Source organism: Phenylobacterium sp. RIFCSPHIGHO2_01_FULL_69_31 (assembly GCF_001824475.1).
GTDB lineage: Bacteria > Pseudomonadota > Alphaproteobacteria > Caulobacterales > Caulobacteraceae > Phenylobacterium.
On the sequence record NZ_MHXN01000007.1, the window covers coordinates 282,058 to 337,594 of the forward strand.

General features: G+C 69.2%; 56 protein-coding genes and 3 pseudogenes (2 of these 59 running past the window's edge). 43 read left to right on the forward strand and 16 right to left on the reverse strand.

The features are described from left to right. Positions 1 to 653, forward strand: the 3' portion of a protein-coding gene (locus A2790_RS05230; protein ID WP_156696744.1) for a hypothetical protein. It extends 412 nt beyond the left edge of the window; 653 of the gene's 1,065 nt are visible here — the last part of the coding sequence; its start codon lies beyond the left edge, outside the window; it ends in the stop codon at positions 651 to 653. A 232-nt stretch (positions 654 to 885) separates the two neighbouring features. On the opposite strand, the gene A2790_RS05235 is transcribed toward A2790_RS05230, so the two are convergent. Beyond that, positions 886 to 1,299: a single-stranded DNA-binding protein gene (locus A2790_RS05235; RefSeq protein ID WP_068878845.1), complete on the reverse strand. Its 414-nt coding sequence runs from the start codon at positions 1,297 to 1,299 to the stop codon at positions 886 to 888. Between the two features lie 38 nt (positions 1,300 to 1,337). Beyond that, complete coding sequence (locus A2790_RS05240; RefSeq protein ID WP_068878844.1) at positions 1,338 to 1,688, reverse strand: hypothetical protein; 351 nt, start codon at positions 1,686 to 1,688, stop codon at positions 1,338 to 1,340. A gap of 225 nt (positions 1,689 to 1,913) precedes the next feature. Between A2790_RS05240 and A2790_RS05245 the strand changes: the two genes are divergently transcribed. From A2790_RS05245 to A2790_RS05300, 12 genes are all read left to right on the forward strand, one after another. After that, entirely contained in the window at positions 1,914 to 2,357 is a 444-nt protein-coding gene (locus A2790_RS05245; RefSeq protein WP_156467385.1) for a hypothetical protein, read from the forward strand. Next, positions 2,354 to 3,784: a helix-turn-helix domain-containing protein gene (locus A2790_RS05250; protein ID WP_068878842.1), complete on the forward strand. Its 1,431-nt coding sequence runs from the start codon at positions 2,354 to 2,356 to the stop codon at positions 3,782 to 3,784. Before A2790_RS05245 ends, A2790_RS05250 begins: the two co-directional genes overlap by 4 nt. Further along, a complete protein-coding gene (locus A2790_RS05255; protein ID WP_068878841.1) occupies positions 3,777 to 4,394 on the forward strand; it encodes a DUF4186 family protein in 618 nt (205 codons plus the stop codon). Before A2790_RS05250 ends, A2790_RS05255 begins: the two co-directional genes overlap by 8 nt. Further along, the gene (locus A2790_RS05260; RefSeq protein WP_068878840.1) at positions 4,394 to 5,419 is read left to right on the forward strand and encodes a hypothetical protein; all 1,026 of its coding nucleotides are present in this window, start codon (positions 4,394 to 4,396) and stop codon (positions 5,417 to 5,419) included. The genes A2790_RS05255 and A2790_RS05260 overlap by 1 nt, the downstream gene beginning before the upstream one ends. Beyond that, on the forward strand, positions 5,419 to 6,672 hold the full coding sequence (locus A2790_RS05265; protein ID WP_293388425.1) for a hypothetical protein: 1,254 nt from the start codon (positions 5,419 to 5,421) through the stop codon (positions 6,670 to 6,672). Before A2790_RS05260 ends, A2790_RS05265 begins: the two co-directional genes overlap by 1 nt. 35 nt (positions 6,673 to 6,707) lie before the next feature. Continuing rightward, positions 6,708 to 7,118 carry an ASCH domain-containing protein gene (locus A2790_RS05270; protein ID WP_068879113.1) on the forward strand — a complete coding sequence of 137 codons (411 nt, stop codon included), beginning with the start codon at positions 6,708 to 6,710 and terminating at the stop codon, positions 7,116 to 7,118. After that, positions 7,115 to 7,663: an AAA family ATPase gene (locus A2790_RS05275; protein ID WP_068878837.1), complete on the forward strand. Its 549-nt coding sequence runs from the start codon at positions 7,115 to 7,117 to the stop codon at positions 7,661 to 7,663. Before A2790_RS05270 ends, A2790_RS05275 begins: the two co-directional genes overlap by 4 nt. Before the next feature lie 50 nt (positions 7,664 to 7,713). Further along, the gene (locus tag A2790_RS05280; protein ID WP_293388426.1) at positions 7,714 to 8,964 is read left to right on the forward strand and encodes a DUF763 domain-containing protein; all 1,251 of its coding nucleotides are present in this window, start codon (positions 7,714 to 7,716) and stop codon (positions 8,962 to 8,964) included. A gap of 167 nt (positions 8,965 to 9,131) precedes the next feature. Next, on the forward strand, positions 9,132 to 9,284 hold the full coding sequence (locus A2790_RS05285) for a hypothetical protein (protein ID WP_156467383.1): 153 nt from the start codon (positions 9,132 to 9,134) through the stop codon (positions 9,282 to 9,284). Between the two features lie 86 nt (positions 9,285 to 9,370). Continuing rightward, positions 9,371 to 9,556, forward strand: a complete 186-nt coding sequence (locus A2790_RS05290; RefSeq protein ID WP_293388427.1) for a hypothetical protein — start codon at positions 9,371 to 9,373, stop codon at positions 9,554 to 9,556. Between the two features lie 63 nt (positions 9,557 to 9,619). Continuing rightward, positions 9,620 to 10,633, forward strand: coding sequence for a hypothetical protein (locus tag A2790_RS05295; protein WP_293388429.1), 1,014 nt, complete (start codon positions 9,620 to 9,622; stop codon positions 10,631 to 10,633). Further along, positions 10,552 to 11,043 carry a HEPN domain-containing protein gene (locus tag A2790_RS05300; RefSeq protein ID WP_363080426.1) on the forward strand — a complete coding sequence of 164 codons (492 nt, stop codon included), beginning with the start codon at positions 10,552 to 10,554 and terminating at the stop codon, positions 11,041 to 11,043. Before A2790_RS05295 ends, A2790_RS05300 begins: the two co-directional genes overlap by 82 nt. A gap of 405 nt (positions 11,044 to 11,448) precedes the next feature. Here the strand turns inward: A2790_RS05300 and A2790_RS05305 are convergent, their stop codons facing one another. From A2790_RS05305 to A2790_RS05320, 4 genes are all read right to left on the reverse strand, one after another. Then, complete coding sequence (locus A2790_RS05305) at positions 11,449 to 11,946, reverse strand: GcrA family cell cycle regulator (protein ID WP_068878834.1); 498 nt, start codon at positions 11,944 to 11,946, stop codon at positions 11,449 to 11,451. Positions 11,947 to 12,002: 56 nt separating this feature from the next. Then, positions 12,003 to 16,262 (reverse strand): strawberry notch-like NTP hydrolase domain-containing protein, encoded by a 4,260-nt coding sequence (locus tag A2790_RS05310; RefSeq protein ID WP_068878833.1) that lies wholly within the window; start codon positions 16,260 to 16,262, stop codon positions 12,003 to 12,005. Positions 16,263 to 16,532: 270 nt separating this feature from the next. Further along, positions 16,533 to 18,578, reverse strand: a complete 2,046-nt coding sequence (locus tag A2790_RS05315; RefSeq protein WP_293388435.1) for a chromosome partitioning protein ParB — start codon at positions 18,576 to 18,578, stop codon at positions 16,533 to 16,535. Between the two features lie 5 nt (positions 18,579 to 18,583). Then, positions 18,584 to 19,561 (reverse strand): toprim domain-containing protein, encoded by a 978-nt coding sequence (locus A2790_RS05320; RefSeq protein ID WP_293388438.1) that lies wholly within the window; start codon positions 19,559 to 19,561, stop codon positions 18,584 to 18,586. A 189-nt stretch (positions 19,562 to 19,750) separates the two neighbouring features. Between A2790_RS05320 and A2790_RS05325 the strand changes: the two genes are divergently transcribed. Next, positions 19,751 to 19,975, forward strand: a complete 225-nt coding sequence (locus A2790_RS05325; RefSeq protein WP_293388441.1) for a hypothetical protein — start codon at positions 19,751 to 19,753, stop codon at positions 19,973 to 19,975. 10 nt (positions 19,976 to 19,985) lie between these two features. On the opposite strand, the gene A2790_RS05330 is transcribed toward A2790_RS05325, so the two are convergent. Next, positions 19,986 to 20,177 (reverse strand): hypothetical protein, encoded by a 192-nt coding sequence (locus A2790_RS05330; protein ID WP_293388444.1) that lies wholly within the window; start codon positions 20,175 to 20,177, stop codon positions 19,986 to 19,988. A 591-nt stretch (positions 20,178 to 20,768) separates the two neighbouring features. On the opposite strand from A2790_RS05330, the gene A2790_RS05335 reads away from it, so the two are divergent. Continuing rightward, complete coding sequence (locus A2790_RS05335) at positions 20,769 to 21,872, forward strand: LuxR C-terminal-related transcriptional regulator (protein ID WP_293388448.1); 1,104 nt, start codon at positions 20,769 to 20,771, stop codon at positions 21,870 to 21,872. 129 nt (positions 21,873 to 22,001) lie between these two features. Then, on the forward strand, positions 22,002 to 22,775 hold the full coding sequence (locus A2790_RS05340) for a PEPxxWA-CTERM sorting domain-containing protein (protein ID WP_293388451.1): 774 nt from the start codon (positions 22,002 to 22,004) through the stop codon (positions 22,773 to 22,775). Positions 22,776 to 22,930: 155 nt separating this feature from the next. Here A2790_RS05340 and A2790_RS05345 read toward each other — a convergent pair. Continuing rightward, positions 22,931 to 23,035, reverse strand: a pseudogene (locus tag A2790_RS05345) (efflux RND transporter permease subunit); the annotation flags it as partial. A 100-nt stretch (positions 23,036 to 23,135) separates the two neighbouring features. Further along, positions 23,136 to 23,471 (reverse strand): annotated as a pseudogene (locus A2790_RS05350) (hypothetical protein); the annotation flags it as partial. Positions 23,472 to 23,849: 378 nt separating this feature from the next. Here A2790_RS05350 and A2790_RS05355 point away from each other — a divergent pair. The 4 genes from A2790_RS05355 to A2790_RS05370 all read left to right on the forward strand — a co-directional run bounded on the left by A2790_RS05355 (position 23,850) and on the right by A2790_RS05370 (position 26,163). Next, entirely contained in the window at positions 23,850 to 24,023 is a 174-nt protein-coding gene (locus tag A2790_RS05355) for a hypothetical protein (protein ID WP_293388454.1), read from the forward strand. Positions 24,024 to 24,255: 232 nt separating this feature from the next. After that, complete coding sequence (locus A2790_RS05360) at positions 24,256 to 25,155, forward strand: PEPxxWA-CTERM sorting domain-containing protein (RefSeq protein ID WP_293388457.1); 900 nt, start codon at positions 24,256 to 24,258, stop codon at positions 25,153 to 25,155. A gap of 122 nt (positions 25,156 to 25,277) precedes the next feature. Then, complete coding sequence (locus A2790_RS05365) at positions 25,278 to 25,667, forward strand: hypothetical protein (protein WP_293388460.1); 390 nt, start codon at positions 25,278 to 25,280, stop codon at positions 25,665 to 25,667. 196 nt (positions 25,668 to 25,863) lie between these two features. After that, positions 25,864 to 26,163, forward strand: coding sequence for a hypothetical protein (locus tag A2790_RS05370; RefSeq protein WP_293388463.1), 300 nt, complete (start codon positions 25,864 to 25,866; stop codon positions 26,161 to 26,163). A 437-nt stretch (positions 26,164 to 26,600) separates the two neighbouring features. On the opposite strand, the gene A2790_RS24410 is transcribed toward A2790_RS05370, so the two are convergent. Next, positions 26,601 to 26,885, reverse strand: a complete 285-nt coding sequence (locus A2790_RS24410; protein WP_363080454.1) for an excalibur calcium-binding domain-containing protein — start codon at positions 26,883 to 26,885, stop codon at positions 26,601 to 26,603. 444 nt (positions 26,886 to 27,329) lie between these two features. Then, positions 27,330 to 27,575: a hypothetical protein gene (locus A2790_RS05375; protein ID WP_293388466.1), complete on the reverse strand. Its 246-nt coding sequence runs from the start codon at positions 27,573 to 27,575 to the stop codon at positions 27,330 to 27,332. A 134-nt stretch (positions 27,576 to 27,709) separates the two neighbouring features. Here A2790_RS05375 and A2790_RS05380 point away from each other — a divergent pair, with 134 nt between their 5' ends. The 4 genes from A2790_RS05380 to A2790_RS05395 all read left to right on the forward strand — a co-directional run bounded on the left by A2790_RS05380 (position 27,710) and on the right by A2790_RS05395 (position 30,444). Next, positions 27,710 to 27,955, forward strand: a complete 246-nt coding sequence (locus tag A2790_RS05380; protein ID WP_293388469.1) for a hypothetical protein — start codon at positions 27,710 to 27,712, stop codon at positions 27,953 to 27,955. A gap of 281 nt (positions 27,956 to 28,236) precedes the next feature. Then, on the forward strand, positions 28,237 to 28,755 hold the full coding sequence (locus A2790_RS05385; RefSeq protein ID WP_293388472.1) for a hypothetical protein: 519 nt from the start codon (positions 28,237 to 28,239) through the stop codon (positions 28,753 to 28,755). 102 nt (positions 28,756 to 28,857) lie between these two features. Continuing rightward, the gene (locus tag A2790_RS05390) at positions 28,858 to 29,349 is read left to right on the forward strand and encodes a hypothetical protein (protein WP_293388475.1); all 492 of its coding nucleotides are present in this window, start codon (positions 28,858 to 28,860) and stop codon (positions 29,347 to 29,349) included. 186 nt (positions 29,350 to 29,535) lie between these two features. Further along, positions 29,536 to 30,444, forward strand: coding sequence for a HEPN domain-containing protein (locus A2790_RS05395; protein ID WP_293388478.1), 909 nt, complete (start codon positions 29,536 to 29,538; stop codon positions 30,442 to 30,444). A gap of 295 nt (positions 30,445 to 30,739) precedes the next feature. Here A2790_RS05395 and A2790_RS05400 read toward each other — a convergent pair whose 3' ends face one another. Together A2790_RS05400 and A2790_RS05405 are read right to left on the reverse strand one after the other, a co-directional pair. Continuing rightward, positions 30,740 to 31,282: a GNAT family N-acetyltransferase gene (locus A2790_RS05400; RefSeq protein WP_293388480.1), complete on the reverse strand. Its 543-nt coding sequence runs from the start codon at positions 31,280 to 31,282 to the stop codon at positions 30,740 to 30,742. Then, positions 31,279 to 31,587 carry a DUF1778 domain-containing protein gene (locus A2790_RS05405; RefSeq protein WP_068875108.1) on the reverse strand — a complete coding sequence of 103 codons (309 nt, stop codon included), beginning with the start codon at positions 31,585 to 31,587 and terminating at the stop codon, positions 31,279 to 31,281. Before A2790_RS05405 ends, A2790_RS05400 begins: the two co-directional genes overlap by 4 nt. Positions 31,588 to 31,912: 325 nt before the next feature. Here A2790_RS05405 and A2790_RS05410 point away from each other — a divergent pair, with 325 nt between their 5' ends. From A2790_RS05410 to A2790_RS05425, 5 genes and pseudogenes are all read left to right on the forward strand, one after another. After that, the gene (locus A2790_RS05410) at positions 31,913 to 32,458 is read left to right on the forward strand and encodes a sigma-70 family RNA polymerase sigma factor (RefSeq protein ID WP_293388483.1); all 546 of its coding nucleotides are present in this window, start codon (positions 31,913 to 31,915) and stop codon (positions 32,456 to 32,458) included. 10 nt (positions 32,459 to 32,468) lie between these two features. Then, positions 32,469 to 33,455, forward strand: coding sequence for a FecR domain-containing protein (locus A2790_RS05415; RefSeq protein WP_293388485.1), 987 nt, complete (start codon positions 32,469 to 32,471; stop codon positions 33,453 to 33,455). Between the two features lie 118 nt (positions 33,456 to 33,573). Further along, positions 33,574 to 33,885 (forward strand): annotated as a pseudogene (locus A2790_RS24415) (STN domain-containing protein); the annotation flags it as partial. Between the two features lie 120 nt (positions 33,886 to 34,005). Continuing rightward, positions 34,006 to 36,657 (forward strand): TonB-dependent receptor, encoded by a 2,652-nt coding sequence (locus A2790_RS05420; RefSeq protein ID WP_293388487.1) that lies wholly within the window; start codon positions 34,006 to 34,008, stop codon positions 36,655 to 36,657. Positions 36,658 to 36,666: 9 nt separating this feature from the next. Further along, positions 36,667 to 39,174: a prolyl oligopeptidase family serine peptidase gene (locus tag A2790_RS05425; protein ID WP_293388490.1), complete on the forward strand. Its 2,508-nt coding sequence runs from the start codon at positions 36,667 to 36,669 to the stop codon at positions 39,172 to 39,174. Here A2790_RS05425 and A2790_RS05430 read toward each other — a convergent pair. From A2790_RS05430 to A2790_RS05440, 3 genes are all read right to left on the reverse strand, one after another. Continuing rightward, positions 39,095 to 40,912 (reverse strand): asparagine synthase C-terminal domain-containing protein, encoded by a 1,818-nt coding sequence (locus A2790_RS05430; protein ID WP_293388493.1) that lies wholly within the window; start codon positions 40,910 to 40,912, stop codon positions 39,095 to 39,097. The two genes, A2790_RS05425 and A2790_RS05430, sit on opposite strands and share 80 nt — an antisense overlap. A 2-nt stretch (positions 40,913 to 40,914) precedes the next feature. After that, on the reverse strand, positions 40,915 to 41,562 hold the full coding sequence (locus tag A2790_RS05435; protein ID WP_293388496.1) for a lasso peptide biosynthesis B2 protein: 648 nt from the start codon (positions 41,560 to 41,562) through the stop codon (positions 40,915 to 40,917). A gap of 243 nt (positions 41,563 to 41,805) precedes the next feature. Then, on the reverse strand, positions 41,806 to 42,453 hold the full coding sequence (locus A2790_RS05440) for a GntR family transcriptional regulator (protein WP_293388499.1): 648 nt from the start codon (positions 42,451 to 42,453) through the stop codon (positions 41,806 to 41,808). 211 nt (positions 42,454 to 42,664) lie between these two features. On the opposite strand from A2790_RS05440, the gene A2790_RS05445 reads away from it, so the two are divergent. From A2790_RS05445 to A2790_RS05510, 14 genes are all read left to right on the forward strand, one after another. Continuing rightward, positions 42,665 to 43,225: a helix-turn-helix transcriptional regulator gene (locus A2790_RS05445; protein WP_293388502.1), complete on the forward strand. Its 561-nt coding sequence runs from the start codon at positions 42,665 to 42,667 to the stop codon at positions 43,223 to 43,225. A 146-nt stretch (positions 43,226 to 43,371) separates the two neighbouring features. After that, positions 43,372 to 45,252, forward strand: a complete 1,881-nt coding sequence (locus tag A2790_RS05450; protein ID WP_293388505.1) for a type IV secretory system conjugative DNA transfer family protein — start codon at positions 43,372 to 43,374, stop codon at positions 45,250 to 45,252. Then, positions 45,245 to 45,706, forward strand: a complete 462-nt coding sequence (locus tag A2790_RS05455) for a hypothetical protein (RefSeq protein ID WP_293388508.1) — start codon at positions 45,245 to 45,247, stop codon at positions 45,704 to 45,706. Before A2790_RS05450 ends, A2790_RS05455 begins: the two co-directional genes overlap by 8 nt. Then, entirely contained in the window at positions 45,703 to 46,659 is a 957-nt protein-coding gene (gene trbB, locus A2790_RS05460; RefSeq protein ID WP_293388511.1) for a P-type conjugative transfer ATPase TrbB, read from the forward strand. Before A2790_RS05455 ends, trbB begins: the two co-directional genes overlap by 4 nt. A gap of 262 nt (positions 46,660 to 46,921) precedes the next feature. Then, positions 46,922 to 47,242 (forward strand): TrbC/VirB2 family protein, encoded by a 321-nt coding sequence (locus A2790_RS05465; protein WP_293388514.1) that lies wholly within the window; start codon positions 46,922 to 46,924, stop codon positions 47,240 to 47,242. Next, positions 47,242 to 47,517 (forward strand): VirB3 family type IV secretion system protein, encoded by a 276-nt coding sequence (locus A2790_RS05470; protein WP_293388517.1) that lies wholly within the window; start codon positions 47,242 to 47,244, stop codon positions 47,515 to 47,517. The genes A2790_RS05465 and A2790_RS05470 overlap by 1 nt, the downstream gene beginning before the upstream one ends. Positions 47,518 to 47,524: 7 nt before the next feature. Beyond that, a complete protein-coding gene (gene trbE, locus A2790_RS05475) occupies positions 47,525 to 49,951 on the forward strand; it encodes a conjugal transfer protein TrbE (RefSeq protein ID WP_293388520.1) in 2,427 nt (808 codons plus the stop codon). Continuing rightward, on the forward strand, positions 49,899 to 50,669 hold the full coding sequence (trbJ, locus tag A2790_RS05480; RefSeq protein ID WP_293388522.1) for a P-type conjugative transfer protein TrbJ: 771 nt from the start codon (positions 49,899 to 49,901) through the stop codon (positions 50,667 to 50,669). The genes trbE and trbJ overlap by 53 nt, the downstream gene beginning before the upstream one ends. A gap of 9 nt (positions 50,670 to 50,678) precedes the next feature. Beyond that, positions 50,679 to 52,085: a type IV secretion system protein gene (locus A2790_RS05485; RefSeq protein ID WP_293388524.1), complete on the forward strand. Its 1,407-nt coding sequence runs from the start codon at positions 50,679 to 50,681 to the stop codon at positions 52,083 to 52,085. A gap of 1 nt (position 52,086) precedes the next feature. Next, a complete protein-coding gene (gene trbF, locus A2790_RS05490) occupies positions 52,087 to 52,770 on the forward strand; it encodes a conjugal transfer protein TrbF (protein ID WP_293388526.1) in 684 nt (227 codons plus the stop codon). Then, a complete protein-coding gene (locus A2790_RS05495) occupies positions 52,749 to 53,837 on the forward strand; it encodes a TrbG/VirB9 family P-type conjugative transfer protein (protein ID WP_293388528.1) in 1,089 nt (362 codons plus the stop codon). Before trbF ends, A2790_RS05495 begins: the two co-directional genes overlap by 22 nt. Then, the gene (locus A2790_RS05500; RefSeq protein WP_293388530.1) at positions 53,834 to 54,976 is read left to right on the forward strand and encodes a TrbI/VirB10 family protein; all 1,143 of its coding nucleotides are present in this window, start codon (positions 53,834 to 53,836) and stop codon (positions 54,974 to 54,976) included. The genes A2790_RS05495 and A2790_RS05500 overlap by 4 nt, the downstream gene beginning before the upstream one ends. Next, a complete protein-coding gene (locus tag A2790_RS05505) occupies positions 54,973 to 55,491 on the forward strand; it encodes a S26 family signal peptidase (RefSeq protein ID WP_293388531.1) in 519 nt (172 codons plus the stop codon). Before A2790_RS05500 ends, A2790_RS05505 begins: the two co-directional genes overlap by 4 nt. Further along, positions 55,485 to 55,537, forward strand: the 5' portion of a protein-coding gene (locus A2790_RS05510; protein ID WP_293388534.1) for a lytic transglycosylase domain-containing protein. It continues 544 nt past the right edge of the window; only the first 53 of its 597 coding nucleotides appear in the window; the start codon lies at positions 55,485 to 55,487; its stop codon lies off the right edge, out of view. Before A2790_RS05505 ends, A2790_RS05510 begins: the two co-directional genes overlap by 7 nt.

The window sequence follows — 55,537 nt, forward strand, 5'->3', positions numbered from 1 at the left end:
AGGATGGACGAATCCCCGTGCACAAGGATCGGCGGCGCGGCGACGCGCGCATCGGCGAGGCCTACGACTGGGCCGACCTTCACCACGTCCATGCGGTGGCACGGGCGCCCTATACGGGCGCGAGCCTGATGCCGGAGGTCATCGGCTCGCTGCAGGTGTTCGAGATCGCGTCGGCCACCCTCGAGGGCGACTACGACTACCTCGACTTCACCGACGCGCAGACCGTGCTGGTCCGGGTCGGGAAGATCGGGATCGTGGCGACCCTCAACGACAGCACAGCGGCGGAGAGCGCCTGGTCGGACCGGCTGGACCTGATCACCGGCCCGATCAACGACCTGCAGCTGCGGGAAGTGGCGGCCATGTTTGCGCTCGCCAACCGCGACCTCATCGGCCGACCCAGCTTCATGACCTACGTCGCGCACCGCAAGTGGGCCATGATCGTTGCCCAACGCCCGCCCTTGCGGCTGAAGGACTTCGACCCCGAGGCGTTTGGCGCCACGCTGCTGTTCGCCGTCCGCAACCACGTCCAGGCTGGGGCGATGGAGGTTGACGGGACCCGCGATCCTGAGGCCGTCGCCAAGGCGATCGCCACCGGCTACGTGCGTTTCCTGACCCACGCGGGGGAATTCCGCCCGCCGGGTCCGCCGGCCTGAAGGGGTCCGCGCGCGCAGCATAAGCGGGCCCAGAGCCGGACGCCCGTCTTCACCCCACATGCGCCGCCGCTCCAGGAGGTCGAAGACATCAAGCTGCGCGGCCTCTCTCGCGCGACCACGCTCAACCCTGTGCGCAATCTGCCCATATCAGGTCAAACCCTGTTCCGGCGGCCAGACGCAGAAAGCCCCGCCGGCGGAGCCGGCGGGGCCATTAGGTCAGCGGTGACAGGCGCTAGAACGGGATCTCGTCGTCGGGATCGACGCTCGGCGAAGGACCGGCCGGGGGCTCGGTCTCGTCCACGTCGTCGTCGACGGCGCGCTTGGACTTGATGCGCAGGTTTTCGACGACGAGCCGCAGGTCGTAGTGCACGACGCCGTCGCGCCCGGTCCAGGTGTCGTTCTCGACATGGCCGGACACCACGACGCGGGCGCCCTTCCTGGCGTAGGGCGAGATGTAGGCTTCGGTGGTCTGCTCGTTGAAGCAGACGCAGTTGAAGCCCGTGGTCCGCTCGCCCGGCTGCCCGTCGCCGCGCCGGAAACGGGCGGTCTCCAGGACGCGGAAGCTCGCCCGGCGCTTGCCCGAGCCTTGGGCGGTGAGGATCGACGGGTCGGCGGCAAGGTAGCCGTCAAGGATCACGCTTTGCATGGTCAGTCTCCTTAGAAGGAATGGGATTACGGAAGAGGTCAGGCCGCCTGGGCGGCCGGGACCCCGGCCGAGCGCTCGGACGCCCAGTCGAGCACGGTGAGCGAGCGGATCACCAGCTCCTTGGCGGCGCGCTGGCCGCCCTCGCGGGCCTCGTAGAGGTTGTCCACGAAGGCGCCGATGGCCATCACCTCGCAGCCGCTGGCGAGTCCGGGCGCAATGACCTTCTCGTTGAGGCCCTTGGCCCAGCTCACGCAGTTGACGCCCACCACCCGGTCGGCGCCGTCCGCGTCCCGGCCGCGGTTCTCCAGCAGCCGGAACACCGCCTTGCCGAAGTCGTCGGTCACCTGAGGGTCGGCCGCCAAGCGGCCCACGAACACCACGTTCTGCATGTCAGTCTCCTTGAGATCGAAGCTGCCGGGAGACCACCTCCCAGCCTGTGCTTCGCCCTGCGGAGCCCTTCTCCCGCCTTCCCAACCGGCGCGGCCTCCGGCCGCGGCGCCTTGCGCCCATCTCGCGCGTGCAGGACGTCCCGACGGCCCGGCGGAGTCACGCGATCACACAACGCAGACATTGTGTGGTTGACAACTCTACCACACAACAAGCATGTTGTGTTCATGGTGCCGTCGTTCGATCCCGAGTCCGGCTATCTGCCCGTGGGCCTGCACCCTTGGCCCTGGGGTAATTTCGTCACGGCCTTCTCCTGGAACCAGCGCCGCCGCTTCCTCGCCAATGGCCTCTATCGGGCGCTTCGCAACCTCAAGATGGCGGGCTGCCGGGCGGCCATCATCGACGGCAGCTTCGTCACCGCCAAGGAGCTGCCCGGGGACTACGACGCGGCCTTCGATCCGAACGGCGTCAACGGGTTGCTCGTCGACCCCGTGCTTCTGCGCCACACGGACGGGCGCAAGGCGATGAAGGCCAAGTACTTCGGCGACCTGTTCCCGTGGGGGCACGTCGCCTGTCAGACCACGGGAATGATCTACCAGGACTATTTCCAACAGGACCGCGAGGGCCGCGCCAAAGGCGTGGTCCTCCTCGATGTGAGGGCGCTGCCGTGATCGTTAACGAACGCCAGCTCGCACAGGCGCGAACCCAGGCTCAGCGCTTCCGGGCCGCGCTGGAGGCGATGGAGGCCGGCAGCCTCGACGTCACCGACCTGCATCCCGCGCTGAAGACCGCCCAGATCGACGCCGTCCGGGGCGAGCTGAAAGCACTGGAAGCCGAGATCCGCGCCTATGAGCGGCTGCGGGCCGGCGAGGTGAAGCGCTTCGACGTGGAGTCGCTGGCGGAGCTTCCGATGGCGTTGATCCATGCGCGCATCGCCGCCGGCCTGACCCAGCGCCAGCTCGCCGATCGCCTCGGCCTGAAGGAGCAGCAGATCCAACGCTACGAGGCCACGCGCTACGACGGCGCCAGCTTCAGCCGCCTCGTCGACGTGGCCGACGCGATCGGCCTGAAGGTCCGTAAGCGCCTGGAGCTTCTGGAGCCCGCCGCCCCGACCGCGATCTTGCAGCGCCTGAAGGCCATCGGCTTGGACGAAGGGTTCATCCGCCGGCGCATCGCGCCCGACCTCGATCTCAAGGGGGATGGCCTCTCGGAGGCGGCGGAGCGCGTCGGCGGCGTTTTCGGCTGGTCCACGGACGCCATCATGGGGTCGGCCCCCCTCGACATGGGGCAGTTCGCCGGCGCGACCGCCCGCTTCAAGATGCCGAAGGGGCGCGACGGTCGTTCGGCCGCCATCTACACCGCTTACGCCCACCACCTGGCGGAGGTCTGCGCCCAGGCGATGGCCGGTCGCCCCCGGGAGCGGATTCCGAGCGAGTGGCGCGTGTTCCGCGAGCGGCTGCTGGAGCGTTACGGCGCGGTGGAGTTCCGCAGCGCTCTGTCGCTGGCGTGGGACTTCGGCGTGGTCGTCCTGCCGCTCAACGATCCGGGCGCCTTCCACGGCGCCTGCTGGCGAGCGGGCGGCGTAAACGTGGTGGTCCTGAAGCAAGCGCACCGCTACCCGGCGCGCTGGCTGTTCGACCTGATCCATGAGCTGCGGCACGCGGCCGAGGACCCGGACGCCGACACGTTCGAGGTGGTGGAGGGCGCCGAGACGTCCGACGAACGCCGCCAATCGCGAGAGGAGCAGATGTGCAGCTGGTTCGCCGGCCAGGTCACGCTCAACGGCGCGGCCGAGGATCTGGTGCAGGAGGCCATGGCGCGGGTGGGCGGCGACCTGCGCCGGCTCAAGGGGGCGGTTGAGACGGTCGCCGCCGACCGCGCCGTCGATGTGGCATGCCTCGCCAACTACACGGCCTTCCGGCTCTCTCTGCAGGGCGAGAACTGGTGGGGCGCGGCCGCTGGCCTGCAGGACACCAGTTTCGACCCGCTCGCCTTCGCGCGCGAGGTCTTCTTCGAGCGGTTCGCCTTCGAGGGTCTGGGCGACGCTGACCTCAATCTCCTGACCCTCGCTCTCCATGACGAGGCCGCCGATGGCTGACGATCCCGAATTCGACCAACTGCCCGACTTCAAGCCGCTTGAGGTGAAGTGCTCCGACAGCGATTGCCAGTCGGGCCGCCACGCCTTCGCCCCCAACCGCCGCAAGAAGGCGTGGGCCAAGAGCTACGAGGGCCAGTGCCGTGACTGCGGCGCGAAGCTGGTGGACTGGGACCGCGTCAAGCGGCGCGATCTCGCCGATGTCGGTGGGGTGTTCCGCGAGCTGCAGCACGAGCTGATCCGCCACGTATTCTTTCACGCCGACTTCGATGAACCGGCGCGGGCGGAGGCGAAGACGCTCGGGCCGACGGGCCTCCGGGCCAAGGTGCGGCCCTACCTGGAAAAGAAGGTGGGCCGCGCCGACATCTGGCGCGACGGCACCCAGACCCCGAAAGAGGGCAGCGCCATCCACTTCGCTCAGCACGCGACCGCCACCTGCTGCCGCAAATGCATCGAGTACTGGCATGGCATCGAGCGCGGCCGCGAACTGACGGCGCCGGAGCTCGACTACTGCGCGGGCCTCGTGGGGGCCTATCTCGACCTGCGCGAGACGGAGCTGTTCGCCGAGCCGGCGGCCACGCCCGCGCCGAAGCCCCCGGAGCCCGCCAGCTGATGAGCCCGGCCAAGCTGATCGACACCGACGCCTTCGCCGCGACGATGCGCAGCCGCATCGTGCGCCCGGCAACGCGCGAGGTGCTGGTCAGCCGGTTCGCGGGATCGGATCAAGAGGGCGATCTGACCGTGCCGCCCAACTGCGAGGGCCTGGGGCGGGTGCGGCACTTCCGTCGCGCCACGGCGGCGGGCTGGCCCGAGAACCCGCTGCCCATCGATCCGGCCGCGCGACGGTTGGGATGGCCCGGCGGCGACATGGTCCACGCCCAAGTCTTCCAGAACGCGGCCTGCGGCTGGCGCTGCTGGTACTGCTTCGTGCCGTTCAACATGCTGGGCGGCGACGAGACGCGCGCTGCCTGGGTCACCGCGGAGCAACTCGTCGACCTCTATGCCCGGGAACCGGAGCGCCCGGACGTTATCGACCTGTCCGGCGGCTCGCCCGACCTTACCCCGGAATGGGTGGTGTGGACCATGGAGGCCCTGCAGACCGCAGGCCTCGCGGACACCACCTATCTCTGGTCCGACGACAACCTCAGCACCGACTATGTGTTCACGCACCTGGACGCTGCGGCGCGCGATCGCCTCGCCGCCTACCGCAACTATGGCCGCGTCTGCTGCTTCAAGGGGTTCGACGCCGAGGCATTCGCCTTCAACACCGGCGCCCGGCCGGACGCGTTCGAGGCGCAGTTCCGCCGCTTCGGCTGCTACCTCGATCTCGGCCTGGATCTCTACGGCTACGTGACCCTGACCGGGCCGGACGAAGCCGCCGTGGCCCGCGGCGTCCCCGGCCTGATGGATCGGCTGCAGGCGCTGCACCCCAATCTGCCGCTGCGGGTGGTCCCGCTGCAGATCGGCGACTTCTCGCCCACCCGCGAGCGCGAGCGTCGTGGCGGCCATGGTCGGTTCGAGGCCGCCGCCCGCGTGCAGGAGGGGGCGATCGCGCTCTGGACTGCCGAGCTGGACCGGCGTTTCTCGCGGGAGATGCGGGCGCTCGGCGTGGTCGATGTGCCGCTGGGGAGGCCGTAGTGGACGACGCCTCGGCTCCCCGACCGGTCGCCGCGCTGAGCTTCGCCGACATCGTGGCCGGCGCCGGCGGGCGACACCCCACCGACGTCCTGGCGGCGCTCAACGTGGGCGCAGGCGCCGACGCCAGGCGGCTGGCCTCTGAGGCCGCCAGGCCGCCGCCCGCCTCGGTGCTGGCGCAAGGTGACGGGTTGGCGCTGCCGCACCCCCTGGACGCCGAATGGCGGTTCGACGACGCCACCGCCGACGCCCTCCTGGCCCGCGCGGTGGACCTGACGCAGGCGGGCGAGGCCGTGTTGCTCTTGGGCGTGCCCACGGTGGTGCTCGCGGCGGCCCGGAGCGGGGCCGCCCGGCGCTTCGTGGTGGCCTGCGAAGACAACGTCATCGGCGCGGCCCTGGCCGCCCGGGTGGCGGCGGACGCGCGGTTCGTGCGCGCGGCCCCGGAGGGCTGCGCCGCCGCCATCGTGGATCCCCCATGGTATCCGGCGGTGTTCGACGCGCTGCTGACCCAGGCCGGCGCAGCGTGCCGGGCCGGCGGCTGGGTGCTGGTCGGCGCGCCGTCGGCGGGCGTGAGGCCGACGGCCGCCGATGAGCGGGTCGCGAGCCTCGCAACCGCGGTCGTGGCGGGCCTCAGCCTCGTCGCTGACGAGCCGGACGCTTTGACGTACCGGACGCCCGCCTTCGAGCTGGCCGCCATGCGCACGTCCGGCGTGTCGGCCTGGCTGCCGTCCTGGCGGCGGGGTGACCTTCTCTCCTTCAGAAAGACCGGCCCAGGCGAGGCGCAGCCGCTGCCGCCCGCGCGCCCGGCCTTCGAACTGACGCTGGAGGGCGTTCGCTTCCGTTTGATCGCCGGTCCCGCGGTGCCGGCGACCCCGCTGACGCCGCTGGTTCCCGACGAGGTTTTCCCGAGCGTGAGCGCCCGCGCCGCGGGGCGCGATCGGGCGAACCTCTGGACCAGCGGCAACCGCGCCTTCGTCTGCGATCCGGGCTCGACCCTGCAGGCCATGCTGGCGCTGGCCGCCCGGAATGACCTGTGGCCGAAAGGACTCGATCCAGCAGGAATCGAGTCGCGCGATTCGCCGTCGATTGACCCGATTCAGCGCGTTGACGAGCTTGCCCGGATCGCTGCGCGCGACCTCGCGCATGCGGCGATGCTTGTGGGAGTATCGTCATGGGACCGCAGTGTGAACGACGCGCGATTCTTGAACGGCTCCTCGACTGCGTTCCGGCGGACTCTCCGTGGCGGGCCCGGCTGAAGGGCGAACTCGCCAAACCGGTGGTTACCGCCGGCGTGCACCTGGCCGTCTTCGTGGAACCCTTCCTCACCGCCGTCCTGGAAGGCCGCAAGACCATTGAGTCGCGTTTCGGGGTCCATCGCCGGCCGCCGTACCTCTGCATCGCGCCGGACGACTACATCCTGATCAAGCGCAGCGGCGGCCCCGTCGTCGGGCTGGCGCTCGCCAAGACCGCAGATTTCTATCAGCTCTCCCCGTCGGTCCTGGCCGACATCCGCGAGCGCTTCGCCTACCAGCTCTACGCCCTGGACGAGGAGTTCTGGGAGAGCCGGGCGAGCAAGCAGTACGCGACCCTCATCGAGCTGGAGGAGCCCACCGAGATCAAGCCGATGGCCTTCGCCAAGCGCGACCGGCAGGGCTGGGTCATCATCGACCGGCGCGCCGAGGCCCAGCTGGACCTTCGATGATCATCACGCTCGCGGGCCCCATCGGCAGCGGCAAAAGCACCCTGGCCCGGGCGATCGCCGCGGCCTCCGGCGCCGCCTCTGCCGGCTTCGGGAACTACGTGCGGAGCCTCGCGGCTGAACGTGGCCTGGACGTCGAGCGCCGACAGGTGCTCCAGGACCTCGGCCACGAGCTCGTGCAGGCCGATGCGCGGGCGTTTCTCGACGGGGCGCTGGCCTGGTCGGGGCATGCGCCCGGTCAGGACCTCCTGCTGGACGGCCTGCGGCACGCTTCCATTCTCGACGCCCTGCGGCAGCGCGAGGCCGAGGGCCTCGACACCGTCACCTTGTTCTACCTCGACACGCCGCGCGAAACACGGCGGGCGCGGGTGGCCGACCGAGGGGTCAGCGTCACGCAGATGGAGGCCGACGAGGCCCATCCCGCCGAACAGGACCTGGACGAAAAGCTCCGTGCCGCGGCGGACGCGGTGCTCGACGGCGCCAAGGATCTGGAGGCGATCACCCGAGACGCTCTCGCGACCATGGAGACCCGGCGAGCGCGCGCCTGACGTACGGCGCGCGGCATGCTAGAACAAGGCATGAACAAAGAGGCTGAGTCGTGAGCCAGCGAACCGGGAGCGCCGATCTGCCGCTGCACGGCGGTCGCGTCCCCGCTTGGCTGTCAGACCGCATGACCGCGCTGGGCGCGGTGATGTGCGAGGCAATCATCCACCATTACGGCCGCGACGAGCTGCTGCGCCGCCTGGCCCATCCGTTCTGGTTCCAGGCCTTCGGCGCCGTCATGGGGATGGACTGGCATTCGTCGGGCATCACCACCAGCGTTCTCGGCGCCCTCAAACGGGGTCTCGCGCCGCGCGCCCGCGAGCTCGGCCTGCACGTCTGCGGCGGCCGCGGCAAACACTCGCGCAAGACGCCCGGCGAGCTGATCGTGCTCGGCGACCGGCTCGGGTTCGATGGCGCGGGCCTGGCCGCGACCAGCCGTCTGGTCGCTAAGGTGGACAGCGCCGCGGTGCAGGACGGCTACGACCTCTATCTGCACGGCTTCATCGTCAGCGACGATGGCCGCTGGGTGGTGGTGCAGCAGGGCATGAAGGGCGACGCCGGCACGGCGCGCCGCTATCACTGGCTGTCGGAGGGACTCACGAGCTTCGTCGACGCGCCGCACAGCGCCATTGAAGGCGAGACGTCCGGCGAGATCGTCAACCTCACCGACGCCAGGGCGGACGCCTCGCGGGCGGCGCAGATCGAGCTCCTGGAGACGCTCGGCCCCGACGCGATCGCCCGTGAGATGGCTATGTTGGAACGGGGGTCGACGATGCCCGCGCCCCCGCCGCCGCAGATGACGTTGCCCCATCTGACGATGCCGGAGCGCCACGACGTGCAGGCCTCCGACGTGGTGCTGCCGCGCTTGCGAGGCAACTTGGCCGCCGCGGCCGAGTGCGGACCGAAGGATTTCACCGAGCTGCTGCAGGTTCCCGGCGTCGGCGCCCGCACCGTGCGTGCGCTCGCCCTGGTGGCTGAGGTCATGCATGGTGCGCCCTGCCGGTTCAGTGACCCGGCCCGCTTCGCCTTCGCGCACGGCGGTAAGGATCGACACCCGTTCCCGGTCCCGATCCACGTCTATGACCACACGATCTCCGTGCTCAAAACGGCGGTGAGCCAGGCCAAGCTCGGCCAGGACGACCAGCTGCACGCGCTCCAGCGGCTTGACGCGGAGTCTCGTCGCCTCGAGCAGTTTGCCACCGCGGCGAGCTTCGAGCGCGTCGTGGCGGAGGAGCGTGTGCAATCGACCAGCTACGGGGGACGCAGCATCTTCGGCTGGGAACACGGCGACGCCAAGACCGCTTGAGGCTCCTCCGGGAGATGACCTTGGGGGCGACAGGTCCTCAGACGCGCGTGCCGGCTTCACGTTTTTGGCGGGCTGGGGGCGGCCAGTCAGGTGTCGCTCGTCGGGCGACCGTTCCGTATGGGCGAGCGGTTCGGCGGCTTCTGGATGGCGGCGCCCCGAAGCCAGTCTTGTTCGCGAATGCGCGCTCGAACGTGGCCGCGACGACCCGCATCCTCGCCGGAGATGTCGATGTCGACGCGGCCGTGCAGTCGGCCTGCCTGAGCGCCGAGCTCGCCCTGAAGGGCGGGCTCGCCCATCTGGGCTCGACGAACGGGCGCTGAAGGACCTGTCGCACAACCTCTCCCGACTGGCAGCGAAGCTGGTCGAAGTCGCGCCAGGCCCCAGCGACGCCCGCCTGCTGGCCGCGGTGCAGAACTTCCCGAACTATGTGGGCGCGCGCTACGCAGCTCACGGCCTGACGCGCGTGCAGCTCATGGAACTTGCCATGCGCGCCCAGTACGTCGCGGCCGATGTTATCCGGCGGATCACCGACCGCAACTTCGGGGGCGAGATGGAAGCGAGGAACGACACCCCGTCGCGAGCGGAGCCGTAGGAGGCGCGGCGAGATTCCTGCTACGGCCCACATCCGCGCAGTTGGAACCACGAGGGTGTGGGTATGGGCGACTTGGTTGATGCACGCGGCTACTTCTGGTGGGCTGATGAGCCGATCCCCGAGGGGAACTGGGCGCCAGAAGGGCTCGCAACGGGACGCCTGACGGTCAGCGAATCCGGCCTAGCCGACCTGGCGCTCGACATGCCTCTGCCGCGGCTTCCGGGCCCTGGACGGATGGCGATCGCCTTCGAACAGGAGCTGCCGCACTCCGCCATCGTCGGCGTGCTCGCCGGCACGAACGAACGCGTGCGGCTGTGGGCGCTCATCAAGAATGGTTCGAAGCTTGCCGCAAGGGGGCCGTCCCACGAAGGCTTCATTGCGCAGAGGTGCCTGATTGGCCTGGCGTTGCCGGAGGGTGAGGAGCCGACGTTCGACACGCTGCTCTGTTCACTTGAGGGCTACGAGAACTGGCTGATCGCTGAGCATATCGAGGTGACACAGAACGATCGTGGGGCGACCGCGGCCTATGCCCGGCCGGAGCCGGTTACCTGGTCCACACGACGCTTTGAGGTCGTCCTGAGGCGCAGCCTTCGCGGCACGGGACCGGGCAAGCAGACGAGGATCGAATGGACCGAGACGGCCGACCTCGAGTTCAGGGGTGAGCCGATGGACGTGGAAGCCGCTCTCGAACTTGCCGGTCGCATCGAGGATCTGATGATCCTCCTCACCGACAGCGAGCGCGGGATGGCGTTCCCGCGGGTCATCACCGGCGTCGGCGCGCCCGCGCGCCTCTTCTACGCGCGCGGCCACCGGAAAGACGCCGCGGTGCGGTGGAACGACTGCTGGGCAAGGTTCCCACAGATCCAGGACATCTTCGGGACGCTGGTCGAGGCCTGGCTCGACGGACACGAACGCTTCGGGCCCGGCTTCCATCTCTACCTCGGCAACCGGCGCGTGGCTCAGAGCTACCCCGAGTTTCGGTTCGCGAGCTTCATGTGGGGCCTCGAGGCGATGCACCGGCGCGACGCGCCCCCGGCAGAGAACCCGAACCTGGTGGAAAGGTCGGCCGGATTCTGAGTGACATCAAGCTCGACAAGGATCGAAAGTGGGCGAAAGGCAAGCTGCCGGTCACAGAGGAGCCGTCACTTGGCACGCGTCTCTACGAGGTGCTCAAGGACCTGCCGATCGGCCTGACGTCGGCCGAACTCACCGCATTCGCCACGCGGTGCACAAAGCGGCGCAATGACGTCTCCCACTTCGGCGGCGCCCGCGACGGAGCCGGCTACGACGAGTTCCTAGAGGATATCGAAGCCCTGAATGGCGCGCTGGATCTGCTCTACCATGCGCGGATCCTGCAGCTGATCGGCCTGCCGCCCGCAGATCTTCGATGGTGGTTTCTCGAGGGCTTCCGGGAGTACCAGATGCGTTTGGTACTCCAGCGCGCCGGCTTCAGCCTGCCAGACAACGGGCGAGCGAACCGCGAGTAGCTCGTCGCGCAGTGCGAGGGTGAAAGCGGGGGCGGCTAGGATTTCCGCCGCAGGGGTCTCTGCGGCTGTGGAGGTCCGGAGTCGGGGTCGACCTCCTTCAAGTCATCCCACGGCGGGGAAATCAACGCGGCCTCGTAATCTGCGCGGGCCATCACATCGCCGATGTCGCCGTCGGACACGTGCGCCCGATCCTGGCCCTTCACGCGAAACAACCCTCGCCAGATCGGCACGCTCTCGCCCCCGCGGTTTCAAGACGACTCGGTCTGACGTCCCAAGTCTCCATACGGTCGCCCGAGCCCGTGCGTCGACCATTCCAGCGCCCACGCGCGCCCGCACAAGAGCGAATTCAGCACCCAAGCGGGGCGGGCGCGACTGACACTGCATCGTCGTGGCTTGACCGCCCGCTCAGACTAGCCCGGCGAGCGCACGACGCACAATGGGGTCGCCGTCGGCCCGCCAAGATGACCCAGGCCGGACACCCGCGGCCGCGTGTGTCGGGCAGTACGGCCCATCGGCGGGCCGTCCACAGAAGCTGAAGTCCGCCGCCTTCGGATCGCCGATCGGCCATTTGCACATGTGCGCCCGAAGGCCCGTGAGGTCCGCAATGAGCCCGGGCCCTTCCGGCACGGCGGCTACAGCCGGGGCGGACGCCCGAACCTGAGGGCGCGTCACGGTAGCCATCTTGGCGGGGCGCGGCCTGCGTGGCGTCCGGCCACGTGGCGTCCGGCCCGGGCGAGAGGCCGTCGCGCGGCCGCTGAGACCGAGGCGGTGGACCTTGCCGATGACGGCGTTGCGGGTGACCCCGCCGAGCCGCCGTGCGATCTGCGCGGCGCTGAGGCCTTCGAGCCAGAGGGTCTTGAGGGTGGTGACGCGGTCGTCGGACCAGGTGGGGAATTGGGTCATGGGGACCTCCAGGCGCGCTCCGATCGAGCGCACCCGGTCCGTCCCTTCCTCCTACCTCAGACCGCCTTGGGCAGGACCGACTGCGGCGGCCATTTCTCCAGGATGGCGCTGAGCACGGCCGGCTGATCCACCGGCACGAACACCCGCGGCGTGTAGGCGATGATCTCGACGAAGCAGCCGAGCGCCGTGAAGACGTGGCGCTGGCCGCCGGCGCCCACGACCTCGATCCGATAGCGATCCATCACCTTGGCGCGGCGCAGCCAGAGGCCACCCGCGAGACAGAGCGCCGTACCGTCCTCCAGGAGGAGGCGCGCGACCTGCTCCGGATCGCCATAGGCCTGCGCGACCTCCGAAAGGCCCAGGGCCACCTTCAGGGCGGGGACCTGGCCGGGATCGAGTAGGCGGCCGAGCCACCGGCGGCCGTCCGGCGCCTTCAGCCGGCGGACGGAGGTCCCCTTGTCCGGCAGGTGGGTCCAGATGGGCAGCAGGAGGCCACAGACCAGCACCAGTTCGCGCGCGATCCAGGGATCCGCATCGGCCAGTTCCGCGTCCCAGGCGGCGCGCCAGGTCGCCTCGTCGACCCCGTCCCAGGCCGACTCCTCGAACCCCTTCAACGAGGCGATGGTCCGCTTTTCCGGACGGATCAGTCGCACCGCCGGGATCAGCCGGTCGTCGTCGTCGGTCGTGGTGAGCCCGCGCACGACCAGGGCCGCCCGGCCGGACTTGCCGTTGCGAGCAAAGGTCAGGCTCTCGCGGTCCAGGCCGAGCAGCGCGTCGTCGGCAGAGGTCAGCGCGCGCCGGGTGCGGACCTGGAAGCGCAGCAGTCGTGTCTCCGCGCCGGTGACGGCGTCGGTGCGGATCACCTCCTCGTCCTGCAGCACCACATTGTCGCCGACGATGTCCTCCATGCCTCGGTCGAGCCGCCCCGATTGCGCCGCCCGCTCGAGGATCGACGACAGGAGGGCGTCGAAGGCCCCGAAGAGGGCGTTCTGGTCGGCGATCCGCAGCGCCAGCAGCCGGTTCAGGAAGGTGTTCATCGGCGGCAGGTCGTCGGACGACTTGAGCTCGCCCTCATGGTCGAGCAGCCGCAGGCCGGTCTTCGCCTCGAACGTCTCGCGATCCATGGCGTCGACCTCGCCGAAGTGGAGGGCGACGTAGAAGGCCTGCAGCGCGCGGTGCGCCCACGGGCTCTCCAGGTTGTCCTCGGCGCGGAAGAGGCCTGCGCCGGCGGTGCGTCGCTCGCCCCGGGTCAGCGCGCCCAGGCTGTCCAGACGCCGCGCGATGGTCGAGAGGAACCGCTTCTCGCCGTGGATGTCGGTGGTCACCGGGCGGAACAGCGGCGCGCACGCCTGGTTGGTGCGGTGCGAGCGGCCGAGGCCCTGGATCGCGGCGTCGGCGCGCCAGCCCGGCTCGACCAGATAGTGGACGCGGCGCTGCTGGTTCGGAGTCCCGAGGTCGGCATGGTAACTCCGGCCCGTGCCGCCCGCGTCGGAGAACACCAGCACCCGTTTGCGACCCGCCATGAAGGCGTCGGTCTCGGCCTTGGCGGCCGACACGCTGCGGCGCTCCACCACGCGGCGGCCGCCGCGGGTGACGACGCGTCGTCCGCGCCCGGTGATCTCGGCGACCCGTTCGGTTCCCAGCGCCTCGATCACCGCGTCCAGCACACCTGAGACGGCCGGCAGGCCCGCGAGATGGGCGACGAGTTCGTCGCGCAACCGCAACGCTTCCTGGCTGACCACGGGTCGCCCGTCGGCATCCGTGACCGGAACCAAGGTGACGTTTCCGTCCTCGTCTTCGACGGCATCCATGGCCATGATCGGGAAGGCGCCCATCAGATAGTCGAGCACCTGGTCCTTCGGCGTCAGATCGACGGCGAGGTTGTTCCACTCCTCCGGCGGGATCTCCGCCAGGCGCCGTTCCATCACCGCTTCGTTCGTCGAAACCACCTGCACCACGGCGGAACGCCCTGCGATGAGGTCCTCGCGGATCGCAGCGATGAGCGAGGGCGCCTTCAACCCCGCCAGCAGATGGCCGAAGAACCGCAGCTTCGCCCCTTCGAACGCCGAGAACACTGCCGAGGCGGCCTGACCGGACTTCGGCTTGCCGTCCTCGGTGACCCCGACCGCGTCCAGGGCGGCGCGCAGGTTGCGGTGGATCAGCTGGTAGGCGTCCGCCCAGGCGTCCCAGATGGCGATATCGTCGGCGCCGAGCGGATGGCGGAGCGCGTCGTATTCGACGCCATCGAAGGCGAGCGAGCGGGCCACATAGAGGCCCATCGCCTTCAGCTCCCGGGCGATGAGCTCCATCACCGCCACCCCGCCTGTTTCGACGGCGTCCATGAACCCGTCCCGGGTCGGGAACGGCGCTTCCGGTCCGCCCCACAAGCCGAGCCGGGCCGCATAGGCAAGGTTCTCCGGCGTGGTGGCGCCGGTCGCCGACACATAGAGGATCCGGGCGTTGGGCAGCCGGTTCTGCAGGGCAAGGCCCGCCAGACCCTGCTGCGAGGCCTTCTTCGGGCCCCGCGCGCCCTTGCCGCCGCCCATGGCGTTGGCCATGGCGTGGGCTTCATCGAAGACGATCACGCCTTCAAAGTCCGCCCCCAGCCAGGCCACGACCTGGTCCAGGCGGGAGGGGCGGTCCCCTCGCGCAGGTCGGCGCAGCGTCGCGTAGGTCGTGTAGAGGATGCCGCGCTCCAGGCGGATGCCGTCGGCCTGCTTCCAGGCCGATTGGGGGGTGATGTCGGCGGTGGTCCCGCCGATCGCCGTCCAGTCTCGGCGCGCGTCCTCGAGCAGGGCGTCGTTCTTCGACAGCCAGACCGCACGGCTGCGCCCCTGGGCCAGGTTGTCGGCGATGATCGCGGCGATCTGCCGGCCCTTGCCGCAGCCGGTGCCGTCGCCCAGGAAGAAGCCCTTGCGGAAGCGCACTGCGCCCGGCTCGTCGTCCTTGACCAGAACCACTTGGTGCGGAGCCTCGCCCAGCCGCCAGGCGCCCGGCAACACCTGGGCGTGGGCCTCGCCGGCATAGACCACCGTCTCGAGCTGGGCCTCCGAGATCCGCGCCTGGTCCAGCACCCTGCGCGGCAAGACCGGGCGATAGGTCGGCGCCGGCGGCGCGACCGAGGCCATCGGTCCGGATTCCACCAGCGGCGACGGATGTGGCGCGCTCTGCGGCAGACGGATTCGGCCCAGCCGGTAGGCCTGGTAGAGGCCGACATCGTGACCCTCGCCGGACCAGGGCGCGGAATCGTAGTCGACCGGCGCGGTGTCCGCGAGGAAGGCGAGGCGTCCGCCCGGGCTCGCCAGCGCCCGGGCGCGCGGGGCGAGCAGGGCGCTGCGGTCGAGGGTGCGGAACTGGCGCGGCTGCGCGCTGGGGCGTGGCGCGACGCCCGCCGCGAGCCCGGCGGCCTCGGCGAGCGTCTCGGCGTCGCGAACCTCCGGGACGCCGCCCTCCGCGTCGCCTCGGTCGACGACGAGCAGGCCGGTCTCCACCGAGGTCCCGTGCTTGGCGTAGGCGCGCTCCGGGAAGCGCAGCCGCAGGGCCATGCGACCTCGCGCGGCGAGGCCTCGCATCGCGGCTGCGTCGTCGAACACTCGCGCCGGCACGATGGCGGCCAGACGGCCGCCGTCCGCCAAGGTCTCGATTGCGGCGTGCAGATGCGTCTCCAGATGCTGGAAGGGCGGATTGACCAGCGCCACGTGGAAGCCGCCCGAGCCTGGCGCCAGGTCGGCGAGGTGGGCGGCGTCGTGGCGTGATCGTGTCGCCGCCGGGAACAGCGCGTCGAGAAGGGCCGCGCGGCCGGCGGCGCGCTCGTTCAAGGTCAGGGTCGCGCCACAAGCTTCGGCCAGGATGGCCAGTAAGCCGGTGCCGGCGGACGGCTCCAGCACCCGGTCGCCCGGGCGCACATGGGCGGCCAGAACGGCGAGCGCGCCCAGCTGGGGCGGCGTCGAGAACTGGTCGAGTGCGACCTGCTCCTCGGAGCGGCGCGTGTGGGTGAGGCCCAGCGCCGACAGGTTGGCCAGCAGGGCGGCGATCTCGGCCGGGGCGTCCTCCAGCCGCCCGATCTGCAGCGAAAGCCGGCGCAGTTGCAGCACCAGCGCCACCTCGATCGCGTCATAGGCGTCGCGCCACAGCCAGGCGCCTTCAGCGTCCGAGGCGCCGTAGGCGGTGGTCATCACCCCGGCCACCAGTTTGCGGTCCAGGACGCGCGAGCGGTTGAGATGCGGTGTGAGCGCCCGGGCGGCGGCCAGCAGATTGGCGGAGCTCTCGCCGGCGGGATCCCCGCCAGCAGTGAAGAGGGGCAGCAAGGCGTTCATGGGCGGAGGTCCAGCTCACCCGCCGCGGAGGGCGCCTCCCTCCAGCTCCGACGGGCTCGCCCGACCGCCCCCTCGCTCCCCCTCCAGAAGGACGGCGCCCACCCGGAGCGACCGGATGGGCGCCGTCAGTCCGACGGGCGTCGCGGAGGGAGGCGGCCCCATTGAAGGGTCTGCCGCAGAGCGCTCCAATCGTGCCCACGCGGGGCCGCGCCGGCTCCTCGGCGCGGGGACCCCCGACGTTCGCGACGGGCACGCCCGCCGGACGGTCGGTCAGGCCGCCAGCGGCGGCGCGGTGTCGGCTTGCCCCTCCGACGTATCCGTCGAGGGTTCGGCCGTCCCATCCGCCGTCGCCTCGCCGGCCTCGTCCGAAGCCTCGCCCTCGGCGTCGTCGGGCGTCGTGCGGTCCCAGGAGAGGATCGCGGGCGCCCATTGCCGTTCGGCGGCCGCCTCGGCGACGAAGGCCACCAGGTCGTCCTTCTTCAGCGACTTGGCCCGATCGTCTTCGACCTGCATCTCGTCGAGCAGCGCCAGGAGCTGCTTCTTCGAGTGCACGCCGAGGAAAGGCTCGTCGGGCGTCCAGTGGGCGGCGATCTCGGCCCCGCAGAGCGCGGCGATTTCGGCCGCTTCGGCCCGGGCGGCGTCGCGGAGCGATGTCGTGCGGCTTTCCCGCAGGTCCAGGCTGATGGCGGTGAGCTCGGCGAGCAGCGCCATCTTCTCCCCGTGCGGCAAGGTCTCGACCCAGGGGATGGGCCGCAGGCCAGAGGCCTTGTAGGCGCTGCGTCGCGCGTCAAGGCGGGTCCGCACCTCACCATCGAGGACCGTGACCGGGGCCATTCCGGGTCGGCCGTAGCGCATCCCGAGGATTTGCACAGCCGAGGTCCCAGCACTGCTCGCCGAGTGCAACGCAAGCTGTTTGAACAGTTGCGCCACCAGGACGGTCAGGGCGACGGATGGGTCGTCCGCCAGATCGCGGATCAGGCCGCGGGTCGCCAGATCGGTCCGGGTCTCGTGCAGGACGTGGCTCACGCCTTCCACGTCCACGTCGGCCTTGGGCGCCTCCACGTCGGCGCTCGACCGGCCATAGCCGCCCACCGCCTCCTCCGACTCGTCGTCCTCCTCTTCGATGTCGTCGGGCAGCGCCTCCACCGGCAGGGGGACCGAGAAGAACGTGGCCGCGACGCCGAAATCGCCGGCGCCCGGGGTGATCAGCACCGCGCCGATGCGGCTGCGGGTCAGCGGGGCGCCGGCCTGGACGGCCAGGGCGTCGATCAGCGGACAGAGCGCCGCGGGGGTCTCGTCGGCCGCCAAATCCAGACCCTGGAGCTCGCCGACGATAGCGCCGATCCGGTCGCGGGCGGCGGCCAGGGCGGCGCGTTGCGCGTCGGCGAGGTCGCGCTCGTAGACATAGCCCAGGCGGGAGAACCCGTCCGGCGCCGCGTATCCGCCCTCACGGCCGATGAAGACCTCGAGCCCTCCGGCCTGCAGGTGATCGACGATCGGCTGCACGCGCTCGCGCCAGGCGGCCTGCAGGATGTCGGGGTCGAGGAGGGCGTCCGGCAGTTCCCCGAACAGGTCCGAAGAAATCCGACCGCCGGCCGAGATGTAGCGCTCGCGGCCGACCAGGACGAACCGCTCGTCGTCGACGGTGGCGCGGCCATTCTCGACCACGGCGCGCAGCTGGTAGTCGTGGAAGTAGCCGTCCAGCGCGGTCTGGGCGATCTCCTTCTGCTGCGCCTTGTCCGGCAGCCGCGCGAACAGGCGGACCTGCTTCAGCGTCAGCTTGCCCTGGCGCAGCGCCTTCAGGACCAGCGGATCGACGGCGGCCAGGGCTTCGAGCCGCTTGATCTCCAGCTCGGCGTAGCCCAGGGACCTGGCGATCGCCGCGGTGTCCATCTTGGCCTTCCGAAGGCGGCCGATGGCGATGATGACGTCGGCGATGTGGACCGGCGCGTGCTCGGTGTTGGGAAGCAGGATCGCCGCGGCCTGCTGCGCCTTGGTCTCGGCCAGCAGGCACTCGACCTCATAATTGTCGGTGATGTCGCCCCGGTCGCGCAGCAGCAGGAGGCCCATGCGACGGCGCCTGCCGTCGAGGGCCATGTGGGGCTGTTCGCCCTTGCGACCCGGCCGGACGATGGGCGGGATCACCACGCCGGCGGCCAGCAGGGTGTCGGCGAGCTGGGAGACGTCCTCGTCGGCGGGTTCGGCATAGCGAAGGTTCTCCTTCGCCAGGCCGAGATCGCCCAGGCGCACGACGATGCGCTTCATCGGGACGGGGCCGGCGGCCGGTTCGGGGACTGCGGAAGCAACTTCGGTCATCGAGATCAGGCTCCTGCGCCGGAGCGAGGGTCATCCTGCCCCCGGGCGCACCCCACCGGTCCCTTGCTCCTCCTCCCCGCCCGCTCGGCGTCGCGCCCCGCAATCCACCAATCGTTCCAATCGCCGAAAGCGGGCGGTGGACACCGAATCTCCGCCTCGACGCCAAGCCGCAGCAGCCCCCGCCGCAGGGTCGCGGCCGAGGCCTCGCCATCGGCGCCCCGGTCGGCGGCGATCAGCACGCGACGCACGCCCGGCGGCGGCGTCCATCGGCGCAGATTGCGGGTGGAGAGCAGCGCCCATCCGGGCAGGTCGAAGCGCGCCATGGCCGAGAGGGTGGTGAAGACGCCTTCGGCCACCAGCAGCGTGGCGGCCGCCGGCGCGAGCCGCACAGCGCTGCCGGGCGGCAAGACCCCGATGGCCTTGCGTGGCGTCCGGACGACGGCGCACCGCGCCCCGGCCGTGGTGAGATAGGTGAGCTCCACCGCCGTCAGGAGGTCGTCCGCCGATCGCACCGCACAGACGAGGGCCGGCCGCGTGAAGCGGCCGCCGCCATAGACCGACACCGGCGCCGCGGCATGGCTGCGCAAGGCCCAGGGCCGGCCCAACGCTTCGGGCGCGCCGCGGGCCATGCAGTACCGTCCGGCGGGCGCGGCGGCGTGGAGCTCACCGCTCCCGAGCCAGAGGGCCTCGGCGAACGCCCGTCGCTCCAATCGCCCCGGCGTCGGCGAGGCCGCGACGCGGCCGGCGGACCGCCCGTCACCAACGAGGACGCCGGAGGCGTCGATGAGGCCGCGGGCCAGGAGGTCGGCGCGGACCTCCTGCCAGGACGCGGCGCCGAAGCAATGGATCACCAGCCGTCCGTCCGCCACGAGCAGGGAAACCGACCGGTCGGCCAGGCTGTGGCCAGGGGCCGGGATATTGGCGCGACGCCCGCGCGCATACACGTCGCCGCCCACCGCCTTGGCGATGGCATAGAGGGTCATGGGGGATCTCCGCGATTGCGAGCGGCTCCGGTGCGGGTGGCGCCTGCGCGCCCCGCCACTCCGGCCGTCAGCTCACGGAGCCCTCCCTCCATCCCCCTCGAAGATCATCCGGGCCTCCGCGCCCGGTGCGTCGCCCGGCCTGGACGCCCTGGGCTTGTCGTTTCGGGATCGGCGTTTCATGAAGGCCCGATGGCGACTTCGCTCGATCAGGCGCTGCTCTATTTCGTCGACCTTCGCTTGCAGGTCCGGTCCGCGCCCGAGGCGCGCGCGATCGTTGACCGCTGCCTGAAACTCCTGACGACGGCGCGCACCGCCGATGCCGAGACGATGGCGCGGCTGGAGGCGGAGGTGGAGGTCCTGCGCCAGGACCTGCTGCGGCGGCTCGGCCCCGCAAAGACCTTGAAGGTCCACTGAGAACGCCGCCTCAGAGTGGGGCCACGACCTGCACCGCCAGCACCGGCCGGTCCGGATGGTCGCCGTGGCGTTGGGTCCGCAGCTCGCCGATCACGGCGATCTGATGCTCGGTGGCGAGCGCCACCAGGCGGTTGAACTCCGACACCGTGGCCTCGATCTCGGCCGCCAGCAGGCGCGGGTCGATGGGCTGCGGGATGGGCATGACTTCGCCTAGATGATTAGTCCTCGAGGACGGAACACCCCGGGGATGGTCCCCACCAACTGTACAGCAGCCTGCGGGATAAGTTCGAGATCCGGATAGGCCACAGCAAAGCTGTGCATTCAGGTCCGGCTGGCGGACGCCAACACCAACCCAGGCTTCGGTCCGCGTCGACCTGCTGGCCGTGCTTAGCCCTTGGACCGGATTTGACTCCATGGCGACCTTCGGAAGGTCAGCTTCTCGCTCGATGGCAGAAGCTTCGGCGCCTGTCCTAGGCGGGCAAATCCCGTACCTAGATCCGGATAGTTGCCGCCCGGCCTGACGCCAACAGTCAAGGTTTGTGAAAAACCGCAAGGAGCCAGCCGCGTAAGATCGAGGCTACCACTGCCGTTCGCGACGACGTCGGGCCCCGGCCTCCGTGATGCTGTAAACGTTTCTATGCGTTTTTCGCGCAGAGAGCGCGACATAACGGCGAAAGTGGCCGCAACTAGAACTCCTAGTCCGCAGCTCTGCGGTGCGGGCGATTGCGCCGTCGGGTCGCCATGCTAGTAGCGTAGCTTTGTTCAGTGGGTCGGGGGCGCGCCGAATTTGCATGTGGGTGACACAGCGCTTGCCGCGGTGATCGTGAGTTTCGAGTCCGCCGCACTGGGCGCCGGCTCCTGGATAACGGCCCTTGAGGGGCTTGCTTCAGCTACCGGCTCCAAAACCGGCGAACTGATCGGACTCGGCTCGGACGCGGCGGTCCCGTTCAACCTGTTTACGGGCCTCGCACCGGAGGCGCCTGCCGAGTTCTTGGCGGCGAATGGAGGCGACATCCGGGTCAACTCGCGGGTGCGCGTCGGCGGACGGGCGCCTGAGTTGACGATCCTGGACGAGAGCGCTTTCACCACTGAAGCGGACGGCCGCCGCTTCACCGCGTACGGCGACTGGATCCGCCGCCACGATGTTCCGTTCATCTGCCTCAGCCCGTTGATCCACAACGAGAACTTGACGGTCGGTCTGAGCGTCGGGCGCAGCCGCCGGCAGGGCAACATCACCGACGAGCAAAAGCGGGCCTATGCGCTGATGGCGCCGCACGTGCGCGCCGCCGTACGCACCCAGATGAGTCTGGAGAGCCACGGCGAGCGGCTGCTCGCGGGCGCCCTGGAGTCGGCCGAGATAGCCGCCTTCGTCTGCGACGCCGCCGCCGGGGTACGGCTGATGACCGGCAAGGCCGAGGCCGTGGTGGCGGCCGGATGCGCCCTGGGCCTGCGCGGCGGACGGCTGCGCGCCCGGCGCGATGCCGATGATCGGGCCCTCCAGCTCGCGCTCCAGCGCGCGGCGGCGCCAGATCGCCGCGCCGGGCAAGTGGCGCAGTCGATCCTCGTGCTGGGCCAGGGCGCCGAGCGGCTGGTAGTGCAGGTCGATCCGCTGCCGGCCACCGACTGGGGCCTCGCCATCGCGCCCAAGGTGTTGGTGGTTGTGCGCAGCGCCTCGACGCGGGCGGTGCCGATGCACGTGCTGCTGGAGGCGTATGACTTCACCCCCACCGAGGCGGCCATCGCCCTCGACCTCGCCGCCGGCCGCAGCCGCGAGGCGATCGCCGCCGCCCGGCGCGTCTCGCTGGCCACCGTGCGCCAGCACATCAAGGCGATCCTGCAGAAGGCCGGCGTCAGTCGCGAGGCCGAGCTGGTGCTGGCGATCAAGGCCCTGGGCTGAGCGAGGCGCCGGCCGCCACTACCAGATGGTAGGCGAGGCGACGCTCGATGCGTGGTTACTCAACGGTGAACGGCGCGGGTCGCCGCAGGGGTCGCAGGGGGCGATCTCAGGATGTCGCTAGGGAATTTCATGTCGCTCAAAGTCATCGCGGGCGCCGCATTGGCGTTCGCCGGTCTGTTTTCGTCGGCGGCCCAGGCCGCGGTCACGCTCAACAAGTTCTACAATGCACAACTGTATGAGTCCGCCTTTGGCGAACATGTGACCAGCGCGCGCTCCGACACCTTCAATCTCAGCTCGTACCTCTCCGACGCCTCGGGGAACGAGTACCGCATCACATCTGCCACCCTCTCGATTGCCGGATATTCCGATCAATACTTCAATTACAATCGGTCATCCAACGCGATATACTACAGCGAAGGCCACGAAGTCATAAACGGTACGAGCTACTACGTACGAACGCGAACCGACCCCAATTATGTCTGGCGCGACGATATCGCGGACACCATGGAGATCGAAACTTCGGCCGCGCTTGGGAGCACCGCGGCCTCACAACAGAAGATCAGCCAGCTGAATCTCGTGGAATACTTTTCCGACTTTTCCTTTCCCAACAACCTCTATCGAGTCCGTGAATACCGATACGAATCGGCCATCTACGGCGCGATGAACTTCTCGTCGACGGTCACGAACGCGGACCTCCTTGGCTTGAACGAAGACGGCCAGCTCGACTTCACCGTCACGGCGACGCTCGGCCAGTTCCGGCTGCGAGGCGCCAGCCTCACGTTCGAGCGCGAACTGATCCCGGCGACTGCCGCGCCCGAGCCCGGCGCCTGGGCGCTCATGATCCTGGGCTTCGGCGGGGCCGGCGCCGCGCTGCGCCGCAGACGCGCCGCCGCCATGAGCTGATCCCCACTCCGCCGGCGCCTCCAGCTGCGGCGAATGCCGCGGCTTCGGCATCCGGTCCGAGATGTGGCGGCAGAGCAGGTAGAAGACCGGCGTGACAGGCCGAAGACGGTCGCGCCCACCATCCCGAAGAACACGGCCGTCCCAAGCGCCTGGCGCATCTCGGCGCCCGGACCGCTCGCGATCACCAGGGGCAGCACGCCCACGATGAAGGCGAACGAGGTCATCAGGATTGGCCGCAGGTGCGTGTGCGCCGCCTCCACCGCCGCGTCCCAGCGGCTGCGGCCCCCGGTCCTCGCCCTTCGGCAGGGTCACGCTCTCGTACTGGGCCACCAGCAGCAGGAAGACGAACTCCACCGTCAGGCCGAAGGCGATCGGGCCGGTTCGGCTGGAGATCTTCTCCTGGTAGGCCGGTTCGGTCCATTCGTGGCCGAAGCCTTCCGGCAGGTGGTCGTTGGCCAGCTTCTCCACCGCCGCCAGCGACTCGCCTCGCCCGACGAATAGCCAGGCTTGGTGTCGCCGCGCAGCTCGGCCGCCGGGAACAGGTTGTAGCGCACCACGCGATAGGGCCCACTGTCGTCGCGTACGGTCGAGACCGACCGGAGTTCCGGGGACACACTCGGAGTTCCGGGGACACACTACCGAATTGACACCTGCCGACGCCGCTGCCCAGTGATGGCGGCCGGGGTTCCGAATCATGTGACCCAGGCGCGGCGGCCGCCGCCAGCAGACCTTCGTCGGCGATGACCACTACACGGCCTATCGTGACCTGCTGGCCGAGGGCTGCCGCGCGGCGGGTGACGAGGTGTGGGCTACTGCCTGATGCCCAACCACGTCCACCTGATCCTGGCGCCCTCGGACGAGGGCGGGCTGCGCGCGGCGCTGGGGTGGGCGCATCGGCGCTATTCCCGGCGGGTGAACTTCCGCTAGGGCCGGCGCGACTACCTCTGGCAGGGGCGGTTCGCCTCGGTCCCGATGGACGAGGGGCGTCTGCTGGCTTGCGCGCCGTATGTGGAGTTGAACCCGGTGCGGGCGCGACGACGGCGCGCGTGGCGCCGCTGCTGGATCGTGCAGGCGATGGGCGGCGTTCCTGGCCGCGGTCTCTGCGAGGCCGAGCACCGCGCGATCCGCGCCGGCAAGCGCACGGGCCGACCGCTGGGCTCCGCTGAGTTCGTGAGCGAGCTGGAACGCCGCCTGGGCCGCGGGCTGGCGCGCCCGAAGGCCGGGCCGGAGGCAAAGGCTGAGAGTTAAGCGTTGTGTCCCCGGATCTGTGCGCCAGCACATCAAGGCGATCCTGCAGGAGGCCAGCGTCGGTCGCGAAGCCGAACTGGCGCTTGCGATCAAGGCGCTGGGCTGAGCGAGGCGCGGCTCGCTACTACCAGATGGTAGGCGAGGACGGGGGCGCGACGTGATTATTCGGAGATGAACGGCACGGCCGTCGGATGGGACCGGAAGGGGTCCTGGGGTTTTGTTGGGGGACTTCATGCGTTCCAAATTCATCGCAGGCGCTGGGGCGCTTGCGGGCGCCGCGCTGCTCGCCTGTTCGGCGTCGGCGACGACCTTCACGATCTCCGACCTGCAGGCGGGCGAGGTCACCGCTCAGAGCCTGACCGCGGGGGGCAAGGCTTCGGGTAGCGACAGTCATACCACTGCCTGGGCCCAGACCGACTTCGGCCTCAACCGGCTTTACATCGACGCCAGAGGCCGGCCGAATGACGATTACAACACCTATGTCGCCTCGATCTGGGGCGAGAATTTCGCTGTCAGCGACACTGCCGCCGGGCCGGTGAACCTGACGTTCACGGTCAGCGTCGATGGCGTCGCCGGGCCCCTCGTGGGCGAAGGCGAGCCGCCCCCGTTCAACTTCTTCCTGAAAGCTGTCAAAGGGCCAGTGAGCGCTTTCGAGACTGAGGATGAGGAGAATGGGGTCCTCTCCTACGAGGACGTAAGCGTTCTCGGCGTGCCGGTCGACGGGCCCACCCCGGACTCCCCGCTCGTTCTTGGATCGGCCACCCTCTGCCCGATCACAACCTTCGAGGGTGGTAGCTGTCCGGCAGCCGTTTATCCGCCGACTGCCGTCACCCTCAGCTTCACCGTCAACCCAGGCGACCGGTTCTTCGTCCTCGGGGCGCTAATGGTGGAAGACCTGGTGGCGGGAACCATCGACTTTAGCCACACGGCGAAGCTGGTCGGCATCACCGCGCTGACCGACGCCGGTGCGCCAGCGGGCTTGACCAGCGACAGCGGCCGGCTCGTGGACCGTGGCGACGGCAGCTACGGGATCGCCGCGGTCCCAGAGCCGGGGACTTGGGCGCTGATGATCCTGGGCTTCGGCGCCGCGGGCGCGGCGCTGAGGGCGCGGCGGCGGACGGTTTCGGCCTAGGACCCGTCGTCTATCAACAACGGATTTTCGGTGACAGTGCACTCAATGGGGGGCGCTGCTCCTGCAAGCCACACGTCTCGATTGAGTGCACTGTCACCGAAAACCACTGCATGGAGGCTTTCATGAAGAAGATTGCTGCCGGCCTTTTCCTGCTCGCAACGTGCGTGGCCGCGCAGGCCGCGGCCCAGGAATGGTCGAACTGGGAACGGTTCCGCACCGTAGACAGCGTCAACATCGACTACAGGATCAAGCCGGACGGGGACGGGTTCCGCGTCGCATGGAGATGCGTCAACGTCAGCAGCCGTCGCATCTCGTGTTCTGTGGGCGCGGGCGAGAACAAGTCTTACGGGTGCTATCGCGGAAGCACCAAGGTTGGATCGACAGAAGCGCTGGGCGAGCGCGCGGGGGTGCGAGGGGGTGGAAGCTACGAATTCCCGTCCGAGCCTGCGTGCCGTGGATTCAAGGCGACTTCCGTACGTCCCTTCGCCGAGATCGCGATCGAAGATGAATAGCGCGGACGGTCGCTGTCGCAATCTAACCGGGGCCTACTCGCGCCGCGCAACGGTGGCCTTCGCCCTCGCTGTCCTGGGGACTCCTGCGGTCGCGAGGGCAGACGAGACGATTGCACTGGCCTGCGATGTCTCCTGGCGATCGATCTCGACGCTAGGCGACCGTGAATCGGGTCCGCTTGGCCGGTGGGAGATTCTCGTGCTGATGCCGGAGAAGGAGGTGATCCTCGTGAAGGGGTGGGCGAAGGACAACGAACTCAGGGAGACCAAGATCGCGGTGCTGATGCCGGCCAACGTCTCTGAAGATTGCATCGACTTCTGCCTCGCCTATGACGGGTGCGGCGGCTACCAGGAAGCCAGGTTTGGCGAGGCAGCCGTCGGCAGGGTCATCATCGAGCGGCAACGCGGGACGCTTAACATGACCTACCGGTGGCGGGTCGGCGCCGGCGAAGGCGGCTATATGAAGACCTACAGCGGGTCGTGCGAACCGTTGCGTTAGCCGGCAATAACGCGGAGTTCGCGGGACCTGAAACGTCCGACGTGTCAAACGATCGCCCGAGCCGTCTGGGCGATGATGATCACAAGCGAGCGCTACCGCGGGCCGCTCGCGGCTGAACGAGCCGCAGGCTGGCAACGAGTGCGAAGGGCGAACTGGAGTTGATGCAGAGAGCCGGTTGAAGCCGCGACTGCCAGATCCCGTTTTCGACCCTGCACTTCGGATGCGTGCAACTGGTCGGGACCCGGTAGCCGCGATCAAGGCATTATGGCCTGCGGCGGTCCCAACCCCCTTGGACCCGGTACGGCTGCCGGCGTGGGAGGTTACGGGGACACGATACCTATCCCCACGCGAACGTCTAAAGCCTGGGAGGGTGCCAACGTCTCTTCGTGGCGCGGATGCGACGACTGCGTCCTACCGCTGCAAGTCGTGGTAGCGGGTCAGTAGGGCTCGCAGGCAAGTCCATCGCCATCCCCGTCTTGTCGCGGCGAGTAGGCAGGAGAGCCGATCGGGATGTCGTAGACGCCGGCTGCATGGGCGGCGGCGCAACTGGGAAACCGGTTTGCAGGGCCGGTGGACTGCGCAGGCTGGAGTGGCAGCGTAGACGGGACCAATGCGGAGGCGCCGGAAGCCGACGAGATCGGTTCTTTAGAAGTGACTGCGAGGAGGGCGGCGAAGGCAGGGCGGAGATCAGGATACAGGCTGTCCAAGCCGAGCGCGATCACCGTGAGGCAGGACGCCCAGTAGACCAAGAGCAGGCGCCTTCCGACAGAAGTCAGTAGGCCCGAGCCGCGATGCGTACGCGCTCGCTGGAAGCGACGTTGAATGCGGCGTACACGCTCGGCGCTGCCCGGTCCTTCGAGGCCGCGAAGAGGTGTGGGTTGTCGCGTGACGCGCTGAGGTTGCGCGTGCGGCAGCTAGAAGTGTTTGAAGGGAGAGGGTTAAGCTCGGCGATCCAAGTTTCCGCTTTTCGGATCGAAGCCAAGGACGGCTTGTGGCGCATCCGAGACCAAAAAAGGGCCGAATCTTAATCCGGGCCAAGGTTACACAAGAAGACGTCGCGCTTGGACCAAGCGACCAAGGCATCGGGCGTCGCGTGCCTGACAGAGTTTCGGCCGGAAGGGGTGCGGTGTCGCGGTGGGTCGGCGTCTCGAAGGCGTCACGCAGATCTATGGCCGCCGCTCGAACCGGACGCGCTCGGCGGCGGGGGAGGCGACCGCCCGATAGCCGGCACGCAGCCAGGCCTTGCACTGCACATGCCGAGTCGCGGCGGCTTCGTTGGCCCACCATTCAGGGCGGCGAGAGCTCTTGGGCAGCAAGGCTCCGAGCACGCGTTCGATGTCGCGGAAGCTCATCTCATAGGTCGCCGTGCTCTGGCGGCGCAGGTGGTGCTCCAGCGGATCGTATTTTCCCATTGATCCCTCGAATGGCGAGCGGAGCATCTTGCAGGCGGCGCGGCGGTCGGCAACGCTTGTGTCTGCGCGCCCGACCGGCCAGACCGCATCCGGGCGTCATGGCCCGCTCCCCAACCCCGATCCGTGAGTCTCCGATGACCGGCAGCCGAGACCAGGCCCTCGCCGACGCCCGCAAGCTTCTGCGGGGGTTCGGCGCCGCACCCGACGCCCGGCGGCGGGCGCAGGCGGTGCTGTCCACCCTGCGCCAGGCCGACGACTGGAGCGCCGCGGGGCGCCGGCAGATTGAGGCGGCTGACGCGTGGCTTCGCGGCGGCCCGTCGGTGACCGCCGTGGAGCCGCAACTCCGCGCCTTGCTGGCCGCCCTGGCGAAAACCTCATGACCGAGACCCCACAGTCCGGCAGGCGGACGATGCTGGACGCGCGGACCGTCGACTTGATCCACCGCGTCGGCCGACGCACCTCAACGCCGCTATTGCGCCCGCCCGTCCCCACGTCGGGGGCGGATGGCGCGCGTTTGACATTCTCGCCATTTGTTGAACGGTCGACGGGCTGACCTCGACCACAGAAATCCTGGAGTACGCCCTCGCCAAGGTAGCGCTGGGGGACGACTTCGGAGCTGCGCTCGTGGCGCGCAAGGGCCGCACGCTGCGCGGTCTGGATATTGAGCTTTGATCTGTCGGGGTCGCTGCGGCGCTTGAAGCCGCAACGCCCCACAGCGGCGCTCGTCCGGCGGGCCGACAGCGCGCTGCCCGTGGTGACGACGCTCGTCGGACCCCGCCTCGAGCTCCTGCTCGATACGTGTGTCTATATCGACGTCCTGCAGGGACGCACCCCGCCCGCTGTGGATGAACTCCTCACACAGCGGATCCTCAACCATTCCACGGTGGCCCTCTCCGAACTGACCCACCTGTTCGGCCGGCTCGAACCGGCGTATCCGGCGACGCGGGCGACCCTGCGGGAGCTGGCTGGCGTCATCGAGGACGTCCCGGCGCAGCGCCTGAGCGCGCCGGGCGTACGCGCCTTCGGCGAGGCGGGCATTCTGGCCGGCCTCGCCGCGCGGCCGGCCGGCCGGCCTTGCCCATGGCGTGGGACTGCTGAACGACGCCTTACTCCTGCTCCATGCGGCGGAGTCCGGCTGCGTGCTGCTGACGCGCACCCTCGCCGATATGGACCGGCTTAAGCAGCTGGCGCCGCATGCCGCCTTCTTGGTCTACGACCGCACCTAGGCGTCTCGCGCGCTGCCGGCGCTGGCGTCGGCGACGCCATCGGGTAGCCTACGCCGATGGAGTCGGTCGACGCCCGGGAACGCATCCGCCTGCTGGTGGGGCAGGCCACCACCCTGCTCGGCCTAGCCGAAGAGGGCCTTGCGCGTGTCCGCCTCACGCCAGACGACCGCTTCACGGTGTTGTCTACCTTCGTCCTGCTAACCAGCGTCCGGGACTGGGTAAGGACCGAACGCGGGCTGAAGACCTATTGGCCGAGGATCCCCTATGGCGAGGCCGTCCGCGAAGTCGCCAACGGCGCCAAACACCTCGTGCTCAACGCGCGCAGCCATCCCGACCTGCATGTGGAAGGCCTCAGTCCCGAGGACGATATCGACACCATCGACTGGGACGAACTGGGTAGCCAGGTCCCGATGATCACACTTTGTGTGCGGCGCTGGCAGGACGAGCCGCTGCGGTGGCGCAGCGCCATGTGGGTCCTCGAAGAGGCCGTGGATGGTTGGCGCCGGGAATTGGGCCTGCCGGATCTGAACTACGCCGCCCATCACTGAGCCAAGCCGCGGCGCTCATCAGCCGGGCGCGGGAACTGTGGCGCCCGACGAGGTCGCAGAGCACGACCTTCGGGGACGTGGTTGAGGCGTGCAGCCACCGTTCGCGGCTTGGCGTCGTCAAAGGGGCCCGCGCAGGTTGAGTTCGGCTAGACTTAGCGAATCAATTCGCGCCACGTCCCCTAAGGCATGAAGACCACCGTCGATCATCTTCCGGAAGGCAAGCGGCGCGAGCTCCAGTGGGTGCTCGAGGTGCTGTTCCGCGAGTTCGAGGAAGCCACGAAGCGCAAGGCGTCGCCGCGCGGACAGGGGCGAATCCTCAAGGTGGTCTTGTTTGGCAGCTACGCCCGTGGCGACTGGGTCGATGACCCAATCGGCGGCTACAAGTCCGACTATGACCTCCTGATCGTCGTGAACCACGACGACTTCACCGAGGTCACCGAATACTGGATGGACGCCGAGGCCCACCTCGAGCAGGCCTTCGACATCGCGCATATGCTGTCAGCGCCGGCGCACTTCATCGTCCACTCGTTGGCCGACGTGAACCGCCAGCTCACCCTCGGCCGGCCGTTCTTCACCGGGACGGTCGAGGAGGGTGTGATGCTCTATGAGACGCCGGACCACCCATTCGCGCGTCCGGCCAAGCTTTCGCCCGAAGAAGCTTATCGTGAAGCGAAGGCGAATTTCACTAAGTGGTCGCGCAGGAGCGCGAGCGCATTGAAAATCGCAAGGTTTGCGCTCCAAGAGGACGAGTTAGATGACGCGGCGTTTCTGCTGCATCAGGCTGCCGAGCGCTTGTATCATTGTACGCTGCTGAGCCAGACGCTCTACTCAACGAAGTCGCATAATCTGAACTTCCTGCGTGGCCAGGCCGAGCGTGTCGCGCCCGAACTGATCCCGACCTGGCCGCGCGCCAATCGGTTCGAGAAGCGCTGCTGGGAGCTCTTGCGGCGCGCCTATGTCGAGGCGCGCTTCTCAGATCAATACGAGATCACGAACGAGCAGCTGGCGTGGCTGGTGGAGCGGGTGACCGATCTGCAGCAGCGGGTGGAGGCGAGCTGTCGGGCCTACCTGGCCATGATCGCGCCGAAGGCCTGACACGAGCGATGGGCGTCGGGCCGCGTAGTAGCGCCTGCGTGACACGCTCAGTTGCTGAGGACCGCCCTCAGGTCGGGGATGAAGGCGCGCTCGCGTATGGAATTGGCGCTCCCCACACGTCGGCGCTCGCGGCGCTCATGTGCACATGCGGGAACTCGAGCGCCTTCGGCGGCGCCTCGGCGTCGGATGCGCCGGCTGGGGGACACAATTCCTGTCCGCGGTAGAGGTCACAGGGGACGGCTCAGGTTCCATCGACCTCGTTGCGACGTGGTCCCGCCGAACGGCCCGGCCTAGATCAGCCGAGGAGGTCTCGCACCGTGGCAAGAGGCAGGAACAGGCGCAGGGGCTGGGAGGGCAGCGGCGCAAACCCGTAGCCGGTGTAGAGCTTGAACCTTCGTTGCACGAGGGCGGCGTCTCCACAGTCGAGAACATCGAGCATGACGACCGCGATGCCGACATCGTCAGCCGCCCGCGCGATCCGGGTCAGGGCGTCCACCAGAAGATCGCCGCCATAACCCTTGCCGGCGAAGCGTGTGTCGACGCCGATCATGGAAATGTAGGCGGCAGGGATCTGACCGTGACGGGGCCGGGTGCGCGCGAACCGGGCCGGGAGGTCGCTGTACTCGAGCGCGTGAGCGTTGAGGGCGTAGAAGCCGATCAGCTCACCGGCCGGTGCGACCATTGCGAAGACCCGGAGGTTGTCGGCTATCGCGAGTTTGTTGGCGGTCTTTCGGAAGAAGTTATCGACCTGCCCCACGCCGCAGGAAAAAGCCGCCCGATCGTGTTTGGCAGGATCGAGCGGCTCGATGATGGGGTGGTCAGCGCCGGATGCCGTCACCGGCTGGCGATCGTCGCCTTGTGACGACCGAAGGCTGCCCGCAGCTTGTCCGTGGGCGGGGCGGGATTGTCCAGCGCAGCGAAGAAGGCCGCGTGATCGACCGGCTGGAGCACGGTGCGCTCATGCGCGGCGATCGTCTCGATGGCGGAGTTGTAGGCCGCGTTCATCGTGAAGACGGAGTCGTCGACGCCCGACAGCGCGGCGGCGCGCTGGATCGCCTCCTTGATCCGAGGCTTGGTGCGGAAGTTCATCCGCTCCGTGCTTCGTTCGTCCACTTCGCTCACCTGGTCGCGGAATGTGAGCATAGCAGGCTCCTCAAACTTATTTGAGTTTGTACGCCACAACGGCGTACAAATCAAGACATTCCTGCAGCGGCTGCAATCGGGATGAACCGCCGCGGGGCGACGGGCCAATGGGACTCTAGCCGGCCGCCCCCGCCTGTGACAGTCTTGTGGCCGGCGCGGGCGGTGGATCGCTCGCGCCACCGCGACGGCCGATTCGCCGCCGCTGGGCGCCCGCGCCATAGAAGATCGCGCCTCCGGCGCGGGAAAGCGCGGGGCGCGGGGACACTGATCCTTCGCGTTTAAGACGCCCGGTCGCCACGACGCGCGGTGCTTGTGTGAGGACTTCATGTCCCGCCCCCAATCGAGCGGCTCGGCTCGCGTCCGAGCGGCGTGTGATCGCCTGCCGGCTGGCGTGTCGACCGCGATCAGCGTGTGCGACCCGTCATGGCGCGCCCACCTCGTATGGCTCCGCGCCACCATCGGACGCCGCTTTGGATCGGATCTTGCCGACGACATCACGCACGAGACCTACTTGCGCGTCGTGGAGCGGCCCGCGACGGAGCCCGTCGAGAACATCCGTGGTCTGCTGATGACGGTGGCCGCCAACCTCGCGCGCGACACATTCCGGCGGCGGCGAGTGCGCGTGGACCACGCGGCGGCGATCGGACCGCCTTTCCCGGAGGATGCGTGCCGACATACCGCGGAAGACGATCTTCTGGTCCGGCAAGCGGTCTTGGCCTTGCCTCCGGCGCTACGCGACACCTTCCTCCTGAGCAAGATCGGGGGCTTGACGAACCGCGAGATCGCGCAACGCTGCGGTTTGTCGGTGCGCACTATCGACAAAAGGTTGCAGAAGGCCATTACGCTCTTCGTGGCTCAACTTCGGGATTAGGCTTCGAACGATGGGCACCCAGCAGGGAGAAGACCGTCGCGTCCTCGAAGAGGCCGCCGCCTGGTTCACCCGACTTAAGCAGTCGAGCGTCAGCGAGGCGACGATCGAGGAATTCTTTGCGTGGCGCGAAATGCCTGTGAACGCGGAGGCTTACGCCGAAGTTGTGGCGCGATGGCGCCAAGCGGATCGCGTGCGCAACGACCCCGAGTTGGTCGCCCTGACCGAAGCGGCGTTACGCAGGGAGACCCTTCCGACGAAATTGCGCCGGCTTCTTCGCCGTCCGCTTCTGCCCCTGAGCCTCGCAACCCTCGCCCTGGGTGGATTGCTCGTCCTCCTCGTCGCCCAGTTCCGCCCTCAGACCTATGAAACCGACGTCGGCGCCCAACAGATCGTCCGCCTCGACGACGGCTCAGTCTTGCGACTGAACACCGACAGCAAGGTCGCGATCCATTTCGGCCGGACGCAACGCACTGTGCGGCTTCTGCGTGGCGAAGGGTTCTTCGAGGTGGCCCACGATCCGGGGCGACCGTTCGTCGTCGAGGCTGGCGCGACGCGCGTGCGAGCGCTGGGCACGAAGTTCGACGTTCGTCGGCTCCACGCCGGGACGCAGGTGACCCTGCTGGAAGGTCGCGTTCAGGTGACGCGCTCGAGCCGCCACGACACCTGGACGCTCAAGCCCAACCAGCAGATCACCGTCAATGGGACGGTGGCCCCGCCACGGGTAATGGACGCGACCGCAGCCAGCAGTTGGACCACGGGACATATCCGTTTCCATGAGACGCCCCTCGCTGCTGCGGTCGCTGAGATGAACCGCTACAGCCGGACCAAGATCGTGCTGGACGCAGACCACTTGGTCGACATCCGCGTCAACGGGATGTTCGAGACGGGCAACACCCAGGCCTTTCTGTCTGCTGTCACCGAGTTGTTCGGACTCGAGGCGGTGACGACATCGGACGGCTACGTGTTGCGAAGCCGCGTCCCTGCATCCGCGGACTGAACTTTTTGCATCTCCCCGGTTCGCAAATCCGCCGACTGACGCGTCACCCTTGTGACGCTGGTCGACAATGAAGCGCCCGCCACCCCGGCAGGCCGAAAGGCGGCGTCGGGGGAGTAGAATGTATCGAGCCGCCCGCGCCAGTCTGAGACGCCGTCTCCTGGCCAGCTCCGTTTGGGTTCTTGTCACCATAGCCGCACTGCCCGCCGCAGCGGCGCCAGACGCAGTTCCGGTAGATGTGGCGGCCGGCACCCTGGATTCGGCGCTCACGTCTCTCGCAACGCAGACTCGCCAGCAGGTCCTGTACACGGCGGATCTCGTGGCCAACCGCAAGGCGCTCGCCCTCAAGGGATCGTATACGCCCGACGAGGCGCTCAGCCGCCTGCTCGCCGGCAGTGGGATCGTCGCCAGGCGGACGGGCCCCAATGTGCTTGTGCTGCAAAGCGCCGCCGCCAGCGGCCCGCCCATCGCCGGATCGGCGGCGAGCCGCCCTTTCCAAATCGCCGGGGCCTCAAACGACACTGATGCACCTTTTGCGACAGCGGCGCCTTCCGTGGCCCAAGCCAACTCGGCAGCGGAAGCCGTGCTGGTCGACGAGGTTCGGGTCACCGGCTCGAACCTTCGGGGGGTGTCTCCGGCGGCGGCGGTGCGGATCCTCGACCAGCAGGCACTGGAGCGGACCGGCCAAACAACGCTCACAGATGCGCTGCGCTGGCTCCCGGAGAACTTCGGCGGCGGGGCGTCCGAGGGCGCCAACACCTCCGGCTCCGATCGGCTGGCGCGCAACGGCACCTACGGCACCGCTCTGAACCTGCGCGGCCTTGGCAACAACGCCACACTGGTGCTGATCAACGGCAAGCGGGTTTCGGGCTCGGGTGCGTTCGGCGACTTCGTCGACATCTCGACGATCCCGTCCGCCGCCGTGGCCCGGGTGGAAGTGCTCCTGGACGGCGCCTCGGCAATCTATGGCGCTGACGCCGTGGGCGGGGTCGTCAACATCATCATGAAGCGGCCCGAGGACGGCGGCGAAACCCGACTGCTGGCCGGCATCGGGACCGCGGGCGAGCCGGCTCAAGGCCGGCTCGCCCAAACCTTCGGACGGACGTGGGAGGGGGGCGGCTTCCTGCTGTCCTACGAACTCTCTCAGCGCGAGGCGCTGAACGGCGGCGAGCGCCGCTTCGCCGCAGACGCGGACCTGCGGCCCCTCGGCGGATCGGACCAGCGGCAGAACAACGCCTACCCCGGCAACATCCTGCTGCCAGACCCCGTCACCCGCGTCCTCGTGCCGACGTTCGCGATCCCTGCCGGTCAGAACGGCGTTGGGCTGCGGCCCGGGAGCTTCCTGCCGGGGGTCGTCAACCGCACGAACCAGCGCCAGGGCGTGACCGTCCTGCCGAAGCAGACGCTCAACGCCGTCTATCTGTCCGCAGAACAAGCGTTGGGCGACCGCCTGCAGGTCAGCGCCGACGCGCGCTACAGCGCTCGGCGTTACAAGTCGCATTCGGCGCCGCTCATCAGCACGCTCACGGTGACGTCGGCCAACCCGTTCTTCGTCTCGCCGACCGGGGCCACATCGCACAGCATCGCCTATTCGTTCGCGGAGGAGGCCCCGAACCCGGTCGCTTATGGCGTGACCGAGGCCTTGGGCGCCACGCTCAACGCCGAGCTCAAGCTCCGCGGGGATTGGCGGGCGGAGGCCTTCGGCGCCTATGCCCAGGAGACCGCCGAAGTGCGCAACGGCGGCACGCTCAATTCCGCCTTCCTGAGCGAGGCCCTTGGCGCGGTGACGGACCGGCCTGAGACGGCCTTCAACGCCGCTCGCGACGGCTTCTTCAACCCCTTTACCGGCATCGCCGGGAGCAACAGGCCAGGCGTCATCGGGTTCATCGCGTCAGGCTACACCTTCAACCGCGCGCGGTCCGATGTCCGCTCGATGGGCGCGCAGGCGGACGGGACGCTGTGGTCCCTGCCCGCTGGGGCGCTGAAGCTGGCGCTCGGCGTCCAGGCTCGCAAGGAACGCCTGCGGCGAGAAGGCGCCAACTGGTTCTCGACGCTCACGCCCGTGCCGCAGACGCCGACGGACCAGAGCCGCACCGTCACCGCCGCCTTCGCCGAGGCGCGGGTGCCGATCTTCGGCGGCGAGCAGGCCCGCCGGGGCCTTGAGCGGCTGGACCTGGTGCTGGCCGGGCGGGTCGAGCACTACGAGTCCTTCGGGACCACCGCCAACCCGAAGGTGGGCGTGGTCTGGGCGCCAGTCGGCGGCCTGAACCTGCGCCTGTCCTACGGTCGCTCGTTCCGCGCGCCGGCGTTGCGCGAGATCTTCGATGCGAAGCTCTACTCGCCGGCCAACTTCGCCCTGGGCGGCGGCCAGCTCCGCGGACTATCCCTCGGCGGGGGGAACGAGGACCTCAAGCCGGAGACCGCCGACACCTGGGCTCTGGGCTTCGACTGGCGGCCGGAGCGCTGGCCTGGACTCACCCTGAGCGTCTCGGCCTACGACGTGCAGTTCAAGAACCGCGTCGACCGTCCGGTGCAGAACAACCTCGCCAACGCGCTGACCGATCCAACGCTAGCGCCGTTCGTGACGCGCATCTCGCCGGCCACGAACGCGGCCGACCGGGCCCTGCTTCTGAGCTACTTGGAGAGCGGTTTTCTCAACACCGGCGGGGGCGTCTTCCCGCCGGAAAGCTACGGCGCCATCGTCGACAACCGTTACGTCAATACGGCTGCGCTGCGCGTCCGCGGGCTAGATGCGAGCGGGTCCTATGCGTTCGATGTGGGCGATGCTCAGGTCGTGCTCGGCGGCTCACTGGCCTACGTGCTTGACTACGAGCAGCAGGTGACGCCGACCTCGGCATCGTTCGAGCGCGCTGGCGTGATCAACTTTCCCGTACGATTCCGGGGCCGGTTCACCGCCGATTGGACCAAGGACCGCCTCACCTTAGGCGGGGCCTTCAACTACATTGGCCACTACCGCGACACGCTCGGCGCGCGCATTGGACCCCAGCCCACCTTCGACATGCAGGCGCGGTTGGCCCCCGCCACGGGCGGCCCGCTGAAGGACGTGGCGATTCTCCTGAACCTGCGGAACGTGTTCGACCGCGCTCCGCCCTTTTACAACAACCCCGTCGGCGTGGGGTACGACGGCGCCAACGCCGATGTCATCGGGCGTTTCGTCTCGCTGCAGCTGACGCGGACCTGGTGACGGCCCGCCATGCAGATCTATCGACTTGTGGCGGCCGTCGTGGCTGCAGCCTTCATCATGGGACCCACATCCGCAGCGCACGCCCGAGCGTTCGAGGTGGAGGATCTCCTCTCTCAGGCGACATTCGGGGTGGCGGATATCGACCCGAGCGGCCGATGGCTCGTCTACGAAAGCCGCCGGCCCTACATCCAGGGGAAACGGTTCGACCAAGGCGAATGGAATGGTCGTGCGCTTAGCCGTCTCAGTGTCGTCGATCTAAAGGGTGACGAACCCCTGGCGCCGCGCCTCTTGTCTCCGGAGACGGGCCTCGTTGCGGGACCATTTTCGCCGTCCGGCGGACGTCTGGCGGTGTTCCGCCTGGCGGACCAACGGTTCCAAATGGGGGTCGCCGACCTCAAGCGAGGATCCGTTCAGTTCCTGGACGTGACCCCACTGCAACCGGACTACGGCCGCACCGTGGCCTGGCTTTCCGAGCAGACCCTGCTGGTGTTGGCTCGAAGCGATGGCCAAGCACCGGAAGGGGCGCGCCGCGGCTGGGTGGCCGCCGAGACCTTGCCGCGCCTGTGGGCGACGGCGGCCGCGGGACGGTCGGCCCATGTGGTGCTGGGGAGCGGCGTCTACGCTGACGTGCGATCCCGCCCTCCGGCCATGCAGCTCCTACGCATAGATGCGCGGAACGGGGCGACCGCGCTTCTTGCCGAAGGTCCCTATGTCGATTTCGAGATTTCTCCTGACAGAACCCATGTGGCCCTGCTTTCCAAAGGTGCGGATCTCCAGGTTCGCGGCGAACAGCCTGTGCGAGGAGAGGCCGGCTCCGAGACGGAACAGCATCACCTGGACATACTGAACCTGCGTTCGGGTACGCGGCGCTCAGTCTGCACCGCCTGTGATTTTCTTCCGCAACTTCTGAGCTGGGCCCCCGACAGTGCGCGGCTGCTGGTCTTCAGGCGGCGGCCGGGCCAGCTTTGGACCGACGGGCGCCTCGGCGTACTCGATCTTCAGACGTCTGAGCTGCGCGAGATCGGCAAGGGTGTGCGTCCGGATCTCGATCTGAACCCGGTCCGCATCTGGGTCGACTGGATCGGGCGAGATCCAGTGCTGTTCGGCAGGGCCGACGATGGCGCCCTCCTCGTGAGGAGTGACTGGTTCCGATTGTCCTCCGCTGGCCCGATCAATCTGACCCGGTCGCTCCCGCCGCCGGATAAGATGTTTCGCATTGGGGACGCGGACACCTTCCGTGTGGCGGCGGACGGAGGGCTTTGGGCGGTCGATCGCAACGGAGGCGGCCGCCGTCGGTTGGCCACAGCCTCGCGCGGAGCGCTTGCTGTGGATGCCAACCTTGCCCGGAGCCGCCAAGGGAGGGGGCCCTTCCAGCGCCTATGGCTGCATGTGACGGAGGGCGGGACACCGCGCCTCGCCTTGCTGTCGCGTCGGGGACTTCAAGTTCTCCGGACGCCGGAGGGCGAACCTCCACTGGCGGCCGTCTCGAGTGATGGACGCGCCTTGCTCTGGCGGGACGTCAGTCCCGCGGGGGTAGAGCGTCTCGTGCTCAGCGAAGCCGGGTCAGCCCCAAAACTCGTCGCCGAACTCAATGCCGAGCAGGGGGATACTGAGGCGCCCGAGGTGATCGCGATCCCCCACCGCAGCCTGAGCGGAGAACAGCTGACGAGCTGGCTCTACCTGCCCAAAGCGGTGGGCGCCCGACCGCCGCCGCTGCTCGTGCGGCCGTATCTTGGCGCGAACTACCCGCATGCCGTCGTGGACCGGCCCGCCGACCAGGGCTTCATGATCAATCTGAGGGTCCTGACGTCACACGGATACGCCGTGTTGATCCCGAGCCTACCGAACCCGCCTGGAGGCATGACCGATCCGGCGCGTGGCTTGGCCGGCCGGATCCTTTCCGTGATCGATGCGGCCGCCGCGAATCCTGCCGCGCGTGGTCGCTTCGACGCCGATCGCCTGGGCCTCATCGGATTCAGCTTTGGCGGCTACAGCGTCATGACCACGATCACCCAGACCCACCGGTTTAAGGCGGCTGTCTCGATCAGCGGTGTCAGCGACTTCGTCAGCTACTGGGCAAGCCAGAGCCCTTTCGCGTACCTGGATCCCGCATCGGGCTATGTTGGCAACCGGATGACCGGCCTTGTTGAATCGACGCAGCCCCGCCTCCAGGCTCCCCCTTGGCGGGAGCCCGACCGGTACGCCCGCAACAGCCCCCTCCTGGTCGCCGACCGGATCGAGACGCCGCTGTTGCTGATCCACGGAGCTCTGGACCCGATCCCTCACGACGGCTCAGCGGCCATGTACTCCGCTCTCTTTCGACAAAGTAAGGACGCCATGCTGGTGACGTACTGGGGGGCGCTGCACGGCTTGGCCAGTCCCGGAGACGTCCGCGACATGTATGCTCGGATCTTTGCCTTCTTCGACGCGCGCCTCGTTAACGGCGACCCGCCGCGAGCGAGTCCGGCGCCCGCGTCTGCCAGTATCGTACCCACGATTCCGTTGCGAGCGAGGTGATGAGATCGTTGGCGGTTTCCTTCCAGATCAGGTGCTCGGCCGTCATCGCAGCGTCGAGGCGATCTCGGTCGAGCAGGCCTGCACTGCAGAGACAGCCATCCAGCAGATACGGGCGCAGGTCGGCTAGGCTGTTCGCCATCAATCTTGCGAAGTAGACGCTTGCGCTCCCTTTTGACCGTCGGCGGGCCACGACCGCCGGCAAGCGGTCGGCAAAGACAGCGCGTTGGAAGGGGCGGTCGTAGGCGCCGCCCGCGAGGACGTATGTCGGGATGCGCAGAGCCAACTCCACCACGGGCTGGGCCAGCAGTGGATACAGTAGATCGGCGACCCGTCGACGTCGACTGTACTGGTGGTTGAAGTGCGACGCCGCGATGGCTCGGACCTGCAGCCGCTTGCCGAGCGGAAGCGTCGAGGCCAGCGCCTCCGCGGTCCACGCGTGCTCAGCGCCACCTGCCCACCGCCGGACCTCGGGAGCGACCAGAGCGTTCACGACCTTTCGCTCCGGCAAACGCCCTCGCCACGCCTGTTCAACCTGGCGCAGCAAGCCCCAAACCGATTGGTGCGTCCGGCGAGCAATGTCGGGGAGAACGGGGCCCGCGAGCGCACCCAATCCCTGGGCGGCCAAGGCGTCGGCCAGGACAACGGGCGCACCCATTTGGAAGAAGACGGCGTCGCCGCCTTGGCCCGACACGATCGCCGTGGCGCCGGTTGCGGAGAGCCGTGCAACTTCATCACGATCTCGCGCAGCGTCCACACCCGCAATCGCCGGCCACGGCTCGGTCGCGAGTTCAGCCAAGTCTTCAACGGTGATCTGTCCGGGCGCTCGCTCGACCCGCGTCAGGGTCACCCCTAGTCGGTCGGCGACGGCCTGCGCGTAGATGGCTTCGTCACCCTCGCGTCTTATGTCCACCAAGTTGAGCCACGACCTGACGCGGTCGTTCAGGCCGACTGCACCGATAGCGGCTGCGAGGGAGGAGGAGTCGAGCCCGCCAGATAGCTCCACAAGGGCTCCGGCATGATCGGCGAGGAGCGAGGCGACACACCGGTCCACGCGTTCCAACAGGTGAGCTGAAGCTGCTTCGGCGTCCTTGGCGGAGAGCAAGTCGTCCGCGAAGCGAAGGGGAGTCCATAAGGGCTCGGCGGCGCCGCCTCCTGACGTCAAGGGCTGGAGCTCGCCCGGGCCCACGGACACCATGTCGTCGAAGAGGGGCGGTGTGGTCGTGACCGTTGGCACTGTCAGGAATGCGGCGATGCGGCTCCAGTTGAGATAGGGCCTGCGAGGCCGCAGGACCGCCGGCAGGCGCCAGGGGTCGGAGGCCGCGACCGAGACGTCGTCGCCCAACGACCACGTCAAGGCGTCGAGCATACCGCTCGGATCACGAAGCAGGGCGGTCTGCCGCCCGTCGTTGAGCACGGCGACATACTGGCCCCAGTGGCCTCGGAGCAAGCGCCGGGCAGTCACCGCATTGCCCCTTGCGCACGCTGGGTTGAACAGAGGCGAGCTCTGCGGGTCGGGATCGGGCATGTTGTAGAGGTCGCCGATGACCAGGCCTGCCTCCCCAGCCAGGCTGCGGACCGGCAAGGACGTGTTCACATCGGTCCAGACCTGGAAGCCCGCGCCGTCACCCGCACGGCGCCAGCACGCGGATGCATCGAGTTCGGCGGCCAACAAGGCGGACCGGCGAGCGGCGAGCTCGCTGTTCGGCGGATGCGCGAGGATGACGTAGGCACGGCGCACGATCAGATGACCATGAGCGGCGTGTAGCTCCGCACCCGCTCGTGATGGTCATCCAGGACCACGTCATCCGCCTGAAGCCAGCAGTGCGCGTGGAACGGCCAGGTCCGAACGCCGAACACCCATGCCGCATCCAGTCCCGCCCGGCGAAGTTCACGCCGAAGAACGAAGGATCGCAGCAGACATTTTCCAGGGAGCGGCGCGTAGGGGGCCCAGCGATGATATCGATCAACGGCCTCTTGCAGATCGAGCGTGAAAGGCTGTCGCCACTCCCCCGTCCTCTGAGCCGCTTCCAGCAGCGAGGCGAAGCTCTTCCCAACGTAGTAGCGCAGAACGTCTGCGAGCGCTCTCGATGTGGGGGCAAGATCTGTAATGGCGGGCGGCGGATAGGTGTCTCGCAGCGCGCTCCGGAGGGGCAGCGGCGGAGGCGAATGCCGCGCGACTGAACCCTCGCCTTCGCTGACAAGCCCGCGGCCAACAAGCGCGGCGGCGAGTTGGTCGTCGAAGACGGTGACGGAGCCGTCGGGGCCAAAGGTGAGTTGCGACGCGCCGTCCGGCAGGCAGAGGTATGTGTCCTCCTCTACGCTGAGGAAGACGACGTCTGCGTCAACCGCGACGGCATGAACGGCCGGACAAAGGATTGTATGAAACATCGTGGTGCGAACGGGAGGCCCGCCAGCCACGCGCTGACGGGCCCGGCCCGCTACTCGAACAGCTGGCCCACATCCGGCTCGGGCTCGCCGATGTCGCCGGCGAGCGTGACGGCCTTCGCGCTGCCGAAGCAGACGAGACGGCTGATGGGTGTCGACAGATGCTTGGACATGGTGTCCTCCTGCTTCAGTGTTCGTCGCGCTTGCGACCGAAGCAGTTCGCGCTCGTACTGTAATATATTCAAATTATATCGACTCTATATTCACTCCGGTTTCGCGAAGGCGGACCAAGGTGGGGGCAGCGTCCACGCGCCGCGTGAAGTACTCCCGCAAGGTATCGCTTGTTGCTTCGGTGTTGCCTTCTGCGACACTTGTAGCAAGGCGCTCAAGCTCGCCCGATGTGTCGCCCAACGCCACTGCCTCTGCGACGCGGAACGGGGCAAGCTGATCTTGAAGCCGGAGCAGATGGCGGGCCAAAGGTGGGCTGGCGGCAAGCGCCACGGCCCGAAGGAGCCGCTCGCTCGCCATCAGACGGTCAAAGCGCTCGCCCCCGGGATGTGAGGCGGCCAGGACTTTGTCCAACTCGATGCCCGTCGTCGTCACCGCATTGGTGCGCGCGGCCAACTGCAACAACTCGAGTTGCAGGAGGAAGAGAAGCCCGACGTCCCGCTCAGAGAGACGAGGTATGAAGAAGCCTTGGCCGCGATGCTCCTGAATCAGTCCCTCGCCAGCCAGATGCCACAGGGCTTCGCGGACCGGGGTCGCGCTGAGGGATAATCGCGAGGCGATCTCGTTCGCGGTCAGTCGCGCGCCCATCGGGTGCACGCCAGCCCGCACCTCACGCCGAAGGGCCTCAAGGGCGAGCCTGAACGAATCCTCACGCTTACGCGGCATAGGGAACTCCAAACATCCGACGGTAGAGTGGCGCACAATTTCCTGATGTGTCGAGGTCTCTGAAGAAGTTCATTTGAGGTCCGCCAAATACTGGCGGATTGCCCGCAACAATTTGGCGGTACAGCGCCACGCCTATTCCATGATTTCGTGTGGCAATAGGCTGGAGAGCGTGTCGCGGGCTCGGATTTCATGGCGACGACGATCATCCCCTGTGCACGACGCATCGTGGTGGATTGACGACCCATGGGTGTCAGGTGGATGTCATCCAAACCTAGGTTGTTGTCATGCTGAGCTCATGCCGCCGTCGACCGAGAAGAAGCCGCGCGATCGCGATGAGGTGCTGTCCAGCGTCCTGAGGGCGGTTCGGAATCATCGCCGCTTGACGGTGCAACAGGTGGCGAACGGCATGGGGATGAAGAAGCGGACCTACGAGCACTTCGAGGCCGGCGAAGGCCTTTTGAAGCTCGAGCGGATCTTCACCTTTGCGACCGCGACGGACAGCGATCCCTACGCGATCCAAGCCAGCGTCAAGCTGGGGACGCCCGACTTCGCCCTCGCTTGCATCGACAACAAGCTGTGCATGCTGCTGGTCGCTCATGCCCGCCAGCTCTTCCGCATGGAGGGCGCGAACCTCGCGACCCTGCAGGCCTCCGACATCATTGAAGCCCTGACGCCAGCCTTCGCGGCCATGGCTGCGAATCTTGGGCAGGCGCGTGAGTCCTCCGCGACTTGGCTTGGAAACCGCGGGCCGACTGCTGACGACGGCAAGTAAAAATGGCGGACGATCCGCCACATTTTGGCGTACTGACCGCCAACATCTGGCGGAGCGCAATAAAATTGCAATTGCACCGCTTGCAATCTGAGATCTCCGGTCTGTAGCACTAGGGTGAGACTGTCACGTAACTGTTCGAGTCTTCGATGAGTGGCGTTGGGCGCATCTTGGGAGCTGCCGCCGGGCTTGTGCTCGGCTTGCAGGCCGCCACCCAGTTCGTCGCCTGGTCTTTCCAGTATGCGCCGCCCCTGGGCCCGGGACTCCGCGCGGGGACCGAGACCATGCTCTATCCGCCCTGGTCGATCCTCGTCTGGCGCGCACGATTTGAGGCGCAGGGCCGCAGGGTCTTCGCGGGCGCGACCTCCCTCATTCTCCTGGGCTTCGCAGGCGGCCTGGGCTGGGCGACCCTGCTCGGCGAAGCCAGTTCCCGTCGGCAGCGCACCCGCGGCTGGGGCAGTCTGCGCGAGGCCCGACACGCCGGGCTGTTGGCCCGAAGCGGCTGCGTGGTCGGCGAGCTCAGCGGCCGCCTGTTGATAACCGCGGACCTGCGCCCGACGCTGGTCACGGGCGGGACGCGCTCCGGCAAGGGCCGCGGCCATGTGGTTCCCAGCCTACTGGCCTGGACGGAGAGTGCGCTCGTCCACGACCCGAAGGGGGAGTTGTGGCGCGTCACGGCCGGTTGGCGATCGGGTTTCTCCCATGCGCTCCGGTTCGATCCGAGGTCGCCGCAGTCGGCGCGCTGGAACCCGCTCGCCGAAATCCAGCCGGGTCCGGGTGAGCTCGCCCAGGTGCAACGTCTGGTCGCCATCCTGTCCGACCCCGGCGGCGTGCGCGACGACGAGGCCATCTGGGACAAGTCGGCCTCGGAGATCCTGGAGGCCGTGATCGTGCATGTCCTCTACTCCGCCGAGGATGGCGACAAGTCCCTGCTGAAGGTGCGCGAACTCCTGGCCGACCTCGACGGGGCGGCCGAGGTGATGCTGAAGACGCTGCATCGTCTGGGATCGGACGGCGAGCCGGAGACCCATCCCTTCGTGTCCACGGCGGTCAAAGGCTATGCGGCGATGCACGACAGGTTCCGGACCTCGGTGCAGGGCACGGCCCGATCCTACCTGAAATGGCTCGCCGGCGAGGACGTTGAGCGCGTGCTCTCCGCGTCGGACTTCTCGATCGGCGACCTGATGTGCGCCGAGGCGCCCGTGAGCCTCTACGTGCAGGTGGCGCCGGCCGACGCGTCCGCCCTGCGGCCGCTGGTGCGGCTGATGTTCTACGCGGCGGCGCAAAGCCTGACAGCCGACGAGAAGGCCGACGCCGCCGGCCGCCCAAAGCGGCACAAGCTGCTGCTGGCGATGGACGAGTTTCCGCTGCTGGGGCGGGTCGAGTTCTTCGAGAAGAGCCTGCGCCTGATGAGCGGCTACGGAATCAAGACGATGTTCGTGGCGCAGAGTCTCAACGACATCGTGGAGACTTACGGAATCAACAACACCATTATCGACAACTGTCACGTCTACACAGCCTTCAGTGCGCTGGATCCGCTGACCCAGGACAAGGTCTCGAGGCTGACCGGCTCGATCGGCGAGGTCCGCACCAGTCGCAGCCGTCCGGCGGGCTTCGGGGCCGGGCGCAGTTCCGTCTCCCGGTCGGAGGTCGAGCGCCCGCTGCTGGAGCCCGGCGAGATCCGATCGTTGCCGGACGAAGAGCAACTGGTGTTCATCGCCGGCCAGCGACCGTTGCGTACGCGCAAGGTCCACTACGACACCCGCCGGCCGTTCCGGGCGCGCGCGGCGACGCCACCGCCGGCCCCCGACGTCCTGGACTCGCCTGGCGCCCCCTCACATCCCTGGGCCGGCCGCCGGGCCCTGGGCGTGGACCCCACTGCGAACCTGCCGCTGTTCAAGGAGATGGTCGGCGCCATGGACGACAAACGGGCCGCCCAACGCGCGGCGCAGATCTATGAGCGGATGGCCGGCGACCTTGCGGCCCAGGAGGCCGTGCTCGATCACCTGCAGGGACGGAGCGATGTCTAGGCGAGAAGACCACCCGACCGTGCGCGTGCAGGTCTATTTCGAGAACCCGAGGATTGAGACGGCCCTGCGCCGAGAGGCGCGGGCTGCGAAGATCCCGCTCAGCCGGGCCGCGGAGCGCGCGATCGAGCGCGGCCTTCTGAAGCGACCGACCGCCGATCCCGAGGACCGGTTGCTCGACCTGGAGCGCAGCCTGCGCGACCACATGCGCAGCACGGCGCGCGACATGGCCATCCTGCAGGAGCTGGTGGTCGAACTCGCCCGTCTCATCCTGCTTCGCCTTCCGGACACGCCGGCCGATGAGGACGCGCTGCTTCAGGCGGCCGCGGACTCCCGCATCGAGAGGTTGCTCGATGCGGCGGCGGCGCGCATCGCCACGGGGGGCCCTGGCCCAACCCACGAAGTGAACGGCCACGCGACGCCGGAGGACCGCTCGTTCCGGGCGGCTGCCACGTGACGGCCGAGGAGGTCGCCAGCGCCCGCAAGCTCGAGGCGCTGCATCATGCCCTCGGCGGCGCTATTCTGGCCGCGTTGCAGGAGCCCCGCGTCGTCGAGGTCCTGGCGAATCCCGACGGGCGGCTGGTCACCGACACCATTGGAGAAGGCCGGCGCGACACCGGCGAGCGGCTCTCCGCCCAGGCCCGGGAACGGGTCATCCGGCTTGTGGCCGAGCATGTAGGTGAGCCCGTCACCCGCGAGGATCCGCGCCTGTCCGGCGTGCTGCCGACCGGCGAGCGGTTCCAGGGCTTCCTACCTCCTGTCTCGCCCCAGCCGGCCTTCTCGATCCGCAAGCGCTCCGCCGTGATCTGGACGCTGGACGACTATGTCGCCGGCGGGGTGATGTGCGCCGATCAGGCCACGGCCCTGCGCGAAGCCGCGCGCGCGCGCCAGAACATCCTGATCTCCGGCGGGACCGGGTCCGGCAAGACGACGCTCGCCAACGCCCTGCTGGCGGAGCCTGCCTTCGCCGACGATCGCGTCTTCCTGCTCGAGGACACGCCGGAGCTCCAGTGCTCGGCATGGGACCTGGTGTCCGTGCTGACGCGGCGCGATCCGAAGCGCATCGGCGTCGGCGACTTGGTGCGCGACGCGCTGCGGATGCGGCCGGACCGCATTGTCGTGGGCGAGATGCGCGATGGCGCGGCGGCGCTTGAGACCCTGAAGGCCTGGAACACGGGGCACCCGGGGGGCCTGTCCACCCTTCATGCCAACTCCGCGGCCGAGGCCATGGCGCGCCTGGAAGACCTGCTCCTGGAGGTCGTGCTGCAGCCGCCCCGCCGGGCGATCGCCCAGGCCATCGATCTGATCGTCCATATCCGGCGGACCCGCGACGGTCGCCGCGTCGAGGGCTTGCTCGCCCTGGACGGCCTCGGACAGGACGGCGAGTACCGCCTGGTCCGACGGGCCTGAGCGCCCCCGCCTCGACAACATCCAATTCACGCCTGCGCCTTCGCCGCAAAGCGACACAAGTCGTCGGCAAGTCGTCACGCGTCGATATAAAGTGAATGTCCGCACGTCGTCGAAATGTCGTGGGAAAGTTGCCTGCAAGTCGTCGGCAAGTTGCGCAAAACTATCTGCAAAATCGTGTCCGAATGCTGTTGACAACCTGTGAGTGCATTTGCTTGCCTTGAGTCGGCGGCGCTGGGATCGCGCCCCTTCAAGGAACCCGACCATGCGGACACCTCTTCCGCGCGGCCTCTTCGCCGCGACGATGATTTGCGGCCTGGCGATCGCCGGGCCGGCCTTGGCGGGCGGCTCCGGGATGCCCTGGGAGGGGCCGCTGCAACAGGTGATGGAATCGATCACCGGCCCCGTGGTGCAGGTCGCCGCGGTGATCGCCGTGGCGATCTTCGGCGCCGGCATCGCCATGAGCGAGAGCGGCTCGGGCATGCGCCGGGGCGTCGGCATCCTGTTCGGGCTCTCCATCGCCTTTGCGGCCTCGACCTTCTTCCTGGACTTCTTCGGGTTCGCCGGCGGGCTGGAGGTGGGCTGATGCAGGTCGACCACGATCCCCACCGCGAAGGCTGGGACCTGCCGCTGACCCAGGGGCTCTCCGAGCCCGTGCTGCTGGCCGGCATGCCCCGGGACTACGCCATCCTGATGGGCACCATCGCCCTGGTGCTGGGTCTGGCGCTTCGCATCTGGTGGCTGGGCCTCCTCTGGTGGACCGCGGCCCATGCCCTGGGACTCTTCGTGGCGCGCGCCGACAAGCGCTTCTTCGAGGTCCTGCGCCGGCACCTGGCGCGGCCCGGCCATCTGGACGCGTGAGGCCCCGATGCGCTTCCTCGACGAGCATCGCCGCCGCCCCGCCACGCTCTCCGACCACCTGCCCTGGGCGGTGCTGGTCGCGCCGGGCGTGGTCCTGAACAAGGACGGCTCGTTCCTCACCGCCATCGCCTTCCGCGGGCCCGACCTGGAGTCATCGACCGAAGAGGAGCTGATGGCGGTGCGCGCCCGGCTGAACAACGTGCTGCGCCGGTTGGGCACCGGCTGGTGCCTGCACGTGGAGGCGCGTCGGCGACCGGCCGATCCCTATCGTTCGGCCGAACCGGACGTGGCCGCGGCGTGGGTCGTGGATGCGGAGCGGCAGGCGTTGTTCGAAGGCGCCGACCCCGCGTTCGAGACCGACTTCCGCCTCGCCTTGACCTGGCTGCCGCCGGCTGACGAGACGCGCCGCCTTGAGCGGGTGATGTTCGACGGCCTGTCGCGCTCCGGGCGGGATTGGCGCACGGCGCTCGAGACGTTCCGGCGCGAGGTCGACACCGTCCTCGACCTGCTGGCCGATGCTCTCCTCGAAGCCCGCCCCCTGGCGGACGCCGAGCTCGTCACGTGGCTGCATGCCTGCGTCTCGGATGCGAGCCATCCCGTGGACCCCGCGCACCTGCCCGTCTTCCTGGACGCCGCCCTGGCCGACATGCCGCTGACGGGTGGGGTCGCGCCCCGGTTGGGCGACCGCTGGCTCAAGGTGGTGTCGGTCCGCTCGCTTCCGGCGGCGACGCGTCCTGGTCTGTTGGACGCCCTGTCGGTCCTGCCGTTCGAATACCGCTGGACCGTCCGCTGGATCGCCCTCGACAAGGCCGACGCGGAGCGTGAGATCGTCAAGCTGCGCAAGCGCTGGTTCGCCAAGCGCAAGGGCGTCGGCGTCCTGCTGCGCGAGGCGATCACCAAGGAGGAGGTGCCCCTCCTCGACACCGACGCGGCCGGCAAGACCGACGAGTGCGACGGAGCCCTGGCGGCGCTCGGTGCGGACGCCTGCGCGTTCGGCTACCTCACCCTGACGGTCGTCATCTCCGACGACGATCCGGCCGTCGCGGCGGAGAAGGCCCGCGCCGTGACGGCGGCGCTCAACGCCCAGGGCCTGGTCGCCCGGATCGAGGACCTGAACGCCGTCGACGCCTGGCTGGGATCTATCCCGGGCGAACCCTATGCGGATGTCCGACGGCCGCTCGTCTCCACCCTCAACCTCGCGGACCTGCTCCCAGTCTCCGCGGCCTGGGCGGGCCCGGCCTGCGATCCCTGCCTGGGCGGGCCGCCGCTCAGCGTCGCGCGGACGACGGGCTCGACGCCCTTCCGGATGGTCCTGCATGTGGGCGACGTCGGCCACGCCATGGTCGTCGGCCCGACCGGGTCGGGCAAGAGCGCGCTGCTCTCGTTCCTGGCCCTGCAGTGGTTCCGATACCCCGAGGGCCGCGTGGTCTTCCTTGACAAGGGGCGCAGTGCGCGCGCGGCGACCCTGGCGGCCGGCGGCGCCTGGCGCGCGCTGGAGCCGGGGCAGCCCTTCGCCTTGCAGCCGCTGGGCCGGGTCGATGACGAGACGGAGCGCGCCTGGGCGGCCGAATGGCTGGGCGAAACCATGCGGAGCGCGGGCGTGGCGCCCACGCCGCGCATCCGCGAGGAGATCTGGGCGGCGCTGAAGGCGATGGCGGACGCGCCGCCGGCGCAGCGCACGCTGACCGTCTTCTGCGCTCTTGTGCAGGACCGCGCCGTCGCCGCGGCCCTGGAGCCGATCACCTTGAAAGGCCCGCATGGCGCCCTGCTGGACGGCGCCGACGACGCCTTCGCCCCCACCCGGTTCGACACCTTCGAGCTCGAACGGCTGATGGCCACGCCCTCGGCGATGGGTCCGGTGCTGTCGGCGCTCTTCCACCACCTGGAGCGCGACTTCGACGGCCGGCCGACCCTGCTGGTGCTGGACGAGGCGTGGCTGTTCCTGGGCGAGACGGCCTTCGCCGCCAAGATCCGCGAATGGTTGAAGACCCTGCGCAAGAAGCGGGTGGCGGTCGTCTTCGCCACCCAGAGCCTCGACGACGTGGCCGCGTCCTCGATCGCCGCCAGCCTGGTGGAGTCCTGTCCCACCCAGGTGTTCCTGCCAAATCCGCGGGCGCTCGAACCGGCCTCGGCGGAGCTCTACCGCGCGTTCGGCCTGAACCGGCGGCAACTGGAGCTCATCGCGTTTGCGACCCCCAAGCGCGCCTACTACTGGCGCCAGCCCCAGGGCCGCCGGCTCTTCGACCTCAAGCTGACGGGGATCGGCCTGGCGCTCTGCGGCGCCTCGAGCCCCGAGGACCACCGGCTGATCGACGCCGTGCTCGCGCGCGCCGGACCGGAAGCCTTCGCCCGCGCCTTCCTCACCGCAAAGGGAGTCCAACATGTGGACCCGCTCTTCGACTGCCTCGCCGAGCCCGCGCTCGCGGCGGAATAAGGCACATCTCGCCCTGGCCGCCGTGCTGCTCGCCACCACGGCGTGCTCGGACCCGAAACCGGCGCAGGCGCAGCAGGTGGTCTTCGATCCGAAGAACCACCTCGAGAACGCCCTTCAGGCCGCCCGCCAGCTGGAAAGCCTCGCCAACGAGGCCCGCGCGCTCGCGAACCAGGCTCGCGAACTGGCGTCATCCCCGTACAGCCACCTCACGCAGACCAGCGAGACGTTACGCGATATCGGCGAACTGGCGCGCACGGTGAAGGGCGTCGCCGCCGACGTGGAAGGGCTGCAACGCGACTTCGAGCAGCTCTATCCGCAGACGATGAAGGGCCTCGATCCACGCCAGGCGCTGGAACAGACCCAGAAGCGGAACGCCAAGGCCCGCGACACCGCCCAAGACCTCGCCCGCGCCGCGGCCGAGCTTGAGCGGCTGGCCCAGGGCCGCGGCGGCCGTCTGACGGGGGCAGTCTCGGCGAGCCAAAACGCCAGCGGCCAGACCGCGGCGATCCAATCCTCCACCCAGGTTCTGGCCGTGCTCGCGGAGGATCTGGGCTCGATGCGCACCATCCTGATGGCCCAGTCCCGCCTGATGGCCGAGGAGGCCGCCCGCCGCTCGGCCGAGCGCACAGCGGGGGCCGAGGCGCGCCGGCGGTTCTGGGGCCGGGAGCCCACGACCATCCCGAACCCCGATTTCGACCCTTACACCCCGCGCCGCTGAGTTCCCGCCATGGCCGACGTCAGCATGCAGACCCCCAACGACCTGATGACGGTGTTTTCGAACACGGTCTCGGCCGGGTTCGCGGCGCTGCAAGGCCCGGTCAACGGCGTGTTCGGGGTGATGATCGCCCTGGTGGTCGCGCTGACGGGCATCCAGTGGGCGCTGTCCTCGAACCGCGAGGTGCTGGCGAGTGGCTTCGGCAAGGTCCTGCTGATCGGCGCCTTCGCCTATCTCATCAACGACTGGGAGCAGCTGAGCCTGATGATCCAGTCGGGGTTCGTCGACCTCGGCCTTACCGCCGGCGGCGGCGGCCTGTCCCGGGCCGATTTCCTCAACCCGGGCGCCATCCTTCAGCAGGGCTGGGAGATCGTGAAGGCGCTGGGCGACACCCCAGCGTTCGGGGAGAACTCCCTCGACGTGGTCGGCGCCCTCACCGACGCCCTGATCCTGGGCCTCGCCATGATCGGGATCATGCTGGCCTTCGCGATCCTGGCCCTGCAGATCATCGTCACCCTGCTCGAGTTCAAGATCGTGACCCTGGGCGGCTTCGTGCTGCTTCCGTTCGGGATCTGGTCGAAGTCGTCGTTCCTGGCCGAGCGGCCGTTGGGGTTCGTGGTCTCCTCGGGCCTGAAGACCCTGGCGCTGGCCATCGTGGTCTCCGGGGCCCGGTCGGTGTTCGATCAGCTGCAGCCCTCCGGAAATCCCGACCTCTACGAAGCCCTGGCGATCCTGGCCGCGTCCCTGCTGCTGGCCATGTTGGCGATCTTCATCCCAAACCTCGCCTCGGCGCTCGTGACCGGCGGTCCGGCCCTGGGCGCCGGCGCCGCGATCAGCAGCGGCATCGCGGTGGCGGCCGGGGGCGCGCTGGCGGTCGCTGCGCCTGTGGGGCTCGGCGCGGCCGCGGCGCGCATCGCGGGGTCCTCCCGCGCGGCGGCCGGCGCGGGGACCGGCCGAGCCGCCTCGCCCCCGCGGCCGCCACCCGCGGCCCCGCCCCCGGCTTCGCCGCCTGCGCCCTCGCCCTCCAATGACAATCCGCCGCGAGGATCCGGCCCGGCGGGCGGAGCGGCGGCGGCGCGTGCGCCCGGCACGGCCGAAGCGGGGACAGCCTGGCCGGGGCCGCCGGCCGGAGCGGCCGCCCAGCCCGAGGCGACCACCGGGTCGGAAGGTCAGCGCCCCGCCGGGCCCGAGGCGAGCCCGGCGGCCGGACGCGATCCGCAGCGGATCGCCGGCGAGGCGGAAGCCGCGCGCCGCGACTTCCACCGCGCAGCCGGGGCGGCGGACGCGCCGGCGAGCCAGCGTCAGCGGCGCAGCGCGGCGCTGCAGACCTTCTTCCTCGCGAACGCCGGCCGCGGACTGCTGCCGGCCGGCGAGACGAGCGGCACGATCTCCCCGCAGCTGAAGTCTGAGGAGCCCTGAGATGCACCCGTTCTTCCGCCCGAAGCGCGCTCTGAGCGCGACGCCGGACGCCACCCCCTATCAGCGCGCCGGCCAGGTCTGGGACGAGCGGATGGGTCTGTCCCTCGCCCATGCCCGCAACTGGCGGCGCATCGCCTTCGCCAACTTCGCGCTCGCGAGCTTCCTGGGCGCGGGCTGGTGGATGCAGAGCCAGCAGGCGGTCGTGAAGCCCTTCGTCGTCGAGGTGTCCGACTGGGGTGAGACCCAACGCATCACCGCGATCAACGGGCGCTACGAGCCGACGGAAGCCCAGATCGGGCATGCCCTTGCCGAGTGGATCCGCGACGTCCGCGCCAAGCCCACGGACCCGATCGTCATCCGCCAGAACTGGCTCTCCGCCTACGACCTGGTCACCCCGCGGGCCGCTTCATTCCTCAATGCCTGGGCTCAGGCCCACGACCCGTTCGCCGAAGCCGGTCGCGAGGCCGTGGGCGTCGAGATCCTCAACGTGGTCCGGCGGACGGAACGCACCTTCGACCTGCAGTGGCGCGAGACCCGCTACGTGAACGGTCAGCAGGCCGGCCAGGCGCGCTGGCGCGCCCTCATCGCCATCAAGCTGCAGCCGCCCAGGACCGAGGCGGAGCTGATGAAGAACCCGCTCGGAATCCGCATCGAGGACGTGTCATGGACTCCAGACGCTTCGTGAGTTGGCGCATGGTGGTCGCGGCGTCGGCCGCGCTGGCGCTGTCGGCCTGCGCCAGCCTGCGCGACTTCACCGGGCTGACGGTGAAGCCCGCGCGACCGACGGCGGCCGCGGCGCCGTCGACGCACGCCGCGGCGGTCGCGCCGACGCCGCCCCGAGCGTTTGCGACCATGGCGCCGATCCCCAATCCGCCCGGGCGTGCGCGCCGCAACCCGTCGACCGTCCCGATGCGGGTCGCGCCCGCGTCCGCCGACCGCTCGCCGCCGGAGGTCGTGGCTGGGGTCGCCGCGCGGCTTTCGCCCGCACCGCCGGCCGTGACGGGGCGCGCGGCCATCGCCGCCGCCAATGTCGCGGCGCGCGAGACCTCGCGCTCCGAGGGCTTCGTGGGCGGGGTGCAGGTGTTCAGCTACGACCCGGGCCAGGTCTACGAGGTTTGGACTGCGCCCTTGCGGGTCACCACCCTGACGCTGGCCCCCGGCGAGGTCATCGTCTCCAAAGCGGCCGGCGACACCGTGCGCTGGCAGATCGGGGAGACCACGTCCGGCCAGGGGCAAGCTCAGCGTGCCCACGTGATGATCAAGCCGCTGGAGCGCGGGCTGGAGACCAACCTGGTTCTGGCCACGAGCCAGCGGGTCTACCTGATCCAGCTGCGCAGCGGCGGTCCCGAGGCCTTCAATGCGGCCGTCAGCTGGGATGTCGCGGCGGTCGCGTCGCAGTCGCCCGGCGCGATCGGCGACCCGGCTGCGGCCGAGCCGCCCGGGCTGGTCGCCCCCGTCGGTCCCCTCGACGCCCGTTACCGCATCCTGCCGCGCGGGTCGCGGCCGGCCTGGACGCCCACGGCGGTGATGACCGACGGGGTGCGCACCTTCCTGACCTTCCCGCCCGCCCTCGGGGCGAGCGAGGCGCCGGCCCTGTTCGTCATAGGCCCCGGCGGCGACGCCCAGCTCGTCAACTACCGACAGCAGGACGGGGTCTGGGTCGTCGACCGCGTCGTCGACCAGGCCGAGCTGCGGGTGGGCGACAAGCCTCGTCAGACGGTGCGGATCACCCGTGAAGGCGGTCGGTCGTGAGCGCGCTGCCCCATTCCGAACCGGAGCGCGCGCCGCCGAAGACGGTGATGCCGCCGCTCGACGCCCGTGCGCCCCGGCCGCCGGTCGTGCGCCTGCGCCGCAGCGTGGTGACCGTGGCCGTGATGGGCGCGGTGGGCCTGCTCGCCGGTTCGCTGGCCTGGGCCTTCGTGGTCCAGCCCGAGCTGCGCGCCGCCGCCCGGGCGCAAAACCTCGAACGCCAGAGTGAGGTCCGCGGCGCGGTGCGCGCGAGCGACGTGATCACCGACCAACCAGCCACATACGGACAGCTTCCGGCGCCGCGCAGGCTGGGCGGCGGCGCGGACGCCTCGGGCCCCGACGCCAAGGCCGTGGATGGCAAGGGCGCTGCCCGCACGGAGCCCGCGGTCGCCTCGGCGGCGACGCGGGCGGCGTCGCGGGGACGCGTCCGCAGTCCGACATCCGAAGCCCGGCAGTCGGGCCTGTTCTTTGCGACCTCCGGGACGGGCCCGGTGCGGCCCGGGCGGAGTGAAGACCCGGGCGCCCGCGACTACACGGCCGTCTACAACACGCATGCGCTGCTCGCGCCCTTGAGCCCGTTCGAGATCAAGGCGGGTGCGGTCCTCCCCGCGCTCCTGCTCACCGGCGTCGATACCGCCCGCGCGGGACCCGTCGTCGCCACCGTGACCGGCAACATCTACGACACGGTCAGTGGCCGTCACCTGCTCATCCCCCAGGGGTCACGCCTGATCGGCCGGCACGAGGGCGAAAGCGGCCACGGCGACAAGCGCGCCTACCTCGCCTGGGACCGCCTGGTCTTGCCGAACGGCCGCAGCCTGATCCTCACCAAAGAGCCGGGCGTCGATGCGCAGGGCATCATCGGCGCCGAGGGCCGGGTCGACCGTCGCCTCCTGCCGCTGGCGGTCGCCACCCTCTTCGCGGGCGCCATCACGACGCTGGGCCAGGTCGCGCGCGATCGCGACGACGACTCCGGCGGCCTGCTGGGCGACGCCGGCGACGCCGCCTCGATCGAAGCCGCCCAGGTCGGCGGCAAGCTGATCGACCGCGAACTGGACGTCAGGCCGTCCATCCGGCTGCGCCCCGGCGCGCGCGTCCAGGTGCTCATCACCCGCGACCTCATCCTGGAGCCCTATCGCTCATGATGCGCGCCTCCAAAGCCCTGCGTCACGCCATCCTGGGCCTCGTCGCTGTCGCAGCCCCCGCCGGCGCGTCGCGCCTCGCAACCCAAGTGGCCCCGGCGCCCCTCCTTCTCATCAACGAGACCCGGAGCGCGCCCCGCGGAGTCTATCTGCGCAGCGCCGATCCGCAGCCGCGTCCGGGGCGCCGCGTGACGATCGCCCAACCGCCCGCCGCGCGGCCCTACCTCGCGAGCCTCCGTGTGCCGGCCGAGATGCGGTTGCTGAAGCGGGTCGCGGCGGTCGCCGGCGAGCGCGTGTGTGCCGAGGGCGACGTCCTGCGCACCCCGCGCGAAGCGGTGAGGATCCTGGCGCGGGATGGCCGGGGCGTCCCGTTGCCCGCCTGGCGGGGCTGCCGTCGGCTGGCGGCCGACGAGGTCTTCTTGCTCGGCGACAGTCCCGAGAGCTTCGACGGCCGCTACTTCGGGCCGGTGCGCCGCGATCGGATCGAAGCCGCCTATAGGGAGGTCTTGCGATGGTAAGCCCCTGCTGGATCGCGCTGGGCCTGGCGCTCGTCGCCGGACCCGT

Coding starts and splice junctions, on each gene's coding strand:
- A2790_RS05390 (WP_293388475.1), top strand. CDS start 28,858: ATGGAGTCGGTCGACGCCCGGGAACGCATCCGCCTGCTGGTGGGGCAG.
- A2790_RS05410 (WP_293388483.1), top strand. CDS start 31,913: ATGTCCCGCCCCCAATCGAGCGGCTCGGCTCGCGTCCGAGCGGCGTGT.
- A2790_RS05330 (WP_293388444.1), bottom strand. CDS start 20,177: ATGCCCATCCCGCAGCCCATCGACCCGCGCCTGCTGGCGGCCGAGATC.
- A2790_RS05360 (WP_293388457.1), top strand. CDS start 24,256: ATGCGTTCCAAATTCATCGCAGGCGCTGGGGCGCTTGCGGGCGCCGCG.
- trbF (WP_293388526.1), top strand. CDS start 52,087: ATGCACCCGTTCTTCCGCCCGAAGCGCGCTCTGAGCGCGACGCCGGAC.
- A2790_RS05425 (WP_293388490.1), top strand. CDS start 36,667: ATGCAGATCTATCGACTTGTGGCGGCCGTCGTGGCTGCAGCCTTCATC.
- A2790_RS05365 (WP_293388460.1), top strand. CDS start 25,278: ATGAAGAAGATTGCTGCCGGCCTTTTCCTGCTCGCAACGTGCGTGGCC.
- A2790_RS05470 (WP_293388517.1), top strand. CDS start 47,242: ATGCAGGTCGACCACGATCCCCACCGCGAAGGCTGGGACCTGCCGCTG.
- A2790_RS05495 (WP_293388528.1), top strand. CDS start 52,749: ATGGACTCCAGACGCTTCGTGAGTTGGCGCATGGTGGTCGCGGCGTCG.
- A2790_RS05505 (WP_293388531.1), top strand. CDS start 54,973: ATGATGCGCGCCTCCAAAGCCCTGCGTCACGCCATCCTGGGCCTCGTC.
- A2790_RS05355 (WP_293388454.1), top strand. CDS start 23,850: ATGGGCGGCGTTCCTGGCCGCGGTCTCTGCGAGGCCGAGCACCGCGCG.
- A2790_RS05315 (WP_293388435.1), bottom strand. CDS start 18,578: ATGACCGAAGTTGCTTCCGCAGTCCCCGAACCGGCCGCCGGCCCCGTC.
- A2790_RS05260 (WP_068878840.1), top strand. CDS start 4,394: ATGAGCCCGGCCAAGCTGATCGACACCGACGCCTTCGCCGCGACGATG.
- trbE (WP_293388520.1), top strand. CDS start 47,525: ATGCGCTTCCTCGACGAGCATCGCCGCCGCCCCGCCACGCTCTCCGAC.
- A2790_RS05240 (WP_068878844.1), bottom strand. CDS start 1,688: ATGCAGAACGTGGTGTTCGTGGGCCGCTTGGCGGCCGACCCTCAGGTG.
- A2790_RS05465 (WP_293388514.1), top strand. CDS start 46,922: ATGCGGACACCTCTTCCGCGCGGCCTCTTCGCCGCGACGATGATTTGC.
- A2790_RS05255 (WP_068878841.1), top strand. CDS start 3,777: ATGGCTGACGATCCCGAATTCGACCAACTGCCCGACTTCAAGCCGCTT.
- A2790_RS05375 (WP_293388466.1), bottom strand. CDS start 27,575: ATGGGAAAATACGATCCGCTGGAGCACCACCTGCGCCGCCAGAGCACG.
- A2790_RS05340 (WP_293388451.1), top strand. CDS start 22,002: ATGTCGCTCAAAGTCATCGCGGGCGCCGCATTGGCGTTCGCCGGTCTG.
- trbJ (WP_293388522.1), top strand. CDS start 49,899: ATGTGGACCCGCTCTTCGACTGCCTCGCCGAGCCCGCGCTCGCGGCGG.
- A2790_RS05235 (WP_068878845.1), bottom strand. CDS start 1,299: ATGCAAAGCGTGATCCTTGACGGCTACCTTGCCGCCGACCCGTCGATC.
- A2790_RS05435 (WP_293388496.1), bottom strand. CDS start 41,562: ATGTTTCATACAATCCTTTGTCCGGCCGTTCATGCCGTCGCGGTTGAC.
- A2790_RS05395 (WP_293388478.1), top strand. CDS start 29,536: ATGAAGACCACCGTCGATCATCTTCCGGAAGGCAAGCGGCGCGAGCTC.
- A2790_RS05450 (WP_293388505.1), top strand. CDS start 43,372: ATGAGTGGCGTTGGGCGCATCTTGGGAGCTGCCGCCGGGCTTGTGCTC.
- A2790_RS05405 (WP_068875108.1), bottom strand. CDS start 31,587: ATGCTCACATTCCGCGACCAGGTGAGCGAAGTGGACGAACGAAGCACG.
- A2790_RS05455 (WP_293388508.1), top strand. CDS start 45,245: ATGTCTAGGCGAGAAGACCACCCGACCGTGCGCGTGCAGGTCTATTTC.
- A2790_RS05440 (WP_293388499.1), bottom strand. CDS start 42,453: ATGCCGCGTAAGCGTGAGGATTCGTTCAGGCTCGCCCTTGAGGCCCTT.
- A2790_RS05275 (WP_068878837.1), top strand. CDS start 7,115: ATGATCATCACGCTCGCGGGCCCCATCGGCAGCGGCAAAAGCACCCTG.
- A2790_RS05415 (WP_293388485.1), top strand. CDS start 32,469: ATGGGCACCCAGCAGGGAGAAGACCGTCGCGTCCTCGAAGAGGCCGCC.
- A2790_RS05310 (WP_068878833.1), bottom strand. CDS start 16,262: ATGAACGCCTTGCTGCCCCTCTTCACTGCTGGCGGGGATCCCGCCGGC.
- A2790_RS05380 (WP_293388469.1), top strand. CDS start 27,710: ATGACCGGCAGCCGAGACCAGGCCCTCGCCGACGCCCGCAAGCTTCTG.
- A2790_RS05305 (WP_068878834.1), bottom strand. CDS start 11,946: ATGACCCAATTCCCCACCTGGTCCGACGACCGCGTCACCACCCTCAAG.
- A2790_RS05295 (WP_293388429.1), top strand. CDS start 9,620: ATGGGCGACTTGGTTGATGCACGCGGCTACTTCTGGTGGGCTGATGAG.
- A2790_RS05245 (WP_156467385.1), top strand. CDS start 1,914: ATGGTGCCGTCGTTCGATCCCGAGTCCGGCTATCTGCCCGTGGGCCTG.
- A2790_RS05485 (WP_293388524.1), top strand. CDS start 50,679: ATGGCCGACGTCAGCATGCAGACCCCCAACGACCTGATGACGGTGTTT.
- A2790_RS05320 (WP_293388438.1), bottom strand. CDS start 19,561: ATGACCCTCTATGCCATCGCCAAGGCGGTGGGCGGCGACGTGTATGCG.
- A2790_RS05325 (WP_293388441.1), top strand. CDS start 19,751: ATGGCGACTTCGCTCGATCAGGCGCTGCTCTATTTCGTCGACCTTCGC.